The organism is Streptomyces sp. NPDC002845 (genome assembly GCF_053591955.1).
On the sequence record NZ_JBSFUU010000057.1, the window covers coordinates 1 to 55,940 of the forward strand.

The 55,940-nt window shown below is 70.8% G+C and carries 54 protein-coding genes and 4 pseudogenes (1 of these 58 running past the window's edge); 17 read left to right on the forward strand and 41 right to left on the reverse strand.

Annotated features, from left to right (window positions below):
* Window positions 1-117 precede the first annotated feature (117 nt).
* The 3 genes from rplT to infC form a co-directional block, all read right to left on the reverse strand.
* On the reverse strand, window positions 118-504 hold the full coding sequence (gene rplT / locus ACWD3C_RS32690) for a 50S ribosomal protein L20 (protein WP_248637081.1): 387 nt from the start codon (window positions 502-504) through the stop codon (window positions 118-120).
* Window positions 505-598: 94 nt separating this feature from the next.
* Window positions 599-793 (reverse strand): 50S ribosomal protein L35, encoded by a 195-nt coding sequence (gene rpmI / locus ACWD3C_RS32695; protein WP_030577024.1) that lies wholly within the window; start codon window positions 791-793, stop codon window positions 599-601.
* A gap of 130 nt (window positions 794-923) precedes the next feature.
* Window positions 924-1,562 (reverse strand): translation initiation factor IF-3, encoded by a 639-nt coding sequence (infC, locus tag ACWD3C_RS32700; protein ID WP_451149842.1) that lies wholly within the window; start codon window positions 1,560-1,562, stop codon window positions 924-926.
* A gap of 408 nt (window positions 1,563-1,970) precedes the next feature.
* On the opposite strand from infC, the gene ACWD3C_RS32705 reads away from it, so the two are divergent.
* Window positions 1,971-2,327 (forward strand): DUF1844 domain-containing protein, encoded by a 357-nt coding sequence (locus ACWD3C_RS32705; protein WP_451149794.1) that lies wholly within the window; start codon window positions 1,971-1,973, stop codon window positions 2,325-2,327.
* Between the two features lie 9 nt (window positions 2,328-2,336).
* Here ACWD3C_RS32705 and ACWD3C_RS32710 read toward each other — a convergent pair whose 3' ends face one another.
* A complete protein-coding gene (locus ACWD3C_RS32710; protein ID WP_451149795.1) occupies window positions 2,337-3,068 on the reverse strand; it encodes an SseB family protein in 732 nt (243 codons plus the stop codon).
* A 149-nt stretch (window positions 3,069-3,217) separates the two neighbouring features.
* On the opposite strand from ACWD3C_RS32710, the gene ACWD3C_RS32715 reads away from it, so the two are divergent.
* Window positions 3,218-4,333 carry a serine hydrolase gene (locus tag ACWD3C_RS32715; RefSeq protein ID WP_451149796.1) on the forward strand — a complete coding sequence of 372 codons (1,116 nt, stop codon included), beginning with the start codon at window positions 3,218-3,220 and terminating at the stop codon, window positions 4,331-4,333.
* 288 nt (window positions 4,334-4,621) lie between these two features.
* Here the strand turns inward: ACWD3C_RS32715 and mycP are convergent, their stop codons facing one another.
* Together mycP and ACWD3C_RS32725 are read right to left on the reverse strand one after the other, a co-directional pair.
* Window positions 4,622-5,812: a type VII secretion-associated serine protease mycosin gene (gene mycP / locus ACWD3C_RS32720; protein ID WP_451149797.1), complete on the reverse strand. Its 1,191-nt coding sequence runs from the start codon at window positions 5,810-5,812 to the stop codon at window positions 4,622-4,624.
* A gap of 53 nt (window positions 5,813-5,865) precedes the next feature.
* Window positions 5,866-7,059, reverse strand: a complete 1,194-nt coding sequence (locus ACWD3C_RS32725; protein ID WP_451149798.1) for a hypothetical protein — start codon at window positions 7,057-7,059, stop codon at window positions 5,866-5,868.
* Window positions 7,060-7,997: 938 nt separating this feature from the next.
* Here ACWD3C_RS32725 and ACWD3C_RS32730 point away from each other — a divergent pair.
* Window positions 7,998-9,200 carry an amino acid deaminase/aldolase gene (locus tag ACWD3C_RS32730; RefSeq protein ID WP_451149799.1) on the forward strand — a complete coding sequence of 401 codons (1,203 nt, stop codon included), beginning with the start codon at window positions 7,998-8,000 and terminating at the stop codon, window positions 9,198-9,200.
* Between the two features lie 20 nt (window positions 9,201-9,220).
* Here ACWD3C_RS32730 and ACWD3C_RS32735 read toward each other — a convergent pair whose 3' ends face one another.
* From ACWD3C_RS32735 to ACWD3C_RS32750, 4 genes are read right to left on the reverse strand one after another with little or no spacing between them, the layout of a single operon-like run.
* Complete coding sequence (locus tag ACWD3C_RS32735; protein WP_451149800.1) at window positions 9,221-10,147, reverse strand: DUF2510 domain-containing protein; 927 nt, start codon at window positions 10,145-10,147, stop codon at window positions 9,221-9,223.
* A 19-nt stretch (window positions 10,148-10,166) separates the two neighbouring features.
* A complete protein-coding gene (locus tag ACWD3C_RS32740) occupies window positions 10,167-10,967 on the reverse strand; it encodes a 3-oxoacyl-ACP reductase (RefSeq protein WP_451149801.1) in 801 nt (266 codons plus the stop codon).
* Window positions 10,964-12,370: an aldehyde dehydrogenase family protein gene (locus ACWD3C_RS32745; RefSeq protein WP_451149802.1), complete on the reverse strand. Its 1,407-nt coding sequence runs from the start codon at window positions 12,368-12,370 to the stop codon at window positions 10,964-10,966. The genes ACWD3C_RS32740 and ACWD3C_RS32745 overlap by 4 nt, the downstream gene beginning before the upstream one ends.
* Window positions 12,371-12,378: 8 nt before the next feature.
* Complete coding sequence (locus tag ACWD3C_RS32750; protein WP_451149803.1) at window positions 12,379-13,749, reverse strand: glutamine synthetase family protein; 1,371 nt, start codon at window positions 13,747-13,749, stop codon at window positions 12,379-12,381.
* 121 nt (window positions 13,750-13,870) lie between these two features.
* Between ACWD3C_RS32750 and ACWD3C_RS32755 the strand changes: the two genes are divergently transcribed.
* The 3 genes from ACWD3C_RS32755 (at window position 13,871) to ACWD3C_RS32765 (ending at window position 16,943) form a co-directional block, all read left to right on the forward strand.
* Window positions 13,871-14,626: a FadR/GntR family transcriptional regulator gene (locus tag ACWD3C_RS32755; RefSeq protein WP_451149804.1), complete on the forward strand. Its 756-nt coding sequence runs from the start codon at window positions 13,871-13,873 to the stop codon at window positions 14,624-14,626.
* A gap of 170 nt (window positions 14,627-14,796) precedes the next feature.
* Window positions 14,797-16,242: an ethanolamine permease gene (eat, locus tag ACWD3C_RS32760; protein ID WP_451149805.1), complete on the forward strand. Its 1,446-nt coding sequence runs from the start codon at window positions 14,797-14,799 to the stop codon at window positions 16,240-16,242.
* A gap of 23 nt (window positions 16,243-16,265) precedes the next feature.
* Entirely contained in the window at window positions 16,266-16,943 is a 678-nt protein-coding gene (locus ACWD3C_RS32765; protein WP_451149806.1) for a gamma-glutamyl-gamma-aminobutyrate hydrolase family protein, read from the forward strand.
* Between the two features lie 49 nt (window positions 16,944-16,992).
* On the opposite strand, the gene ACWD3C_RS32770 is transcribed toward ACWD3C_RS32765, so the two are convergent.
* Entirely contained in the window at window positions 16,993-17,955 is a 963-nt protein-coding gene (locus ACWD3C_RS32770) for a LysR family transcriptional regulator (protein ID WP_451149807.1), read from the reverse strand.
* Between the two features lie 70 nt (window positions 17,956-18,025).
* Between ACWD3C_RS32770 and ACWD3C_RS32775 the strand changes: the two genes are divergently transcribed.
* Window positions 18,026-19,180, forward strand: a complete 1,155-nt coding sequence (locus ACWD3C_RS32775; protein ID WP_451149808.1) for a TDT family transporter — start codon at window positions 18,026-18,028, stop codon at window positions 19,178-19,180.
* On the opposite strand, the gene ACWD3C_RS32780 is transcribed toward ACWD3C_RS32775, so the two are convergent.
* The 3 genes from ACWD3C_RS32780 to ACWD3C_RS32790 form a co-directional block, all read right to left on the reverse strand.
* A complete protein-coding gene (locus ACWD3C_RS32780) occupies window positions 19,107-19,892 on the reverse strand; it encodes a helical backbone metal receptor (RefSeq protein WP_451149843.1) in 786 nt (261 codons plus the stop codon). The genes ACWD3C_RS32775 and ACWD3C_RS32780 overlap by 74 nt on opposite strands.
* Before the next feature lie 7 nt (window positions 19,893-19,899).
* Window positions 19,900-20,478, reverse strand: coding sequence for a helix-turn-helix domain-containing protein (locus tag ACWD3C_RS32785; RefSeq protein ID WP_451149809.1), 579 nt, complete (start codon window positions 20,476-20,478; stop codon window positions 19,900-19,902).
* 300 nt (window positions 20,479-20,778) lie between these two features.
* Window positions 20,779-21,111, reverse strand: a complete 333-nt coding sequence (locus ACWD3C_RS32790) for a hypothetical protein (protein WP_451149810.1) — start codon at window positions 21,109-21,111, stop codon at window positions 20,779-20,781.
* Between the two features lies 1 nt (window position 21,112).
* On the opposite strand from ACWD3C_RS32790, the gene ACWD3C_RS32795 reads away from it, so the two are divergent.
* From ACWD3C_RS32795 to ACWD3C_RS32805, 3 genes and pseudogenes are all read left to right on the forward strand, one after another.
* Window positions 21,113-22,042, forward strand: coding sequence for a 5'-3' exonuclease (locus tag ACWD3C_RS32795; protein ID WP_451149844.1), 930 nt, complete (start codon window positions 21,113-21,115; stop codon window positions 22,040-22,042).
* A 195-nt stretch (window positions 22,043-22,237) separates the two neighbouring features.
* Window positions 22,238-23,089, forward strand: coding sequence for a siderophore-interacting protein (locus tag ACWD3C_RS32800; RefSeq protein WP_451149811.1), 852 nt, complete (start codon window positions 22,238-22,240; stop codon window positions 23,087-23,089).
* A 365-nt stretch (window positions 23,090-23,454) separates the two neighbouring features.
* Window positions 23,455-24,387, forward strand: a pseudogene (locus ACWD3C_RS32805) (APC family permease); the annotation flags it as partial.
* A 23-nt stretch (window positions 24,388-24,410) separates the two neighbouring features.
* On the opposite strand, the gene ACWD3C_RS32810 reads toward ACWD3C_RS32805, so the two are convergent.
* Window positions 24,411-25,025, reverse strand: coding sequence for a GNAT family N-acetyltransferase (locus tag ACWD3C_RS32810; RefSeq protein WP_451149812.1), 615 nt, complete (start codon window positions 25,023-25,025; stop codon window positions 24,411-24,413).
* Between the two features lie 90 nt (window positions 25,026-25,115).
* Here ACWD3C_RS32810 and ACWD3C_RS32815 point away from each other — a divergent pair, with 90 nt between their 5' ends.
* On the forward strand, window positions 25,116-26,060 hold the full coding sequence (locus tag ACWD3C_RS32815; RefSeq protein ID WP_451149813.1) for an RluA family pseudouridine synthase: 945 nt from the start codon (window positions 25,116-25,118) through the stop codon (window positions 26,058-26,060).
* Between the two features lie 15 nt (window positions 26,061-26,075).
* On the opposite strand, the gene ACWD3C_RS32820 is transcribed toward ACWD3C_RS32815, so the two are convergent.
* From ACWD3C_RS32820 to ACWD3C_RS32845, 6 genes are all read right to left on the reverse strand, one after another.
* On the reverse strand, window positions 26,076-27,551 hold the full coding sequence (locus ACWD3C_RS32820; protein WP_451149814.1) for a cytochrome P450: 1,476 nt from the start codon (window positions 27,549-27,551) through the stop codon (window positions 26,076-26,078).
* 67 nt (window positions 27,552-27,618) lie between these two features.
* Complete coding sequence (locus ACWD3C_RS32825) at window positions 27,619-28,239, reverse strand: GTP-binding protein (protein ID WP_451149815.1); 621 nt, start codon at window positions 28,237-28,239, stop codon at window positions 27,619-27,621.
* The gene (locus ACWD3C_RS32830) at window positions 28,220-28,645 is read right to left on the reverse strand and encodes a DUF742 domain-containing protein (protein ID WP_451149816.1); all 426 of its coding nucleotides are present in this window, start codon (window positions 28,643-28,645) and stop codon (window positions 28,220-28,222) included. Before ACWD3C_RS32830 ends, ACWD3C_RS32825 begins: the two co-directional genes overlap by 20 nt.
* Window positions 28,642-29,049 (reverse strand): roadblock/LC7 domain-containing protein, encoded by a 408-nt coding sequence (locus tag ACWD3C_RS32835; RefSeq protein ID WP_451149817.1) that lies wholly within the window; start codon window positions 29,047-29,049, stop codon window positions 28,642-28,644. Before ACWD3C_RS32835 ends, ACWD3C_RS32830 begins: the two co-directional genes overlap by 4 nt.
* Entirely contained in the window at window positions 29,046-30,668 is a 1,623-nt protein-coding gene (locus ACWD3C_RS32840) for a sensor histidine kinase (RefSeq protein WP_451149818.1), read from the reverse strand. Before ACWD3C_RS32840 ends, ACWD3C_RS32835 begins: the two co-directional genes overlap by 4 nt.
* Before the next feature lie 315 nt (window positions 30,669-30,983).
* Window positions 30,984-31,619: a TetR/AcrR family transcriptional regulator gene (locus tag ACWD3C_RS32845; protein WP_451149845.1), complete on the reverse strand. Its 636-nt coding sequence runs from the start codon at window positions 31,617-31,619 to the stop codon at window positions 30,984-30,986.
* Window positions 31,620-31,676: 57 nt separating this feature from the next.
* Here ACWD3C_RS32845 and ACWD3C_RS32850 point away from each other — a divergent pair.
* From ACWD3C_RS32850 to ACWD3C_RS32860, 3 pseudogenes are all read left to right on the forward strand, one after another.
* A pseudogene (locus ACWD3C_RS32850) lies at window positions 31,677-31,775 on the forward strand (TetR family transcriptional regulator); the annotation flags it as partial.
* A 184-nt stretch (window positions 31,776-31,959) separates the two neighbouring features.
* Window positions 31,960-32,274 (forward strand): annotated as a pseudogene (locus ACWD3C_RS32855) (DUF1989 domain-containing protein); the annotation flags it as partial.
* Window positions 32,273-32,461, forward strand: a pseudogene (locus ACWD3C_RS32860) (allophanate hydrolase-related protein); the annotation flags it as partial. The pseudogenes ACWD3C_RS32855 and ACWD3C_RS32860, both read left to right, overlap by 2 nt.
* 147 nt (window positions 32,462-32,608) lie before the next feature.
* Here the strand turns inward: ACWD3C_RS32860 and ACWD3C_RS32865 are convergent.
* The 11 genes from ACWD3C_RS32865 to ACWD3C_RS32915 form a co-directional block, all read right to left on the reverse strand.
* On the reverse strand, window positions 32,609-35,458 hold the full coding sequence (locus ACWD3C_RS32865; RefSeq protein ID WP_451149846.1) for a DEAD/DEAH box helicase: 2,850 nt from the start codon (window positions 35,456-35,458) through the stop codon (window positions 32,609-32,611).
* A gap of 155 nt (window positions 35,459-35,613) precedes the next feature.
* Window positions 35,614-36,546: a twin-arginine translocase subunit TatC gene (tatC, locus tag ACWD3C_RS32870; RefSeq protein ID WP_451149819.1), complete on the reverse strand. Its 933-nt coding sequence runs from the start codon at window positions 36,544-36,546 to the stop codon at window positions 35,614-35,616.
* Between the two features lie 72 nt (window positions 36,547-36,618).
* On the reverse strand, window positions 36,619-36,897 hold the full coding sequence (tatA, locus tag ACWD3C_RS32875; protein WP_451149820.1) for a Sec-independent protein translocase subunit TatA: 279 nt from the start codon (window positions 36,895-36,897) through the stop codon (window positions 36,619-36,621).
* A 294-nt stretch (window positions 36,898-37,191) separates the two neighbouring features.
* A complete protein-coding gene (locus tag ACWD3C_RS32880; RefSeq protein ID WP_451149821.1) occupies window positions 37,192-37,386 on the reverse strand; it encodes a hypothetical protein in 195 nt (64 codons plus the stop codon).
* A gap of 38 nt (window positions 37,387-37,424) precedes the next feature.
* On the reverse strand, window positions 37,425-37,703 hold the full coding sequence (locus tag ACWD3C_RS32885; protein WP_451149847.1) for a hypothetical protein: 279 nt from the start codon (window positions 37,701-37,703) through the stop codon (window positions 37,425-37,427).
* A 67-nt stretch (window positions 37,704-37,770) separates the two neighbouring features.
* Window positions 37,771-38,811, reverse strand: a complete 1,041-nt coding sequence (locus tag ACWD3C_RS32890; RefSeq protein ID WP_451149822.1) for a helix-turn-helix transcriptional regulator — start codon at window positions 38,809-38,811, stop codon at window positions 37,771-37,773.
* 18 nt (window positions 38,812-38,829) lie between these two features.
* Window positions 38,830-39,783 (reverse strand): helix-turn-helix transcriptional regulator, encoded by a 954-nt coding sequence (locus ACWD3C_RS32895; protein WP_451149823.1) that lies wholly within the window; start codon window positions 39,781-39,783, stop codon window positions 38,830-38,832.
* A gap of 178 nt (window positions 39,784-39,961) precedes the next feature.
* On the reverse strand, window positions 39,962-40,336 hold the full coding sequence (locus tag ACWD3C_RS32900; protein WP_451149824.1) for an FKBP-type peptidyl-prolyl cis-trans isomerase: 375 nt from the start codon (window positions 40,334-40,336) through the stop codon (window positions 39,962-39,964).
* A 62-nt stretch (window positions 40,337-40,398) separates the two neighbouring features.
* A complete protein-coding gene (locus ACWD3C_RS32905) occupies window positions 40,399-41,391 on the reverse strand; it encodes an FKBP-type peptidyl-prolyl cis-trans isomerase (RefSeq protein WP_451149825.1) in 993 nt (330 codons plus the stop codon).
* 131 nt (window positions 41,392-41,522) lie between these two features.
* Window positions 41,523-42,884, reverse strand: a complete 1,362-nt coding sequence (gene pafA / locus ACWD3C_RS32910) for a Pup--protein ligase (protein ID WP_351058615.1) — start codon at window positions 42,882-42,884, stop codon at window positions 41,523-41,525.
* Between the two features lie 9 nt (window positions 42,885-42,893).
* Window positions 42,894-44,153 carry an MFS transporter gene (locus ACWD3C_RS32915; protein ID WP_451149826.1) on the reverse strand — a complete coding sequence of 420 codons (1,260 nt, stop codon included), beginning with the start codon at window positions 44,151-44,153 and terminating at the stop codon, window positions 42,894-42,896.
* A 136-nt stretch (window positions 44,154-44,289) separates the two neighbouring features.
* On the opposite strand from ACWD3C_RS32915, the gene ACWD3C_RS32920 reads away from it, so the two are divergent.
* Window positions 44,290-45,360, forward strand: coding sequence for a LacI family DNA-binding transcriptional regulator (locus ACWD3C_RS32920; RefSeq protein WP_451149827.1), 1,071 nt, complete (start codon window positions 44,290-44,292; stop codon window positions 45,358-45,360).
* A gap of 82 nt (window positions 45,361-45,442) precedes the next feature.
* Here the strand turns inward: ACWD3C_RS32920 and prcA are convergent, their stop codons facing one another.
* From prcA to arc, 6 genes are all read right to left on the reverse strand, one after another.
* Window positions 45,443-46,183: a proteasome subunit alpha gene (prcA, locus tag ACWD3C_RS32925; protein ID WP_451149828.1), complete on the reverse strand. Its 741-nt coding sequence runs from the start codon at window positions 46,181-46,183 to the stop codon at window positions 45,443-45,445.
* 59 nt (window positions 46,184-46,242) lie between these two features.
* Entirely contained in the window at window positions 46,243-47,088 is an 846-nt protein-coding gene (gene prcB / locus ACWD3C_RS32930; RefSeq protein ID WP_451149829.1) for a proteasome subunit beta, read from the reverse strand.
* The gene (locus tag ACWD3C_RS32935; RefSeq protein WP_451149830.1) at window positions 47,040-47,630 is read right to left on the reverse strand and encodes an endonuclease VII domain-containing protein; all 591 of its coding nucleotides are present in this window, start codon (window positions 47,628-47,630) and stop codon (window positions 47,040-47,042) included. Before ACWD3C_RS32935 ends, prcB begins: the two co-directional genes overlap by 49 nt.
* Before the next feature lie 41 nt (window positions 47,631-47,671).
* A complete protein-coding gene (locus tag ACWD3C_RS32940; RefSeq protein WP_062722796.1) occupies window positions 47,672-47,890 on the reverse strand; it encodes a ubiquitin-like protein Pup in 219 nt (72 codons plus the stop codon).
* Window positions 47,891-48,045: 155 nt separating this feature from the next.
* The gene (gene dop, locus ACWD3C_RS32945) at window positions 48,046-49,557 is read right to left on the reverse strand and encodes a depupylase/deamidase Dop (RefSeq protein WP_451149831.1); all 1,512 of its coding nucleotides are present in this window, start codon (window positions 49,555-49,557) and stop codon (window positions 48,046-48,048) included.
* A 233-nt stretch (window positions 49,558-49,790) separates the two neighbouring features.
* Window positions 49,791-51,557 (reverse strand): proteasome ATPase, encoded by a 1,767-nt coding sequence (arc, locus tag ACWD3C_RS32950; protein WP_451149832.1) that lies wholly within the window; start codon window positions 51,555-51,557, stop codon window positions 49,791-49,793.
* Between the two features lie 246 nt (window positions 51,558-51,803).
* Here arc and ACWD3C_RS32955 point away from each other — a divergent pair, with 246 nt between their 5' ends.
* The gene (locus ACWD3C_RS32955) at window positions 51,804-52,109 is read left to right on the forward strand and encodes a ferredoxin (protein ID WP_451149833.1); all 306 of its coding nucleotides are present in this window, start codon (window positions 51,804-51,806) and stop codon (window positions 52,107-52,109) included.
* Window positions 52,110-52,190: 81 nt separating this feature from the next.
* Here the strand turns inward: ACWD3C_RS32955 and ACWD3C_RS32960 are convergent, their stop codons facing one another.
* The 3 genes from ACWD3C_RS32960 to ACWD3C_RS32970 all read right to left on the reverse strand — a co-directional run bounded on the left by ACWD3C_RS32960 (window position 52,191) and on the right by ACWD3C_RS32970 (window position 55,507).
* Window positions 52,191-52,763 (reverse strand): hypothetical protein, encoded by a 573-nt coding sequence (locus ACWD3C_RS32960; protein ID WP_451149834.1) that lies wholly within the window; start codon window positions 52,761-52,763, stop codon window positions 52,191-52,193.
* A 206-nt stretch (window positions 52,764-52,969) separates the two neighbouring features.
* A complete protein-coding gene (locus tag ACWD3C_RS32965) occupies window positions 52,970-53,869 on the reverse strand; it encodes a tRNA (adenine-N1)-methyltransferase (RefSeq protein ID WP_451149835.1) in 900 nt (299 codons plus the stop codon).
* 213 nt (window positions 53,870-54,082) lie between these two features.
* Window positions 54,083-55,507 carry a site-2 protease family protein gene (locus ACWD3C_RS32970; RefSeq protein WP_451149836.1) on the reverse strand — a complete coding sequence of 475 codons (1,425 nt, stop codon included), beginning with the start codon at window positions 55,505-55,507 and terminating at the stop codon, window positions 54,083-54,085.
* A gap of 195 nt (window positions 55,508-55,702) precedes the next feature.
* Here ACWD3C_RS32970 and ACWD3C_RS32975 point away from each other — a divergent pair, with 195 nt between their 5' ends.
* Window positions 55,703-55,940: the 5' portion of a RecB family exonuclease gene (locus ACWD3C_RS32975; protein ID WP_451149837.1), read on the forward strand. The gene runs 659 nt beyond the window's last position; 238 of the gene's 897 nt are visible here — the first part of the coding sequence; its start codon is at window positions 55,703-55,705; its stop codon lies off the right edge, out of view.

Sequence of the window (55,940 nt, forward strand, 5' to 3'; positions counted from 1 at the left end):
GCCGGGGGTCCAGGGGGCGGAGCCCCCTGGCGGGGTCTGGGGCGGAGCCCCAGGGACGGGGAGAACGCAACGGACCCGCAGGCCCCGAGGGCCTGCGGGTCCGGTTCAACGTGCGGCTCAGGCGGCAGCCTTGGGCGCGTTGACGTCCGACGGCAGCGCCTTCTGCGCGACCTCGACGAGCGCGGCGAACGCGCCCGCGTCGTTGACGGCCAGCTCGGCCAGGATCTTGCGGTCGACCTCGATGTTCGCGGCCTTCAGCCCCTGGATGAAGCGGTTGTAGGTGATGCCGTTGGCGCGGGCAGCGGCGTTGATGCGCTGGATCCACAGCTGACGGAAGTCGCCCTTGCGCTTCTTGCGGTCGTTGTAGTTGTAGACCAGCGAGTGGGTGACCTGCTCCTTGGCCTTGCGGTACAGACGCGAACGCTGACCGCGGTAGCCGGAGGCCTGCTCGAGGATCGCCCGGCGCTTCTTGTGGGCGTTGACTGCCCGCTTGACGCGTGCCACTTGTTAACTCCTTGTAGCGGGGCCGCGGTTGTCCTCACACGGCCCGAAATCGATTGGGTCCCGGTCAGAGGTCAGGCGCGCTACGCGCCCGACGTCACTTGCCGAGAAGCTTCTTGATCTTCTTGGCGTCGCCCGGGGCCATCTCGGCGTTGCCGGTGAGGCGACGCGTCACGCGGGACGACTTGTGCTCGAGCAGGTGGCGCTTGCCGGAGCGCTCACGGAGCACCTTGCCGGAGCCGGTGATCTTGAAGCGCTTGCTGGCACCGCTGTGCGACTTGTTCTTCGGCATAGCGCCGTTCTCTCCTCGTCGGTGGCGCTCCGGTGCCCGGTCGCTAAACCGGGCACAACGGAACGTCATATCTATCGGTAGACACCCTGGACTGGCGCCCAGGGCGGCCCTGGACTCTCGTCCCGGGGACTCACGCCTCGGCAGGCTCCTCGGCGGGCGCCTCGGCCTCGGCAGGGTTCTGCGAGCGACCGGGGTTGGCCTTCGCGGACGCCTTGCGGGCCTCCTGCGCCTGCCTGGCCTCGGCCATCGCCTCGGTCTTCTTCTTGTGCGGACCGAGAACCATGATCATGTTTCGGCCGTCCTGCTTGGGGTTGGACTCCACGAAGCCCAGCTCCTGGACGTCCTCCGCGAGACGCTGCAGCAGTCGGTAGCCCAGTTCGGGCCGGGACTGCTCGCGACCACGGAACATGATCGTGATCTTGACCTTGTCGCCCTGCTTGAGGAACCGGACGACGTGACCCTTCTTGGTGTCATAGTCGTGCGGGTCGATCTTCGGCCGGAGCTTCATCTCCTTGATGACCGTGTGCGCCTGGTTCTTGCGCGCCTCACGGGCCTTCATGGCCGACTCGTACTTGAACTTCCCGTAGTCCATGAGCTTGCACACGGGCGGACGGGCGTTCGCCGCGACCTCGACCAGGTCCAGGTCGTACTCCTGCGCAAGCTCCAGGGCCTTGGCAAGCGGAACAATCCCGACCTGCTCGCCGCTGGGACCGACAAGTCGCACCTCGGGAACGCGAATCCGGTCGTTGATGCGGGGCTCGGCGCTGATGGATCCTCCTCGGTAGCACCACACGGCGGTCTGGCGGACAGCCGTGTATGTCTGGATGACATATAGGGACCAACCATCGCGGTGCATGAAAAATGCCCCGGACGGGACACAGGCGGGGCTCCAAAATACTGCCGGAGCACCGCCGCGGTGATCCGCGGGGCGCGCTTTCGGACGACTCCACCGTCCGTACGGAACGGTGGTGGCCGTCTGACCGGGTGACCTGCCATCCCGAAGAACGGTCAGGTGGGAGTTCGGAGCCTCCACTTGCGGGCCGGGCACTGGTGCGTCCGGCCGGTCGTCACACAAGGCTAGCAGCTCCGCGGGGGAGGTGCGAACCGGCGTGCACCGGACATCGGGCCAGGTCGCCCCCGCGCGGGGGCGGGGGGACCGGGGCCTATCGTGTGGGGCATGAGTGATACCCCTCCTGAGTCTCCCGACTTCGACTCCATGGCCCGCGACATCGCCGAGGTTCCCGCGGTCGAGGTGATCGTGACGGTCGCCGTCAACCTGATGAGCGCCGCCGCCGTGAAGCTCGGTCTGACGGAGGAGGGCGCCAAGTACAAGGACCTGGACGAGGCCCGCAAGCTGGTGCACGCCCTCGCCGGTCTCCTCGACGCGTCCGCGACCGAGATCAGCTCCTTTCACGCGGCGCCCCTGCGCGATGGCCTGAAGTCGCTCCAGCTGGCCTTCCGCGAGGCGTCACTCGTCCCGGACGAGCCGGGCCAGGGCCCGGGCGAGAGGTACACGGGCCCGATCTACGGCTGACCCCGCCCGTTACCCGCGTACGTACAAGGGCTCGCCCGGTGGCGTCGCCCCGGTCGGCAGCAGGGCCAGGTCGAGGCCGCGCACCAGGCGGGCCCTCAGTGTCTCGTCGGCGGCGAGCCGCTCGGCGACCGTGCGGGCGGCCTCGGCGGGGGTGGCGGTGGGGTCCAGTACGAGGGCGAGGGTGCCGTCCGCCCGGCCGGGGCCGAGGTAGGCGCGACTGACCGCGGGCTCGGCGGCGACGGCGGTTCGTACGGCGTCCACCACGGCGGGGTCGGCGAGCGGGTCGGTCGTGGTGCGCCCCTCCGCCAGCGCCAGCAGCGCGGGTCCCGTCAGTTCGTACGGCACCGGACCGGCCATGTCGAGCACGATCGTGTCGGCCTTCTCGTGCGCGGCCGCCTGGAGTGCCTGGTGCAGGGGTACGGCGACGGGGCGGGCGGCGGGGTCCCAGCGGGCGAGGGAGTCGGTGGACGTGAAGGCGGGCAGGGCGGTGCGGTGGCCGGCCTTCAGGGTCGGTACGGCCATGTCGCTCGTCTTCTCCCGGCGCAGTCCGTTCTCGTCCTCCTCCACCTCTCCGAGCACGGCCACCACGGGCACGAGGAGCCGGGCACCCTTGAGCGCCTCCAGGACGGGCCCCACGGCGGTGCGGTCCTCGGCCCAGGCCGCGAGCGCCGCGCTGAGCCGGGGGTCGGCCGAGCCGTCGTCGTCGGAGTAGCCGGGGTCGGGAATGTTCTTGTTCGCCACGGTCACCGACCCTATCGGGGGAAGTCTCCAGGGCTTTTCCGGGCCCGGAAACACGGCGTTCACGCACTTCACGGGATTCTCAGCGTTCCCTGACACAGAGCTAACAAGCGTCTAACCCAGCGCACAGCACGGGCCCTCAGCATCACGGCATGCCCCCTGTGAGAGCACGTTGCCGCGCTCGCCTCTCCCGGCGCCGTCCGCTCGGCTACGCCGTACTCGCGTACGTCGTGGCCGCGTACGTCGTCGTCGTGGGCGGCACGGCCCCCGGGACCGCGTACGTGGGGGCGCGGGAGCACGGTGGAGAGAGCGCCGTATCGTCGTCGCCGTCAGTGTCGGCGTCGCCCTCGGTGAGCGCCGTGGAGGTCACCGAGGAGGCTTCGATGGAACCTGTGGCGGCGCCCCAGGTGGACTACGACGAACTGCTGGCCGCCGCGATGGAGGACGTGGCGGTGGAGGACGGAGCGGAGGTGTCCGTGGCCGTCCTGGTTCCGGAGTCCGGGGAGAGTGCCGTCTACGGCGACGCCCAGTTCGACACGGCGAGCATCGTGAAGGTGGACATCCTGGTGGCGCTGCTGCTCCAGGCACAGGACGCGGGCCGGCAGCTCACGGCGCAGGAGAAGACGTACGCCACCGCGATGATCCGCTACAGCGACAACGCGTCCGCGACGGAGTTGTGGAAGGCGATCGGGCAGGCGCCGGGCCTCGCAGCGGCGAACAGGCGTCTGGGGCTGACCGGTACCGAGGGCGGCGACGGCCTGTACTGGGGTCTGACCCAGACGACGGCGGCCGATCAGCTCGCCCTGCTCCAGCAGGTGTTCGGGAACGACGGCTCGGAGCTGAGCGAGGCGTCGCGGGCGTATGTGCGGGGGCTCATGGGCGAGATCGCGGTGGGCCAGGACTGGGGTGTCTCGGCGGCCGGGTCGGCCGGGTCCGCATTCGCCCTGAAGAACGGGTGGCTGCCGCGCACCGCCACCGGGCTGTGGGACATCAACAGCATCGGGCGGGTCACCGTGGACGGGCGTGACTGTCTCGTCGCGGTGCTCTCGGACGGCAACACGACCAAGGAGAACGGGGTTTCGATGGTGGAGGCGGCGGCCAGGGCGGCGGTCTCGGTGTTCGCGAACTCCGCCGGCTCCGAGGGCTCTGAGAGCGATGAAGACTCTGCGGAGCCCGAGGACCGCAAGGACCCCAAGGACCCCGAGGACCTCGACGGCTCCGAGTCCGAGGCCGGCCGCGTCCCCGTACAGCCGAACCCGGTGCAGTAAGAGCCTGTGTCATATCCCCGGCCGGATCAGCGCACGTCGTCATGGGGGTCCCCCCCGCTCAAGCGCAGCCGAGAGTGGGGGAGCGTGCGATCGCAAGGCGCCGGAAGGTCCTCGATGAGGGCGCCCCCGCGCGAGCCGAGCGAAGCCGGTTCGAGCGTGGGGGAGGAGCTACCAGAGCGTTTCGGTAACGCGGCTGGGGTCCCCCACGCCCTTAAGGCAGTGGGGGAGTGCGTGCCAGGCGGCGGGCGCCCGGCCGGGGACATGACACAGGCTCTAACGGCCGTCGGATCAGATGCCGTTGCCGTAATCGTCCGATCGTCGGCGCGGCCCCCGCCACAGCGCCACCGCCGTGATCAGCAGGGCGACGCCGAGGCCGCCCGCGACGGGTGCCGCCCAGGCGACCGTGTCGTCCTCCTCCTCGGCCATGTCCGGACCCGGGCCGAAGTACCTCCGGCCGTACGCCGTGGAGTTCAGCGCCTCGGGCTTGAGCTCGGCGGCCTTCTCGATGGCGGCGGCGGGGTCGACGAAGCCGAAGCCGTAGGAGTCGTCGCGGCCGCTGTCGGGGGCGTCGCGGGCCGTGTCCTCCAGGAGTTGTTTGATCTGGGCCGGGGTGAGGCCCGGGTGGGCGGCCTTGACGAGGGCGACCGCGCCGGAGACGAAGGCGGCCGCCGCGCTCGTGCCCCAGCCCTCGTAGTACTTGCGGTCGGGGTCGGCGATGACGACGTCGACGCCGGGGGCGCTGACGGTGGCGTACCAGCGGCGGGTGGAGAAGGAGGCGCGGGTGCCGTACTCGTCGACGGCGGTCGCGGCGATGACGCCCGGGTAGGCCGCCGGGTACGAGATGTGGTCGCCCTTCTCGCCGCCGTTGCCGGCCGAGGCGACGACGACGGAGCCCTTCTCCAGGGCGTACTGGACGGCGGCGTCCTCGGCGGGTTCTGGGTGGGCGGACTTGGAGTCGTCGCCGAGGGAGAGGTTGATGACGTCGGCGCCCTGGTCGGCGGCCCAGCGGATGCCTTCGGCGAGGGCGTTGCCGCGGGTGCTGCGGGCCTTGGAGCGGGCCGAGTCGCCGTCTTCGAGGATGACGCGGACGGGGAGGATCTTGGCCTCCGGGGCGATGCCGAGTACGCCGTCGCCGTTGTCGAAGCCGTGTCCGTGGCCGGCGATGATCCCGGCCATCGCTGTGCCGTGCCGGGCCCACGCGCGGTCGCCCCGGCCGGCGCCGAAGCCGACCATGTCCTTGCCTTCGAGGACGTTGCCCTCCAGGTCGGGGTGTTTGGCGTCGACGCCGGTGTCTAGGACGGCCACGGTGATGCCCTCGCCCTTGGTCGTCCGCCATGCCTCCTCGGCGTTCATGGCCTCCAGGGCCCACTGCTGGTCACGGATGCTGTCGGCGTGCGCGGCGGTGGAGGGCAGGAGGGCGAAGGTGGCGGCGAGGAGTGCGCCGAGAAGTCCGGCTCTGCGGGGCATGGCGGTTTTCATGGCGGTCTTGGCGGAGGTTTTGGCCGTTTTGGTGGAGGTTCTCCTCGCGGCTCTCACGACGGGTTCTCCGTGGCCGCGCTGACGGTCTTGCGGAAGCCGCGCTCGACGCGGTCGGCGAGGCCCTGTGCCTCGTGGCCGAGGCCGGACTGGGCGACGGCCGTGGTGTCGTCGGCCTTCATCGCGTCCTGGGTGGGCTGCGGTTCGGCGATGGTACGGCCGTCGGCGAAGCCTGAGACGGCGTAGACGACGACCGGGGCGTCGGTGAGGACGGAGATGCTCCAGGAGGCGCGCTGTTCGACGCCGAAGTCGGCGGCGAGGGTGTCCGGCACGGCGTACGGGCGGGGCATCAGGTCGGTCCGCCGGTCGAGGCCCTCCCTCTCGAAGCGGGCCTCCAGGGAGGACATCGCGGCGGGGTCCGCCTTGGTGAACAGCATGCCGACGGTGGTGACATGGCTCTGGGTCGCGTCGGTGTAGGTCGCGCGGAGGAGCCGCAGGCAGCCGACGGGGGACAGGACCTTGCGCAGGAGGGGGTCGAAGGCGTCCGCACAGCCGCTGTCGGGTGCGACGGCGATCCGCGTCCAGACCCGGTCGGCACCACCGGGCCCGGCGCCCTCTCCCCGCACGGTCGGTGGGAACAGTTCGTCCACGGGCACGCTGTGCCACAACTCCCCGGCCGCCGTGAACCCGTCCCGGCCGTCGTCCGCCCCGCCGTCCCCGGTCAGCCAGGTCCCGGCCGCCGCACCGCCGATGAGGCCCAGCCCCAGCACGACACACGCCACGGCGGTGACCGCGCGGGTGCCCCCGATGCGTGGACGTCTGTCCCGGTCGTCGAACCTGTCGGGCGAGATCTCCGGCTGCCCGAGCGTCACGAAGGGGCGGCCGCCGGGCATGCCGAGGACGCCGTCCAGGGCTTCGGCGGAGCGCCGGGAGGAGCTGGTCGGGGGTGCCCATCCGGTGGAGTTGTCCGTGCCCACGGGTCGATCGGCCGCGACGGGCGACTCGGCCGGGGCCGGGCCCCGCCGGGTGGTCGTCTCGCTCCGGTTCTCTTCGGGCGCGGTGGTACGAGGGGCCGCCGCCGTGGGCGTTCCGGCCGGCTTGGGCGGCGTACCGTCGCGCCCGTCCGGTGCCGCGGGCGGCGCGTCGGGGAACCGGGCCGAGGCCACGGGCGGGGGCGGCGTGACCGGGGCATCTCCCTGCCCCGCGGCACGCCGGAAGTCGGCGAACCGCGGATACTCCAGGCGCCGCACCACATCGGAATCCCCCGCAGCACCGGCCGAACGCTGCCGCCCTCCGGCGCGCGGGGCTCCCGGTCCGTCCGGCGAGGACACGGGCATGGGCGGTATACGCGACGACCCAGCGTTCCCCACCGAGGCACCCCTCACTTCCGGCGCCCCCGCCGGACGCGGCGGAACGTTCCGGGCACCCCCGGCCCCGGAGGCGGACCCGCGCCCCGAGCACGACGATGACGCCGAGGCACCCCCGGCAGCAGCAGACCCACGCGGCGCGGACACCGACGCCCCCTCCGCCACCGGTGCCCCCGCCGGGCGCGGCGGTACGGCTCGGGAGCCTCCCGGCACATGCGGCAGATCCGGGCGAGCCGGTGCCGCCGATGCGGACCCGTCCGACACGGACGGCACCCCCGCCGGACGCGGCGGTACAGCCCGGACATCCCCTGGCGCAGACGGCAGATCCGGACGCGGTACGGCCCGAGACTCCCCCGGCACATGCGGCCGGCCGGAGCGAGCCGGTGCCGCGGAGGCGGACCGGCGCGGCCCGGACGCCGGCGTGCCCTCGGCCGAGGAGGGTTCGTGTGGGGAGTCGTTGGCGGGCGGGGCTGGGGCCCCCGGTGGGGGTGGCGGGGCCGCAGGGCGTGGAGGGGTGGAGGCGCGGCGCGCTTCCGTGCTCATGCACCCCCCGTTTCCTGGTCCCGGGTCGCCGCGGAGGTCGTCCGGGCGGTCGACCGCTCGTGGGAAGCGGTCGGCAGCTCGGGGGCGGCTCCGGCCGGGTGTTGGCCATGGGCATGACTACCCGGTGTGGCGCGTCGTCATCCCGGCCGAGGTCGTCCCCTGCGTCCGCGTCACTCTACGGCGTGACGAGCGCCGAGAGGGAGCCAGTTCGCATGCACGGGGCATCTGCCCGGAACGTCCCCCTACCCTGCGGTAATCATGTCTGGCAGGCTTCGTTCATGACTGCCCGCGCCGCAGACCGAGCCCGCTACGACCGGGCCACCGCTCACCTCGACGCCCCTGTCGCGATCGTGGACCTGGAGGCTTTCGACGCGAACGCCGACGACCTCCTACGCAGGGCCGGCGGCAAGCCGATCCGCGTCGCCAGCAAGTCGGTTCGCTGCCGCGCCCTCCTGGAGCGTGTGCTGGCCCGCGACGGCTTCGCAGGCATCATGTCCTTCACCCTCGCCGAGTCCCTGTGGCTCGCGCGGTCCGGCTTCGACGACGTCCTCCTCGCCTATCCCTCCGCCGACCGCACCGCCTACGCCGAACTGGCCTCCGACCCCAAGCTCGCCGCCGCCGTCACCGTCATGGTCGACGACCCGTCACAGCTCCAGCTCATCGACGACTCCCGCGAGGGCGGCACCGAAGTCGTGCGGGTCTGCCTGGAGTTGGACACCGCCCTGAAGCTGCTCGGCGGTCGCGTGCGCGTCGGCGCCCGGCGCTCCCCGCTGCACTCCCCCGCCCAGGTCGCCGACATGGCCCGTACGGTCGCGCGGCGGCCCGGCTTCAAGCTGGTCGGGATCATGGCGTACGAGGGGCACATTGCCGGTGTCGGCGACTCCGTGGCGGGACGGCCGTTCCGGTCCCGAGCCGTCCGGCTGATGCAGGCCACCGCCAAGAAGGAACTCGCACAGCGGCGGGCCGAAGTCGTGCGCGCCGTACGGGCCGTGGCCCCCGACCTCGAATTCGTCAACGGCGGCGGCACGGGCAGTGTGCAGCACACCGCCGCCGAGGACGCGGTCACCGAGATCGGCGCCGGGTCGGGCCTGTACGTGCCGCGCCTCTTCGACAACTACACGTCGTTCCGCGGGCGTCCGGCCGCGCTCTTCGCCCAGCCCGTCGTCCGCAGGCCCGGCGTCGGCGTCGTCACCGTGCTCGGCGGCGGCTACCCGGCCTCCGGCGCCGCGGGCCCCGACCGGCTGCCGGTGCCGTATCTCCCGGAGGGGCTGAAGTACGACCCCCAGGAGGGCCCCGGCGAGGTGCAGACCCCGTTGCTCGGGGCGCCTGCCGACGACCTGCTCATCGGCGACAAGGTGTGGTTCCGGCACGCCAAGGCCGGTGAGCTGTGCGAGCGGTTCGAGGTACTGCACCTGGTGACGGGCGACGAGGTGACGGCGACCGTGCCGACGTACCGCGGCGAGGGCCACACCTTCCTCTGACGGTCTCTGACGGCCGACGCCTACCGTCCGGGCCCGATGCTGCTGCCCACGCCCCCGCCCGTGTCCGCGTCGCCGATCGGCCGGATCCCCTCGGTGATCCGGTCCATGTCGGCGAGCGGCGGCCCGTCGCCCCCGGCGTCGAAGGCGAAGCGGACGACGACCGGCGACTCGGAGCCGACGGTGGACGGGAACGCCAGCGACTGGACGTAGCCGCCGGGACCCTCCGCGGTCGTGACGCGCCAGCGGACGAAGTACCCGGTGCGGCCCGCGACCGCGACCGGGCCGGAGTTGACGAGCCGGTGCCCGGTGATGCCGCCGTAGGGGCGCTTGTCGGTCCTGTCGCGGTCGTACGCGGCGTTGGCGGCGTCCTCGATGTCGTTCTTGGCGAGGGCTTCGGGGGACGTCTCGTCGTTGAAGGTGACCGTGCGGGAGATGACCCGGCCGCGGTGGCAGAGGCCGGCGTCGCCGGGGCAGTCGTATGTGCCCGGTGTGGTGAGGACGATGTCGTCGTCGGTGACGTACTGGGGTCTGACCCAGCCGTCGAGCAATGGGAAGGTGATGCCGTTGAGTTGGTCGACGACGACGGCCGGGTCGTCGTCGGGCGGCTCGGAGGTGGACGGCGCGGGCGACGGTGTGTCGCTCTCGGCGGCTTCGACGGGGCTGGAGGACGCGGCCGTCGGCGTGGTCCTCGTCGGCTCGTCACCGTCGTCCGCGCTCAGCACGATCGTGCCCGTGACGACCGCGGCGGCCAGTGCGACTCCCGCCGCCGTGAGCGCGATGAACTTGGCGCGGCGGGAGCCGCCACCGGGCGGCGGGGGCTGCGCCGGTGGCGGCTGCGGTATCTCCGGCTGGCGCCGGTGGTCGGTCCACGCGGTCCCGTCCCACCAGCGCTCGGTGAGCGGGTAGGACGGGTCGCGGTACCAGCCGGGCGGAGGCGTACTGCTCATCCCGGCACTCTAGGAGCTCCTACAGCGGTGTGACGTAGGCGCCCGAGATTCCTCCGTCGACCAGGAAGTCGGTGGCGTTCACGAAGGACGAGTCGTCGCTGGCGAGGAACGCGACCGCGGCCGCGATCTCCGTGGCCTCGGCGAACCGCCCGAGCGGGATGTGCACCAGACGGCGCGCGGCCCGCTCCGGGTCCTTGGCGAACAGCTCTTGGAGGAGAGGGGTGTTGACCGGTCCGGGGCACAGGGCGTTGACCCGGATGCCCTCCCTCGCGAACTGCACGCCCAGCTCGCGGGACATGGCCAGGACGCCGCCCTTGGAAGCCGTGTACGAGATCTGGGACGTGGCCGCGCCCATGCGGGCCACGAACGACGCCGTGTTGATGATCGACCCCTTGCCCTGCCGCTGCATGTAGGGGATCGCGGCCTTGCAGCACAGGTACACGGAGGTGAGGTTGACCTCCTGGACCCGCTTCCAGGCGTCCAGGCCGGTCTCCAGGATGGAGTCGTCGTCGGGCGGCGAGATGCCCGCGTTGTTGAAGGCGATGTCGACGCTGCCGTACGTGTCGTACGCGGCCTTGAACAGCGCCTCGACCTGGTCGGGGTCGGTGACGTCGACCTTCACGAAGATCCCGCCGACCTCCTCGGCGACCGCCTTGCCGCGCTGGTCGTCGACGTCGCCGCAGACCACGTGGGCGCCCTCGGAGGCGAGCCGGCGCGCGGTGGCGAGGCCGATGCCGCTGCCGGCACCGGTGATGACGGCGGTGCGGCCGACCAGTCGGCGGCAGATGACGTCCGAAGTCTCTGAAGTCTCTGAGGTCACTGTGCGGGGCCCTCCGTGCTGATGAAGACGTTCTTGGTTTCGGTGAAGGCGGCGAGCGCGTCCGGGCCGAGTTCGCGGCCGATCCCCGACTGCTTGAAGCCGCCGAAGGGGGTCCAGTAGCGGACGCTGGAATGGGAGTTGACGGACAGGTTGCCCGCGCGGACGGCCTGCGAGACGCGCAGCGCACGGCCGACGTCCCGGGTCCAGATGGAGCCGGCGAGGCCGTACGGCGTGTCGTTGGCGAGCCGGATCGCGTCGGCCTCGTCCTCGAAGGGAAGGACGACGGCGACGGGGCCGAAGACCTCCTCGACGGCCACGCGCGCGTGGGGCCCGACTCCGGTCAGGACGGTGGGCGGGAACCAGAAGCCGGGGCCTTCGGGGGCCTTGCCGCGGATGCCGGGCGCGTCGGAGGAGACGTACGAACGGACTCGCTCCAGCTGCGGCCTGGAGATCAGCGGGCCCATCTGGGTGCTCTCGTCGGCCGGGTCGCCGACGAGGACGGACTCCACGGCGGGCGCGAGGAGGTCGAGGAAGCGGTCGTACGCGGAGCGCTGGACGAGGATGCGGGTGCGGGCGCAGCAGTCCTGGCCGGAGTTGTCGAGGAAGGACATGGGGGCGCTCGCGGCGGCGGCCTCGATGTCGGCGTCGGCGAAGACGATGTTGGGGCTCTTGCCGCCGAGTTCGAGGGTGACGCGCTTGAGCTGCGCCGAACCCTTCGCCAACACCTGCTGGCCCACGGCCGTTGACCCCGTGAAGGCGATCTTCGCGACCCCGGGGTGCTCGACGAGCGCGTTGCCCGCGACCGGGCCGGCCCCCGGGAGCACCTGGAACAGGCCCTCCGGCAGCCCCGCCTCCAGGGCGAGTTCGGCCAGCCGCAGGGCCGTCAGCGGGGTCGTCTCGGCGGGCTTGAGGAGCACCGCGTTGCCGGCCGCCAGCGCGGGAGCCGTGCCCCAGGCCGCGATGGGCATCGGGAAGTTCCAGGGCGCGATCACGCCCACCACGCCCAGCGGTTCGAGGATCGTGACGTCGAGGCCGCCCGGCACCGGGATCTGCCGCCCGGTGAGCCGCTCCACGCCCCCGGCCGCGTAGTCGAGCAGGTCCCGTACGTTGCCCGCCTCCCAACGGGCGTTGCCGATGACGTGCCCCGCCTCGCGCACCTCCAGCCGGGCCAGCTCTTCGAGGTGTTCGTCCACGACGACGGCGAACCGGCGCAGCAGCCGGGCCCGTTCGCCCGGCGCCAGCGCGGCCCACGCTGTCTGCGCCCTGGCGGCCCGTACGACCGCCGCGTCCACGTCGGCCGCAGTGGCGCCCGGGACGACGGCGACGACCTCCTCGGTCGCGGGGTTCAGCACTTCCAGCTCGTACTGCGGGGACTCCTGGGAATCCTGGAACTCCTGGGACAAGACAACCCTCACATGCGTTCGAAGGAGCGGCGCAGCTCCCAGTCGGTCACCGCGGCGTCGAAGGCGTCCAGCTCGACGCGCGCCATGTTGCGGTAGTGCGCGACCACCTCGTCCCCGAAGGCCGCCTTGGCGATCGGGCTGTTCTCCCACAGCTCGGCGGCCTCGCGCAGGGTGGTCGGCACGTGCGCGTACTCGGCGGAGTAGGCGTTCCCCGGGCACGGCTCCGGCAGCTCCAGCTCCTGCTCTATGCCGTACAGCCCGGCCGCGACGAGCCCGGCGACGGCGAGGTGCGGGTTGACATCGCCGCCCGGGAGCCGGTTCTCGAACCGCATGGAGCGCCCGTGCCCGACGACCCGCAGCGCGCAGGTCCGGTTGTCGTACCCCCAGGCGGCGGCGGTCGGTGCGAACGACCCCGGCTGGAACCTCTTGTACGAGTTGATGTTCGGCGCGTAGAGCAGCGAGAAGTCCCGCAGCGCGGCGAGCTGCCCGGCGAGGAAGTGCCGCATGACCGGCGACATACCGCCGGGGTCGGAGGCGGACCCGGCCATGGCGTTGCGCCCGTCCTTGTCCGCGAGCGAGAGGTGGATGTGGCAGGAGTTGCCCTCGCGCTCGTTGTACTTGGCCATGAAGGTGAGGGAGTACCCCTCCTGGGCGGCGATCTCCTTGGCACCCGTCTTGTAGACGGCGTGCTGGTCGCAGGTGACCAGGGCCTCGTCGTACTTGAAGACGATCTCGTGCTGCCCGGGGTTGCACTCTCCCTTGGCGGACTCCACGGTCAGCCCGGCGCCCGTCATCTCGTTCCTGATCCGGCGCAGCAGGGGCTCGATCCGCCCGGTCCCCAGCACCGAGTAGTCGATGTTGTACTGATTGGCCGGGGTGAGCCCCCGGTAGCCCGCGTCCCAGGCCTGCTCGTACGTGTCCTTGAAGACGATGAACTCCAGCTCGGTGCCGACCTGGGCGGTGTAGCCGAGCTCGGCGAGCCGGTCGAGCTGGCGGCGCAGGATCTGGCGGGGCGCGGCGACGACGGGTGAGCCGTTGTCCCAGGCCAGGTCGGCGATCAGCAGGGCCGTACCCTCGTTCCAGGGCACCCGGCGCAGTGTGCTCAGGTCGGGGTGCATGGCGAAGTCGCCGTAGCCCCGGTCCCAGGAGGACATCTCGTATCCGTCGACCGTGTTCATCTCGGTGTCGACGGCGAGGAGGTAGTTGCAGCCCTCCGTGCCGTGCTCCAGCACCTCGTCGAGGAAGAAGCGCGCGGCGAACCGCTTGCCCTGGAGTCGTCCTTGCATGTCGGGGAAGGCCAGGACGACAGTGTCGATCTCGCCGCCCGCGACGAGGGCGTGCAGCTCCTCGACACCGAGCGGGGCTGTGCGGTCTGCCACGGGATGGTCTCCTTCGGGCTGCTGCGCGCGCTCGGACTTCTGCTTCCGCGCGCTTCTTCGGCCGGGCCGAGAGCCATAAGGTATTGCCGAGAACCATTGCTTGGGAAGGGGGCACGGCCAGATGTCGGTGGATCTTGACCGCGGCCTGGGGAACGGCCCGGAGGACCGCGAGGACCGGCTGACCCCGGTGCTGCGGCCGGTGCGCGCGGGCAACGGCTTCGAGGAGGCACTCGAACAGATCCTCCAGGTCGTACGGCTCGGCCTGGTGCCCGGCGGCGAGCGCCTGCCCGCCGAGCGGGAGCTGGCGGAGCGGCTCGGCATCAGCCGCGTGACCCTGCGCGAGGTGCTCAAGGTGCTGCAGGACCAGGGCATCGTCCAGTCCCGGCGCGGCCGCTACGGCGGCACCTTCGTGCTGCCGCGCACCGGCGCCCCGGGCGAGGACGAGCTGCGCCGACGGCTGGCGGACGTCGACGTGGAGGACACGCTGCGCTTCCGCGAGGTGCTGGAGGTGGGCGCGGCCGGCCTGTGCGCGGCGCACGGACTCGACGACGAGCAGGCGAACCGGCTCCGCGACGCGCTCGCCCGCACGCACGACGCCCCGCTCACCGAGTACCGGCGCCTGGACACGCTCCTCCACCTCACCCTCGCGGAACTGTGCGGCTCCCCCTCCCTCACGGCCCAGTACGCGGCCGTACGCGCGACGGTGAACGAGCTGCTGGACTGCATCCCCCTCCTGGTCCGCAACCTGGAGCACTCCCAGCAGCAGCACACCGCCCTGGTGGAGGCGGTGCTCGACGGGGACTCCGACGGGGCGCGGGAGATCATGCGCGAGCACTGCGCGGGCACGGCCGCCCTGCTGCGCGGCTTCCTCGGGTGAGACCACGCCGCGCCCCCGGGTGAGTACGGATTTACGGACGCTTAACGCACGGGTCTTGCTTTCCCACGGTCGGCACCGCAAAGGTGTGGATTCATTCCATTGAGCCGGGGCCCGCTCGACCCCGCCGTACCCGGAAGAATCCTGTCCGCCGCCCGTCGGGAGTCGTGTCCATGTCCCTGGAATCCACCAGTACGCCCACCGCCGCGGAGGCGGACGACTATCTGGAGCGCAGAGCGCTGCGCCGAGGCAGCGCCGGCTGGGTGCTGCTGACCGGCCTCGGCGTCGCCTACGTCGTCTCCGGTGACTTCTCCGGCTGGAACTTCGGCCTCGCGGAGGGCGGCTTCGGCGGCCTCGCGATCGCCATGGTCCTCATGGGCACGATGTACGCCTGCATGGTGTTCGCCCTCGCCGAGCTGTCCTCGATCCTGCCCACGGCGGGCGGCGGCTACGGCTTCGCGCGCCGGGCGCTCGGCCCGTGGGGCGGCTTCCTCACCGGTACGGCGATCCTCATCGAGTACGTCCTCGCGCCCGCCGCGATCGTCATCTTCATCGGGGACTACGTCGAGTCGCTGGGCCTGTTCGGCCTGGAGTCCGGCTGGCCCATGTACCTCGTCTGCTTCGCGATCTTCCTCGGCATCCACCTGTGGGGCGTGGGCGAGGCGCTGCGGTTCAGCTTCATCGTCACCGCCATCGCGGTGGTCGCCCTGATCGTGTTCGCGGCGGCGGCGCTGCCGGACTTCAGCTTCGGGGCGCTGGACGACATCCCGGTGGACGCGACGGCCACCGGCGCGAACTCCTGGCTGCCCTTCGGCCTGCTCGGCATCTGGGCGGCGTTCCCGTTCGGCATGTGGTTCTTCCTGGGCGTCGAGGGTGTGCCGCTCGCCGCCGAGGAGACCAGGAACCCGGCCCGTACGCTGCCGAAGGCGATCCGCTGGTCGATGGGCATCCTCGTGGTCCTGGCCGTGGTCACCTTCTTCACCGCCGCGGGAGCCCGCGGCTCGGCCGCCATCCAGGGGGCCGGCAACCCGCTCGTCGAGGCGCTCCAGCCGGACGGCGAGGCCACGGTACTGAGCCGCATCGTCAACTACGCGGGCCTGGCGGGCCTGGTGGCGTCCTTCTTCTCCCTCATCTACGCGGGCTCCCGCCAGCTGTTCGCGCTGTCCCGCGCGGGCTACCTGCCCCGCTTCCTCTCCCTCACCAGCCGCCGCAAGGCCCCGTACCTGGGCCTGCTGGTCCCGGGCACGATCGGGTTCGCCCTGGCGGCGGTCACGGGTGACGGTGCGCGCATGCTGAACATGGCCGTCTTCGGCGCGACCATCTCGTACGCGCTGATGTCCCTGTCGCACATCGTGCTGCGCCGCCGCGAGCCGGGCCTGGAGCGGCCGTACCGTACGCCGGGTGGGGTGCTGACCTCCTCGGTCGCCCTGGTCCTGGCCTGTGCGGCGCTGGTGGCCACGTTCCTGGTCGACGTGACGGCGGCGTTCATCGCGCTCGCGGTGTACGCCGTGGCGGTCGCCTACTTCGGCCTCTACAGCCGCAAGCACCTGGTGGCGAAGGCGCCGGAGGAGGAGTTCGCGGCGCTGGCGGCGGCCGAGGCAGAGTTGGCACGGGACTGAACCACCGCCGCGAAGGAGCACATGTGACCAGGCCGTTGATCGGTGTCAGCACATACCTGGAGTCCGCCCGCTGGGGCGTGTGGGAGCTGGAGGCGGCCCTGCTGCCGTCCGGCTACCCGCGGCTCGTCCGGGCGGCGGGCGGACTCGCCGCGATGCTGCCACCGGACGACCCGTCGTACGCCGCCGAGGCCGTCGCCCGCCTCGACGGCCTGGTCATCGCGGGCGGCCCCGACGTCGACCCGTCCCACTACGGCGCCGACCGCTCCCCGCGCACGGGTCCGCCGGCGCCGGAACGCGACGCGTGGGAACTCGCCCTGATCCGCGCGGCGTTGACGTCCGGCACTCCCCTGCTGGGCATCTGCCGCGGCATGCAGCTCCTGAACGTCGCCCTCGGCGGCACCCTCGTCCAGCACCTCGACGGCCATGTCACCCGGGTCGGCGTCTTCGGCCGCCACACGGTGAAGCCCGTACCAGGGACGCTCTACGCTCGGGCCGTCCCCGAGGAGACCTCCGTCCCGACGTACCACCACCAGGCGGTCGACCGCCTCGGCGAAGGCCTGCGCCCCTCGGCCCACGCGGAGGACGGCACGGTGGAGGCGCTCGAACTCCCGTCGCCCTCCTGGGTGCTGGGAGTCCAGTGGCACCCGGAGATGGGCGAGGACACCCGGGTGATGCGCGCCCTCACCCGGGCCGCCTCCTGAGCCGCTCCGGCGCACCGGCCGCAGGGCCCGGCGAGGAACGGCGCGGTCCCTACGCCCCCCGCGTCAGCCCCAGCAGATCGCGCGCCGGCCCCGTCGGCCGATGACCCGTCGGCCACACCGCGCGCAGGGCCCGGCGGAGGCGTACGCCGGGCACGGGGATGTTCACCAGGCGGCGGGCGGACAGTTCCTCGCCGAGGGCCAGTTCGCTCAGGACGGCGGGGCCGGCGCCGCTCAGCGCGGAGGACTTGACGGCCGTCGTGGAGGAGAGCTCGATCAGGGGGCGGGCCAGGCCGCCGAGGGCCGTCTCCAGGACCTGGCGGGTGCCGGAACCCTTCTCGCGGAGGATCAGGGGAGTCGACGCCAGCTCCGCCGCCTCCAGCGGCCTGCGGCGCCGCGCCCAGGGGTGCCCCGGTGCCGTCACCACGATCAGGTGGTCGTGGGCGATGACCGTCGAGTCCAGGCCCGTCGGCACGTTCAGCCCCTCCACGAACCCCAGGTCCGCCTCGTCGGCCAGCAGCCGCTCCGCGACGGCCGCCGAGTTGCCAGCGAGCAGCGATACCGCCGTGTCGGGGCGCTGCGCGCGCAGCGCGATGAGCCAGCCCGGCAGCAGGTACTCGGCGATGGTCATGCTCGCCGCGACCCGCAGCCGCGAGTCCCGCCGGTCCCGCAACGCCTGCGCCCCCGCGTCGAACACCTCCGCCGCCTCCACGACCCGCCGCGCCCAGTCCGTCACCAGCGCCCCGGCGTCCGTCAGCCGCGATCCGCGCGGCGACCGGTCGACGAGGGCCACGCCCAGCTGCCGTTCCATCGACCGGATGCGGCTGCTGGCCGCCGGCTGTGTGATCCCCAGCTCCCGCGCGGCCCGCCCCAGCGACCCGAGCCGTGCCACGGCCAGCAACAGCTCCAGTGCCCCCAGGTCGGGCACCCGCTGGGCCAGCCCGCCCCGCGTCTCGCCCCGGCCCCTCAGCACCTCGCCGGCCTGTCCTCCGGACGTCTCCACCGCCTCGCTCATAACCCCACCTTATGCCCCCATAGACACAGGCTCCCTGGTGGGACGCCCCCTCCAACGAGACGGTGGACACATGGTCACCGCCGTCCACGCCCCGCTCCCCCTGCACGCCACCCCGCGCGCCGCCTCCCTGCGCCACCTCGGCCCCAACTGGTACGCCGCGGTCATGGGCACCGCGATCGTGGCCACGGCGGGCGCGGGGCTCCCCGAGGACGTACCGGGGCTGCGGACGGCCTGCACCGCGGTATGGGTCCTCGCCCTCGTCCTCCTGGTCGCGCTCCTCGCCGCCCGTGCCCTCCACTGGGTCCACCACTGCGACCAGGCCCGCGCCCATCTCCTCGACCCGGCCACGGCCCCCTTCTACGGCTGCCTCTCCATGGCCCTGCTCGCTGTCGGCGGCGGCGCCGTCACCGTCGGCCAGGACTGGATCGGGACCCGGGCCGCGGTCGTGCTGGACTCCGTCCTGTTCACCGCCGGAACCGTTGTCGGTCTCGCCGCGGCCGTCGCGGTGCCGTACCTCATGGTCGTCCGCCACCGGATCGAGCCCGGCCAGGCCAGCCCCGTCTGGCTGCTCCCCCTGGTCGCCCCGATGGTGTCCGCCGCCCTGGGCCCGCTCCTCGTGCCGCACCTCCCGGCCGGAGCGGCCCGGCAGACCCTGCTCCTCGCCTGCTTCGCGCTCTTCGGGCTCAGCCTGCTGGCCACCTGTCTCATGCTGCCGCTGGTCTTCGCCCGCCTGATCACCACCGGCCCGCTCCCCCTCGCCCTCACCCCCACCCTCTTCCTCGTCCTCGGCCCGCTGGGCCAGTCGACCACCGCGGTGGGCAACATCGCCGACGCGGCCCGGGGTGTGCTGCCGTCGCCGTACGACCAGGGCTTCGCCGTCCTCGCCGTGCTCTACGGCGTCCCGGTGACCGGCTTCGCCCTGTTCTGGCTCGCCCTCGCCACCGCGCTGGTGGTGCGGGCCCGGCGCCGGGGCATGGGCTTCGCGATGACGTGGTGGGCGTTCACCTTCCCGGTGGGTACCTGCGTGACGGGCGCCGAGGGGCTGGCCCGGCACACCGGGCTGGCCGCCTTCGACGTCCTGGCCGTCGCCCTCTACCTGGCCCTCGTCGCCGCGTGGGCCACGGCCGCCGTCCACACCGTCCGCGGCCTGGTCAGCGGCGAGCTGCTCGCAGCGCCTCGCCGAGCACCCTCGGCGCCTCGGCCAACGACGGCCCGTACCACGTGAGATGGCGCCCGCTCACCAGCGCGCACGGCACCCCCTCGAACGCTTCGGGCCCGTCCGACGCCGTGAAGCGGTACGGCTCGTCCGGCAGAACCACGACATCCGGCCCGGCGGCCCGCAGCTCCTCCACCGGGATCCGCGGATAGCGGTCCGCGTGCGCCGCGTACACGTTGTCCACGCCGAGCCGAGCCAGCACGTCGCCCGCGAAGGTGTCCCGCCCGAGCACCATCCACGGCCGCCGCCAGATCGGCACCACGGCGGTCATCGCGGTCATCGCGGTCGTAGCAGTCGTGGCGGCCGTGGCGGCCGTGGCGGCCGTACGACGGTCCGGCGCCTCCGGAGCCGCCAGTCCCGACCACATCGCCTCCGCCTCGTCCAGCCACCCCGGCCGCGCCACCGCCCCGCACGCCCGCAGCACCCGCTCCAGCTCGCGGAAGGCCCCCGGGACGTCCCGCACCTCGGTGACGAGCACCTCGACTCCCGCGTCCCGCAGGGCGGCGAGGTCGGCTTCGCGGTTCTCCTCCTCGTTGGCGATCACCAGGTCGGGAGAGAGCGCCAGAATCCGGTCCGCCTTCGGATTCTTCGTGCCCCCGATCCGTACGACATCGAGGCCGCATGGGTGGCTGCACCAGTCCGTGGCCCCGACCAGCACACCGGGCACCGATACCGCCACCGCCTCGGTCAGCGACGGCACGAGAGAGACCACACGGAGCACGGCCGCCTCACGCACCCCGCCGGTGCCGGTCCTCCAGGGCCTCGATGTGGTCCGCGACGGCCACCACGATCACCCGGGTGTCGGGCACGGTGGCCCGCCACCGGTGCCGTACGCCACCGCTCATGTACAGCGTGTCACCGCGCCCGAGCCGGTGGGCGCGGCCCTCGGCCTCGACCTCGACGGCGCCGTCGGCCACGTACATCAACTCGTCGTTGCGGTGCTGGACTTCGCGGCCCTCGTCGTGGTCGCCGGTGAACTCCATGGCGTGCATCTGGTGGTGACCGCGCACCAGGGAGCGCGCGTGGGACACGGACGGCGTGAGGCCGTCGTCCTCGGCGCGCACCACGTCGACACTGCACGCCGGGTCGGCCGCGGCGAGCAGTTCCACGGCGGTGGTGCCGAGGGCGTCGGCGATGCGCTCCAGGGAGGGCTTGCTGGGGCGGGCCCGCTCGTTCTCGACCTGGCTCAGGAAGGGGACCGACAGGCCGCTGCGCTCGGCCACGACGGCGAGGGTGAGCTCCAGTGCCCGGCGCCGCCGCCGGACGGCCGCGCCCACCCGAAGGGGCTGTTCTTTGTGGTCGCCCATCGCTCCGGCTCCCTCCTTCGCTCGTCGGTCCGTTCCGCGCTCCGTGTTCGTCGCGCTACCGCGCGTCGCACTGCCTCTGATGAGTTCTCTGCACCCTACGCATGTTCGGCAAACCGTTTCATGCGCCTGTCACATCCCTGTCACATCGAGTGAGGGCGAGGCTCACAGTTCGCGCCAGTGGACCAGCCGACCCTCAGCCCTCTCCCGGGAAACGAAGAGGCTGACCAGGAGCGCCGTACGCCGGATCGCGGGCGTACGTCCGCCGGCCGCCGAAGCCGTTCCGCCGATGTCGGCCCTCGGTCAGTTCCAGGCTCCTCCCCTTCGGGTGAAGGCGCGAGCGGTCCCCGGCGTTTCCGCCGGTCCCCCAGCTTTGCACGGCACGGTCCGGCCGGTCACCCGGTTCGCGTGCCGGGCGGCGAAACCCTTCGGGGTGGCCCGGAGTTGGCGGCCGGTGCCGTACGACTGCTGGTCGTTGCCCGTCAGTTCGACCGTACCTCCGTGTACGGCGGTGATGTTGTCCGGATCTTTCTCGTACGCCAGTACGGAGTCACGCGTGCCCTCGATCACCAGTGCAAGCCGTGCATGAGGTACGCGACGGCGCCGAGTGGGGTGACTGTCGGCGGCGTACGGCATGATGCGGAGGGTGACCCGACGCCTGATGCTCCTCGACACCGCCTCGCTGTACTTCCGCGCCTATTTCGGGGTGCCGGAATCCGTGAAGGCCCCGGACGGCACTCCGGTGAACGCCGTGCGCGGGCTGCTCGAATTCATCGACCGACTGGTCAGGGACCACCGCCCGGACGACCTGGTGGCCTGCATGGACGCGGACTGGCGGCCGCAGTGGCGGGTCGACCTGATCCCCTCCTACAAGGCGCACCGCGTCGCGGAGGAGCACGAGGCCGGTCCGGACGAGGAGGAGGTGCCGGACACGCTGTCGCCGCAGGTGCCGGTCATCGAGGACGTCCTGGACGCGCTGGGCATCGCGCGCGTGGGGGTCGAGGGGTACGAGGCGGACGACGTCATCGGCACGTTCACGGCGCGCGCGAAGGACCCGGTCGACATCGTCACCGGCGACCGCGACCTGTACCAACTGGTCGACGACCGGCGCGGGGTGCGCGTGCTGTATCCGCTCAAGGGCGTGGGCACCCTGCAGCTCACCGACGAGGTGGTGCTGCGCGAGAAGTACGGGGTCGACGGCAGCGGGTACGCGGATCTCGCCCTGCTGCGCGGCGATCCCAGCGACGGCCTGCCGGGCGTACCGGGCATCGGCGAGAAGACGGCGGCGAAACTGCTGGCGCAGTTCGGCGATCTGGCCGGAATCATGGCGGCGGTCGACGATCCGTCGGCCAAGCTGACGCCCTCTCAGCGCAAGCGCCTCGACGAGTCACGGCCGTATGTGGCGGTCGCGCCCAAGGTCGTCCGGGTCGCCGAGGACGTGCCGCTGCCGGACGTCGACCCGGCGCTGCCGCGTGCGCCGCGCGATCCGGCCGCGCTGGACGGGCTCGCCACACGCTGGGGGCTGGGCGGTTCGCTGCGGCGGTTGCTCACGACGCTCCAGGAGTGAGCGCCCAGCGCCCCGGGAGCGCGGCGGCGCCCGCGTCGGTGGGTGCGCTCCGGGGAAGGGGCGACACTTCAGTTGTGAGTCGGGTGTGAGCTCGCCTCATCTGACGAAGTGGTGACCAACACCTCGAACGGGAGGTGTACACCAGGGGGAGATGCTAACTTAGGTAAGCCTTAGCTAGGTACTTGGGAGGCCGTCATGGCAGAGCGTCCGGCACGCAGGACCCCGAAGCCCCACTCCGCGCAAGTCGTCCGTACCGAACGGCTCACGCCGCACATGCAGCGCGTCGTCCTCGGCGGCGACGGCCTCTCCGAGTTCGCCACGCGCGACAGCACCGACCACTATGTGAAGCTGCTGTTCGGGCCCGAGGGCGTGCACTACCCGGAGCCCTTCGACATGGAGCGGATCCGTGCCGAGTTCCCCCGCGAGCAGTGGCCCGTGACCCGGACGTACACCGTGCGCGCCTGGGACCCCGAGCTGCGGGAACTCACCCTGGACTTCGTGATCCACGGCGACGAGGGGCTCGCCGGCCCGTGGGCCACGCGGGTCCAGCCGGGCGAGACCGTCCGGTTCCTGGGCCCGGGTGGAGCGTACGCGCCCGACCCGGCCGCCGACTGGCATCTCCTCGCCGGTGACGAGAGCGCGCTGCCCGCGATCGCCGCCTCACTGGAGGCGCTGCCCGACGGCGCCCGGGCGTACGCCTTCGTCGAGGTCTCCGGACCCGAGGAGGAGCAGAAGATCGCCTGCGACGTGGACGTCGTCTGGCTGCACCGCGGCGACCGTCCCCTCGGCGAGACGCTGGTCGAGGCCGTACGTGCCCTGCGGTTCCCCGAGGGCCGCCCGCACGCCTTCGTCCACGGCGAGGCCGGCTTCGTGAAGGAGCTGCGCCGCCTGCTGCGGGTCGAGCGCCAGATTCCGCGCGAGGACCTGTCGATCTCCGGGTACTGGCGGCTCGGCCACAACGAGGACGGCTGGCAGGCGGCCAAGCGGGACTGGAACGCACGGGTGGAGGCGGAGCAGGACGGCACGTCGGCGGGTACATCGGCGTAAGGGGCGCCCCCATGTGTCTGCCGCCGGGTGGCGGCCTCCGCGTGAGGCTGCCGCACACGGCACGCCAAGCCGACCGCCGGGCAGGGCCGGAGCGTCCGCATGGACAGCCCCACCGCCTCCACGGCGAGCGCGAGGAGTACCCCGCCCCGGAAGAGCACGCCGCCCGCACGGTGGAGCCGAGCGCGGGCACCACGACGCCCCCGTCGCCGCACGGACGCCGATACGGCGGGCTGGTAGCCGCGCCAATACACACGATGTGTCGCGTTTGGCCCGCCCCCGACACCACCGCGTGACGCCCGCGAAACAGCCTCTCCCTAATTTCTGTCGCCCGACAGGAACTCTCTCGCCGCAGTGCGAAAGCAGAGGTTGTCGACAACCGCGTGATGTCCTGGATCAACCGTGTCGGCGTCACCGCCGAGATCATCGGCGCGGTCCTGATCATCGTGCTCCTGCTGACCCACTCCGAGCGCACCCCCGGCATCACGTCCGAGTCGGCCGAGGGCAGCACGTGATGATCGGCTCCGACAGCGCGGGCGAGATGAGCGAGGAGACCCGCAACCCGCGCCGTACCGTGCCCCGCACCATCCTGACGGCGCTCGGCGCGGCCGGTCTGCTCGGCGGCCTCATCGTCCTCGGCGGTCTGCTCTCCGCGCCCAGCCTCACGGACGGGAACCTGGCCGCCGACGGCCTGAGTTACGTCCTGACCAGCAGCCTCGGCGACGGCGTCGGCCGCGTCCTGCCGGCCGACGTGGTGGTCGCGGTCACAGTGGCCACGCTCGCCATCCAGATATCGGCCAGCCGCATGCTCTTCTCCATGGCCCGCGACGGCCGGCTCCCCTTCGCCGGGCGGCTCACCAAGGTCAACACCCGCACCGGAATGCCGATCGCCCCCGCCCTGGCCGTCGGCACCCTTCGCGGCCGCCCTGCTGCTCCTCAACTTCGCCTCGTCGGAAGCCTTCCTGGCCATCGGCTCCACGTGCATCGTGATGCTGTACCTGGCGTACGCGATGGTCACCGGCCCCCTGCTGGTACAGCGACTCCGGGGCACCTTCACCGCCGACGGCACCGACGAGACGGGCAGGCCCCTGTTCTCCCTCGGCCGCTGGGGCTTCCCCGTCAACGCCCTTGCCCTCCTCTACGGCCTCTTCATGACCGTCAACCTGGCCTGGCCACGCGCCGAGGTGTACGGCCCGGCGGGCGGGCACTGGTATTTCCAGGGGTTCACGGTGCTGTTCCTGGGCGTGACCGTCGTGCTGGGCGCCGCGTACCAGGCATACCGGAGGCGGGCCGCCGGCTCGGGCACCGGGGCGGAAGCCGCCGTTCAGGAGGTCGCACCCTCCTGGGACTGGTCGCCCCGTACGCGCGCGTGCAGGTGCATGTCGTGCCAGCCGTCGGGGTGGAGGAGGGCGCTGCGCTTGGTGCCCTCCACGGCGAAGCCGGTCCTGGTGGCGACGCGGCAGGAGGCCTCGTTGCGGGTGGAGTGCAGGAGTTCGAGGCGGTGGAAGCCGGTCTCGTCGAGCGCCCAGCGGGCGAGGGTGGTCGTGGCGCGAGCGGCGACGCCCTGCCCGCGGGCCGCGGCCACGGTCCAGTACGCGACCTCGGCCGTGCCCTCGTTGAGCTCGATGCTCCGCAGGGCCACGCGCCCCATGAGCCGGTCGGTGTCCGCGTCGGCGACGGCCCACTGGACGCTCTGTTCCTTGCCCCACGCCCGCTGCCACTCGTCGATCCAGCCGCGCACCTCGTCCTCCGAGTCGGCCCTGCGGATGTGCCACTGGTGCAGGAGCGGGTCCTGGAACGCCTCGTGGACGGCGGGTGCGTCCTCGGCCCTCCAGGGGCGCAGGAGAAGTCCGTCGCCGGTGGGGAGGGTGGGCTGGGGCTGCTGGGCGAGGATTCCGGCGGGCAGGATGTCGCTGATGAGTAAGGGCATGATCCGCATCCTGCCAGCGGGATTCCGGGCGGGCTCAACGGTTTTCCGCCAGCCCCGCCCGTCCTGCCCGCCCCGCCCGGCCTCGTACGCTTGATCGTGATGAGACGCAGACCCCGTATCCCGCCCTCCCCCCTCCCCCAGCGCGACGGGGTGGACCCGGTGCGGGTGAAGCTGCCGCCCGGTGAGGCGTGGGCGACCGTGCGGGACCATCTCGTGGAGCGGCTCGCGGCGGGGCCCGGGGTGATCGACGGGATGCTCGACGCGGGGCGGATCGTGGACGCCGAGGGGCGGCCCGTGCGGCGCGACAGGGTGTACGTGCCGGGTATGTTCGTGTGGTACCACCGGGAGTTGCCCGACGAGGTGCGGGTGCCGTTCGCGCTGGAGGTCGTGTACCGCGACGAGCACATCGTCGTGGCCGACAAGCCGCACTTCCTGGCCACGACCCCGCGCGGCAGCCATGTCGCCCAGACCGCGCTGGCGCGGCTGCGGCGGGAGCTGGGGGTGCCGGCGCTCGGCGCCGCGCACCGGCTGGACCGGCTCACGGCGGGGCTGGTGCTGTTCACCGTACGGCCCGAGGAGCGCGGCGCGTACCAGTCGCTGTTCCGCGACCGGCGGGTCGTCAAGGAGTACGAGGCCGTGGCCCCGTACGACCCGGAGCTGGCCCTGCCGCGCACCGTCCGCAGCCGGATCGTGAAGGAGCGCGGGGTCATGGCGGCCCGCGAGGTAGCAACGGGCGAGCCGAATGCCGTCAGCCGGGTCGAACTGCTGGAGCACCGAAGAGGGTTGGCGCGGTACCGGCTGATCCCCCGTACCGGGCAGACGCACCAACTGCGGGTGCACATGAGCGCGTTGGGGGTGCCGGTCCTCGGCGATCCGCTGTATCCGGTGGTGACCGGCCCCGTGGCGGCCGATGACTTCCGGCGTCCGCTCCAACTGCTGGCGCGGGTGCTGGAGTTCACCGATCCGGTCACGGGGCGCGAACACCGGTTCGTGAGCGGGCGGGTACTGAGGTCCTGGTCGTCGTACGAAGAGTGGGCTCAGTAGCCGTACGAGGCCGGCTCAGTAGCCGCGCCACCAGCGCAGGAAGCGCTGCCAGGCGCCGAGTCGGCGGCCTGGCCCGGGGGCCGGTGGCGCCGGTTCGGGGGCGACGGGCTGCGGAGCTGCCGTCCGGGGCTGCGACTCGGGAGTCGAGACGTGCCAGTTGCCCGGGCGCTGCTGCGGCATCGGATTGACGGAGGGCCGCTGCATGACGTCCTGCTGGGGCTTCGGCACGAACGTCACCGGAAGCTCCACCAGATGCCGGGTCGCGATCGAGGCCCGCCAGCTCAGCTCGTCCTCGTCACAGGCGAGCTGGATGTCCGGCAGCCGCATCAGCAGCGCGTCCACGCCGACGTCGGCGATGGCGCGGCCGATGTCCTGGCCCGGGCACTCGTGCGGACCGCCGCCGAAGGCGAGGTGGGAGCGGTTGCCCTGCATGTTGGCGGTGAGGTCGGGGCGGACGCGCGGGTCCACGTTGCCCGGCGCGATCCCGAAGAGCAGCCCGTCGCCCTTGCGGATGCGCTGACCGCCCAGCTCCGTCTCCTGCTTGGCGAAGTAGGCGAAGACCGTGCTGAACGGCGGCTCGTCCCACAGGGACTGCTCGACCGCCTCGGGCACCGTCATCTGGCCGCCGTTCAGCTGGGCGCGGAACCGCGGGTCGGTGAGGACCATGCGCAGCACGTTGGCGATCAGGTTGGCGGTGGCCTCGTACGCGGCGTACAGCACGACGCGCAGGTGCTGACTGATCTCCTCGTCGTTGAGCCCGGCCGGGTGCTTGACGAGGTAGCTGGCGAAGTCCTCCTTGGGTTCGGCCCGGCGGCGGGTGGTGAGCCGTGTCAGCGCGTCCATCACGTAGGTGTTGCTGGCGATCGCGGTCTCGGTGCCCTTGAGCGCGTCGCGGGCGGACTCCACCAGCCGCTCGTTGTACTCCTCGGGCATGCCGAGGATCTCGCACAGCACCGCCATCGGCAGGTGCTCCGCGAACTGGCTGACGAGGTCGGCCTTGCCCTCCTCGCAGAACTCGTTCACCAGGCGCTGGGTCGCGCGGTTGATGTAGCGGCGGATACCGCGGTGGTCGATCGTCGACATGGCGCCGGTGACCGCGCCGCGCAGCCGCAGATGCTCGTCGCCCTCGGCGTGGGAGCAGATGGGCTGCCAGGCGATGTGCGGCATGTACGGGTGGTCGGGTTTGACCGAGCCGTCCTGGAGCTTGTTCCAGATGCGGCTGTCGCGGCAGTACTGCGAGGGGGTGCGCACCATGTGCATGTTCTCGCTGTGGCCGAGCACCACCCAGACCGGCACGTCGTCGTGGAGCAGCGCGGGGGCCACGGCGCCGTGCTCGGCGCGGAGTTTGTCGTACACGGCTCCCAGGTCCTCCGCGTCGGGGCCGTACAGCCGGCGCAGCCCGCCGGGGCCCGTGCCGTGGGCGGGGCAGCCGGGGGGCGGCCCGAGCATCGGGTCGTCCGTGCCGGTCAGGGAGTGTGATTCAGGCGTCACGATGGTCGCTCCGAACTGAACTGAAAGGGTTCCGGTGTCAGGGGGTGGGACAGAGGGGGTACGCGGCCTACGCCGAGTTCCGTGACATCGCCAGGGAGTGCAGGAAGGTCATCAGCGTCATCAGGACGTCGCGGCTGGAGGCCCGGCGCCGCGCGTCGCAGCGGACGATGGGGATGTCCTCGGGCAGGTCGAGCGCCTGGCGGAGTTCCTCGACGGGGTAACCGGGCGCGTCCGGGAAGTCGTTGACCGCGATGACGAAGGGCACCCGGCGCTCCTCCAGGCGGCCGATGACGTCGAAGCTGACTTCGAGCCTGCGGGTGTCGATCAGGACGACCGCGCCGAGCGCGCCCTCGAACAGCCCGTTCCACAGGAACCAGAAGCGTTCCTGGCCGGGCGTGCCGAAGAGATAGAGCACCAGCTGATCCGTGATGCTGATGCGGCCGAAGTCCATGGCGACGGTGGTGGCCGTCTTGGACGCGGAGCCGAAGTTGTCGTCGACTCCGACGCCGGCCTGCGTCATGGTCTCCTCGGTCGTCAGCGGCCTGATCTCGCTGACGGAACCGACCATGGTCGTCTTGCCGACTCCGAAACCGCCCACGATCACGATCTTCACCGCGGCCTCCGCCGTGTGCGGCAGATGGTCCTCGGTCCGTGGGCCCGTGATGGTGTCAGAGTTTTTGAAGTCCATGCATCACCGCTTCGAGGAGGGAACGGTCGGCCCGCGCCTGGCGGACGACCGGCGCACGTGCCTGTACCAGTTCGGCCGTCAGCAGGTCGGTGAGCAGGACCGTCACCACACTGAACGGCAGGCTGAGATAGGCCGAGATCTCGGCCACGGAAAGAGGCGCCTGACAGATCCGGAGCAGCGCCGACTGCTCCGGCGGGGCGGACGGCGGCGGATCGGCGCGCGCCACGATTAACGTGACCAGGTCGATCTCGGCCCGCTCGCCGCTCTCGCCCGAGCCGGTGAGGACGTACAACCGCTCGGGGTTCTTCTCATCCTTGCCGTCCTGGGGACCGGCCTCGGAGAATTCCTCGGGCGGCGGCGGGGGTTCTTGCTGGGGGTGACGCCGCTGGCGTTTCGGAGGCGTCATACGGTCTGCCCGTTGCGCCGGGGCGGGCTCGTCAGGTGGGAGCCGATCCGGTCGACGAGGTCGCGCATGCGGTTGCTCATCAGCCCGGGTTCGGCGATCTCGTTGGCGAGCACCGCGAGATAGGCGTTGGCACCGGCGGACATCATGTAGAAGTAACCGCCGTTGATCTCGATGATGACCATGCGCATCTCACCGTCGCTCCGCGGGATCTCGGTGGCGACGGCGGCGGCCAGGCTCTGCAGCCCCGCGCAGGCCGCGGCGACGCGGTCGGCGGCGTCCGGGTCGCCGCCGTGGCGGGCGATACGCAGTCCGTCGGCCGAGAGCACCACGATCTGCTGGATGCCCGGTACGCCGTCGGCAAGATCCTTGAGCATCCAGTCGAAGTTGGCTCGCTGCTGGATCACTTGAGGTCCCCCTCGTCGTCGGTCTCCGCAGAGGCCGACTCGTCGTTCGCGGTCGAGTAGGTCGGGTCGTCCGGGTTCCTGGTGAAGGCGCCTGGGTCCGAGGGACGCTTGAGTCCTTCCATGAAGGCCTCCACCCACAGGCCGGGCGGCGGCTGCTCCTTCTTCGGCGCGGGCTCGGGCTCCCACACGGGCGCGGCGGCCATGGCGGCCTCGGCCGCGGCTTCGGCGGCGGCCGCCTCGGCGTACTCCTGGCTGAGCGAGATCTTCGTCCGGCTGCGGCGCTGCGGCAGGCCGTTCGGCGTCCACTCGGTGACGACGGGGACGTCGTCCTCCATCCTGAGGACTTCCGCCGAGCTGGGGATGCGCGGGCCCGTGGTCGGTTTGCGCTTCTTCTGCGAGCGCTCGGGTGCCTTGACACCGCCGGTGTCCAGGGTCGGTACGGCGGTGATGCCGATGCCGTGGGCGAGACCGGGAGCGGGCTCGTCGGTGAGCATCTCGCGCGGTGCGATGAGTACGGCGCGGACGCCGCCGTACGCGGACTGCCGCAGCGAGACCTGCATCTTGTACATCGTCGACAGCCGGCCGACGACGGCGAGGCCGAGGCGCGGGGCGTCGCCGAGGTCCTGGAAGTCCATGCCGACCTGGGCGCGGGCGAGCATGCCCTCGGCCTTGGCGCGGGACTCCTCACTGAGGCTGACGCCGCCGTCCTCGATCTCGATGGCGATGCCGGTCTGCACCTCGGTGGCGGTGACGTGCACCTTGGTCTGCGGCGGCGAGTAGCGGGTGGCGTTGTCGAGGAGTTCGGCGAGCGCGTGGATGAGCGGCTCGACGGACACTCCCGCGACGTTGACCTTGGCGATGGAGCTCAGGTCGATCCGGCGGTACTCCAGGATGCGGCACATGGCGCCGCGCAGCACGCTGTACAGCGGAACGGGCGCGGGCCACTGGCGTCCGGGGCGGCCGCCGCCGAGGACGGCGATGGAGTCGGCGAGGCGGCCGATCAGCGCGTTGCCGTGGTCGATGCGCAGGAGGTCGTCGAAGACCTCGGGGTTGCGGCCGTGGTCCTCCTCCATCTCCCGGAGTTCCTTGGCCTGTTGGTGGACGATCGCCTGGACGCGCCGGGCGACGTTGACGAAGGCGCGCTGCCCGGAGTCGCGCATGGCCTCCTCGCGCTCGACGAGGTCGAGGATCGTGCGGAGCACATGCCGCTGCGAGTCGGGCAGTTCGCGGTACCTGGGGTCACCGTCGATGCCCAGGCGAATCACCTCTGAGGGGGAATCGCCGCTGCGCAGCATGTCCAGCATCGCGGGGAGGATCTCCCTCCCCAGACGGATGAACTCCTCGTCGTGGGAGGCGACGCGCTGTTGCAGATACGCGGTCCGGCGCTCGATCTCGGTGCGCAGGGACGCCATGTGGCGGCCGCGGCGGACGGCTTCGGCCGTGACCGCGACGACCAGGAGCGTCGCGACGGCTCCGCACCAGCCTACGGCGGTCCGGGCCGGGCCCGTCACCAGGGCGACGGCGCTTCCGGTCGCCGCGGCCATCAGTATCGCCGGCAACAACAGCACGCGCGCGTAGGGACGTTCACGGCCACTGGGAGGCGATTGAACACTCACCATGTATGCCCTCTGTGACAAATCGGCTGGAGGTCGGGGGACTTGCTGGGGTTTATCCGTGGTTCAAACTGGATCTTCGGTATTTTTGGGAACAAGCGCACGAATACACCTCAACTCGGTGCGCTGCGGGCGAGCTTAGTCCGACCGGATCATCGCTGTGTCATATTCAGCAAGCGCCTGAAATCGCCCTCGAGACAGGAGTACGCTCGTCCCCATTTATACGCTCAGCCTTCATTCGCACACGGTGGGTGACGGCGAACGGACATGCGAAAAAGCACCCCTCGACGGAGGGAAGCGCGTCGGGTGACGCGGGCCGCCTCAGATTCCGGCGATACGGAGCGCCGCGTCCACCGTGGCCTCCGCGAACGCCGACACCGGCCGCTCCGGATCGGACCGGTGGACGAGGATGACCCCCTCGATCAGCCCGAACACCAGGTCCGTACGCAGGTCCAGCTCGCTCTTGGCGAGCGCGCCGCCGGCGGCCGTGGCGGCGAGCAGCTGCCGGTAGGTGTCCTTGAGTTCGGCCCGTACGGCATGGAAGCCGGCGAAGCGTTCGGCGCGCACCTCGGGCAGCAGGTAGAGCACACCCAGGTTGTGCGGGCGGCCGCAGAGCAGCCGCACATCGGTGCGGCACAGCTCCCCCAGCCGGTCCTCGGCCGGGGTCGCGTCCTCGGCGAGGAGCCGCCTGGCCAGCGTCAGGGAGGGCGTGACCGTGGACTCCAGCAGCTCGGCGAGCAGGTCCTCCTTGCCGGAGACGTAGTGGTACATGGACGCCTGGCGCATCCCGGCCCGCTCGGCGACGGCCCGGGTGGTCGTGGCGGCGTATCCGCGCGTCGTGAACAACTCCGCGGCGGCGGCGAGCAGTTCGTCACGCGGCGACAGCCCGCTGTCCGGCCGCTGCTCGGCCCGCGGCCTGCCGACCCGGCGCCCACCGCTGCTTCCCCTGTGTTCGATCCTCGCACACGGGGGTGCGGGGCGATCTCGGACCGAGCCCGAGGGGCGCGGGGGCAGCGCGAGCCGCTGGTGAAGGCGCTCGGCGGCACCTTCCGCGCCGTCCAGGAGCTGGACCCCTCGTACGAGGCCCCGCCGCCCGTCCGCCGCGACAACTGAGCGAGGGGTGGGGGTCCGCCGACCGATCCCCACCCCAAGTGCCGCACCGCGTCGGGCGATTTCCGTGAGGGATCGGCAACGGACCGGCAGCCCTCGGGACACGGCCGCGACCCGGCGGTGGCCTAATTTCTGGCGGGCGACAGAAATCATCACGGCAATCACCGGAGCAGCCGGAGGCCAGGCGATGGCGACAGCGACCACGTACGGAGTCCGTGACCATGCGCGCGCACAGGAGGGAGCCCGGGCCGAGGCGATGCCCGTCGCGCCGGCGAGCGCGTGGCCGACCCTGCCGTGCCGGGCGGGACATCTCGTGTGGGCCGAGACGGTGGCGGGCGGCAACCACACGCACAGGGTGCTGGCCCGCGGCACGGAGCTGCGGCTGACCGACCCGCACGGCGACGCCTGCGCCCACCTGCTCCTCTTCGTCGCCGACCGGCCCTGGGAACGGCTCAACGTCGCCGACACGGTCAAGGTCCAGTGGAACGCCTACCTCGGCGACCGAAGTGTGGCGTCTCCCGGCCGAGGGCCTCGGCCGCCTCCTCGCCGCGCTTCCCCGCCCGATGGCCCTCGGCCGGGTGGAGCTGGCCGACGGCACCCACGCATCCGGCTTCCTCTGCGAGTCCGAGGCGGTGCAGGGCGCGCCCGACATCACGGCGTACGGAGGCCGGCGGGCGTTCCTGAATCGCCGACGCGAGCCGGCGCTCGTGGGCCGCTCGCGCCGACGGCGCGCTGCTACGGTCCGCGGTGGCCACCGGTGCGCCCGCGATCTCGGTGCCGGTGGCGACACCGGACGAGGTGCCGGTGGGCGGCCTGGGCGCTCTCCCTCCGGGTCCTCACCCCACCGACGAGTACGCCACCACCCCGCGCAACAGCCCGTCCACCGCCTTGCGCGCACTCTTCGCCACCGTCGACCCCGCGGGAGCCGCCGCCGAGATCTGCCCCAGCACGTCGATGACCTGCTTGCACCAGCGCACGAAGTCGCCGGCGGGCATCTCGGCGTCACGGAGGACCTCGTCGAGGCCCGAGCCGGAGGCCCACATGTAGGCGGCCCAGGCGAAGCCGAGGTCGGGTTCGCGCTGGCCGACGCCCTCGGACTGGGTGATGCGGAACTCCTCCTCCAGGCCGTCGAGGCGGCCCCAGATGCGGACCATCTCGCCGAGCGCGGCCTTGGCCTTGCCGGAGGGGAGCTTGGGTGCCAGCGCGTCGTCGCCGACGCGGGCCTCGTAGACCAGCGCCGAGACGCAGGCGGCGAGTTCGGCGGGGCCGAGGCCCTCCCAGACGCCGGCGCGCAGGCATTCGCTGGCGAGGAGGTCGAGTTCGCCGTAGAGGCGGGCGAGCCGCTTGCCGTGCTCGGTGACCTCGTCGCCGCGCAGGTAGTCCAGCTCCGTCAGCAGCGCGACGATACGGTCGAAGGTCCGCGCGATGGTGTTCGTGCGGCCCTCGATACGGCGCTCCAGCTGGGCGGTGTCCCGCTTGAGCCGGTGGTAGCGCTCGGCCCAGCGGGCGTGGTCCTCACGGTCGTCGCACCCGTGGCAGGGGTGGACGCGGAGTTCGGCGCGCAGCCGGGCGATCTCGCGGTCGTCGGCGGCCGCGGAGCGCTTCTTGCGGTGCCGGTCGGGGACGTGGTGCCCGGCCTTGGTTCGCAGGGCCGAGGCCAGGTCCCGGCGGGACTGGGGCGAGCGCGGGTTGAACGACTTGGGGATCCGCATCCGCTCCAGGGCCTCGACGGGCACCGGGAAGTCGATGGACGCCAGCCGCTTGACCTGGCGCTCGGCGGTGAGGACGAGCGGGCGGGGGCCGTCGTGGTACTCGAAGCCGCGGTGGCCGTTGGACCGCCCGGCGGGCAGCCCGGGGTCCAGGACCAGTGCCAGGCCCGCGTACTTGCCGGTCGGGACATGGATGACGTCGCCCGGCTTGAGCTTCTCCAGGGCCACGGCCGCCTCGGCGCGCCGCTGGGCCGCGCCCTGCTTGGCGAGTTCGGTCTCGCGGTCCTTCAGCTCGCGGCGCAGCCGCGCGTACTCCTCGAAGTTCCCGAGGTGGCAGGTCATGGAGTCCTTGTAGCCCTCCAGCCCCTCCTCGTTGCGCTGCACCTGGCGGGAGATCCCGACGACCGACTTGTCGGCCTGGAACTGTGCGAAGGACGTCTCCAGCAGCTCGCGCGAGCGGTGCCGCCCGAACTGCTCGACCAGGTTCACCGCCATGTTGTACGACGGCTTGAAGCTGGACCGCAGCGGATAGGTGCGTGTGCCCGCGAGCCCGGCCAGGTGGTCGGGGTTCATGCCGCGCTGCCACAGCACGACCGCGTGGCCCTCGACATCGATGCCGCGGCGGCCGGCGCGGCCGGTCAACTGGGTGTACTCGCCGGGGGTGATGTCGGCGTGCTGCTCGCCGTTCCACTTGACGAGTTTCTCCAGCACCACCGAGCGGGCGGGCATGTTGATGCCGAGCGCGAGGGTCTCGGTGGCGAACACGGCCTTGACCAGGCCGCGTACGAACAGTTCCTCGACGACCTCCTTGAACGTCGGCAGCATGCCCGCGTGATGGGCCGCGATGCCGCGCTCCAGGCCTTCCAGCCACTCGTAGTACCCGAGGACGTGCAGGTCCTCGGGCGGGATGGTGGCCGTGCGCTCCTCGACGAGGGCACGGACCCGGTCCCGCGCCTCCTCGTCGTTCAGCCTGAGCCCGGCGTACAGGCACTGCTGGACGGCCGCCTCGCAGGCCGCGCGGCTGAAGATGAACGTGATGGCGGGCAACAGGCCCTCGGCGTCGAGCCGTTCGATGACCTCGGGCCGGCTCGGGATCCACACGCGCGTACGCTGTCTGCGCTCCCGCTCACGGTCGGCCTCGCGCATGTTGCGGCCCCGTCTGCGGTCCTGGAACGAGGGGCGGCTGGCCTCCATGCGCGCCATGCGCGTGAGGTCGGGGTTGACGGCCTTCTTGTGGCCCTCGCCCTCCTCGAAGAGGTCGTACATCCGCCGCCCGGCCAGCACGTGCTGGAACAGCGGCACGGGCCGGTGCTCGGAGACGATGACCTCGGTGTGGCCGCGCACGGTGTCGAGCCAGTCGCCGAACTCCTCGGCGTTCGACACCGTCGCCGACAGTGAGACCAGGGTCACGGACTCGGGCAGGTGGATGATCACTTCCTCCCAGACGGCGCCGCGGAAGCGGTCCGAGAGGTAGTGCACCTCGTCCATGACCACATGGCCGAGGCCGAGGAGGGTCTGCGAGCCCGCGTACAGCATGTTCCGCAGCACCTCGGTGGTCATCACGACCACCGGGGCGTCGGAGTTGACGCTGTTGTCACCGGTGAGCAGGCCGACCCTGTCCGCGCCGTAACGGCGGCACAGGTCGGTGTACTTCTGGTTCGACAGCGCCTTGATGGGTGTCGTGTAGAAGCACTTCCTGCCCTGGCTCAGGGCGAGGTGGACGGCGAACTCGCCGACGATCGTCTTGCCGGAGCCGGTGGGGGCGGCCACGAGCACGCCCTTCCCCGCTTCGAGCGCCTGGCAGGCCTCGATCTGGAAGGGGTCGAGGCCGAAGTCGTACATCTCGCGGAAGGAGGCGAGCGCGGTGGCCTGCTCGGCAGCCCGCTGACGGGCTGCCGCGTACCGCTCGGCCGGGGAGAGGTCCTCTGTCATCGTGCTTTCGAGGTTACCGGCCCTCACTGACAACAGGACGATCAATATCCGGATCGCTGTCCGGGCCGGGGGTCCGTGCGGCTGGGCGGCCCGGTCCGGCATTCGGCCGCGTGGTGCGGCTGTGACGCGGGCGCGGCCGGTGCGTCACGGGGACGCACCGGCCGCGCATGGCCTTTCGGAGGTGTTCTTTCTCGCGCTCGTCAGGTCACGTCGTCGTAGCCGTTGATCCGGTCATGGTCGGAATCCGCCTGCTGCGGCAGGGCGGCCCGTCCGGCCGAGACCGTCTCGACCTCACCGATGGCCTCGGGCGTGAGGTCGAGGTCGGACGCCTCGTCGTCGCTCAGCTCGGGGCCCCGGGCACGGGCCCGACGGCGGTCGTTGATCAGGGAGAAGGCGACGGCACCGAAGTAGAGCGCGGTCATGGGCACCGCGAGGGCGATCATGGACACCGGGTCGGTGGGCGTCACCAGCGCCGCGAACACGGCGATGATCATCACCATGGGGCGCCACCAGCCCAGCATCCGCCGCCCGCTGACAACGCCGCCGACGTTCAGCAGGGACAGCACGATCGGCAGCTGGAAGGCCAGACCGAAGGCGACGGTCAGCTTGACCGAGATGTCGATCATGTCGTCGACGGTGATGTAGTTGACCGAGCCGGCGATGCTGAAGCCCAGCAGGGTCCGCACGGCGAAGGGCAGGATCCAGTGCGCGAGATAGGCGCCGAGGAGGAAGAGAGGTGTACCGATGCTCACCACGGTGAGCGCGTACTTCTTCTCGTTCCTGTGCAGTCCCGGCGCGACGAAGGCCCAGAGCTGGTAGAGCCACACCGGCGCCGCCGCGATCAGCGCGGCCACGAGCGACACCTTCATGTACGTGGTGAACGGCGAGGTGAGTCCCATCTGGGACAGCACGGCACAGCGGCCCTCCTGCGCGGCCGCTTCCGTCTCAAGGCATGTCGGCACCGGCGCGCTGATGAACTCCGCGATGTCCTTCGCGAAGAACAGTGCCAGAACCGTCAACGGCACAATGGCGAACAGCGCCTTGACCAGCCGGTTGCGCAGCTCGCGCAGGTGCTCCACCAGGGGCATCCGCCCCTCTGGGTCCTTGGGCTTGTTGCGGGCGGACTTGAGCAACCCACATCCTCGTCTCGGGGGGCAGCCTGCCTAGGGACCGGCCGCCCGTGTCTCAGCGATGGTTCTGTGGGCTCAGCCCTGCGTGGTGCGCTTGGGCTCCTCGACGGGGCGGGCGGTGGTGACGTCACCGGGAGCCGCCTGAATGGTCTTGGGCGCCGGAGCCTGCTCCGCCGTACCCGAGTCGGCGTTGTTCTCGGCCGTACCGTCGTTCTTCATGGCCGCTGCCTCGCTCTTGAGGATGCGGGCGGACTTGCCCAGGGAGCGAGCCATGTCCGGAAGCCGCTTCGCACCGAACAGCAGCAGAAGCAGTCCGGCAATGATAGCGATCTGCCAGATACCGACCTGACCCATAATTCCCCACTTTCCCACCGAAGCCGTGCGACTTGTGTGGTAGTGCGCTCGTCGGGGCCCTGTCCGAGACCCGTGTGAGCAGCAATCGTAACTCCGAGGAGTGAACGCCAGGCAATGGCCCTGCATCCTCCGAGTGCGATCCCAGGCCTCGTTCTCCGGGCCGCGATCAGCAGCGTACCTGCCGATGGTGTGAGGGTGACAGGGCGAAGTGAACGAAACCGCACACGGCCACGGAAATCACAGGCCACCGGGACCGTACGCACAGCGCGTCCACAGAACGAGCCGTGACCGTCCTCACAACATGTCCACGGAGCGGGCCGCGCCCGCGGACGCCCGCTCCAAGTCCTCGGCCGCGCGGTTGATACGACGTGCGGAATCCGTCACCTGCGTACCCAGACGCTGGGCCTCCAGGAAGACACGGACGGCGAGCACGCCGAGGACGGCGATTCCCAGGAAACCCACAGCGATCGCGAACATCGGCCAGAACATGACGGCGAGCCTAGCCCCTGGCTCCTGAGCGGGTCCGCTCAGCCCGCCGAGTGCAGCCTCAGCGTCCGGACCCCGCCCCCGGTGAGCAGTTCGACGATGCGTTCGCTCGCGGGCTTGCGGACGGAGGAGCCGCACTCGGGGCAGGTGAAGGAGTAGAAGGTGGTCTTGCTGGTCGCGCCGATGGCCAGCCGCAGGTCGCTCGCGCCCAGCTCGAAACTGGCCTCGCAGTCGGGGCAGCCGGCCCGGAAGACCACGTCGGCCGCTCTCTTCATGCCGGCGAACGCCACCGCCACGGACATCTCCTGCACACCAGACATCGCCGACCCGCTCACAGCCCTTGCTCCCCTATTTCTGGTTCGTTCGCCTCCGGCGCGCCCCTTCGGCTCACTCACCTCTGTCGTACCGACGGTCCTGAACTCCGTGGGGCGCACGCACTGCGGCGTGCGGTTCGTCGTACGCCGCCAGCGCCTCCCGCGCCGCCTGGCGGGCGCTGTCCCCCAGATCCTGCGGGGAGACGATCCGCCCGTCGCGGCCCAGTCGCAGCGCGAGCCGCCGCAGCGAGGCCGGGTCGGGCGTACGCAACGTGATACGCAGCCCGCCGTCGGGCAGTTCATCGGCGCTGTCGTGCGGGTAGTACTCGGCGACCCAGCGCCCGCCGGGGCCGACCTCGACGACGACCTCGGGGTCCTCGGCCGCGGGCTGCACGAGTGCCTCGGAGAGATCGCGCAGCTCGATCTCGGGCGGCGCGGACGGCTCGTCGAGGATCTTGATCTCGGCGACCCGGTCGAGCCGGAAGGTGCGGCGCGCCTCGGAGCGGCGGCACCAGGCCTCGACATAGGTGTGACCGACGCTGACCAGGCGGATCGGGTCGATCTCGCGCTCGGTGACCTCGTCGCGCGCGGGCGAGTAGTAGCGGATCCACAGGCGGCGGCGCTCGGAGATCGCGCGGTCGACGTCAGCGAAGACACCGCCCTCGGACTCGAAGGTCACCGACAGGCGTGCGCTGGCACCCGCCGCCTCTCCGGCCGCGGCCTCGACCTTGGCGGTGGCGCGCAGCAGGGCCTGCCGGTCGCTCTCGCGCAGCCCGGGCAGGGTGGACACCGCGCGGGCGGCCACGAGAAGGGCGGTGGCCTCGTCGGCGGCCAGACGCAGCGGCTCGGCCGCTTCCGCCCCCAGGGCGGCGGGGTTGTGCCACCAGATACGGTCGCCGTCGGTGTCGATGTCGAGCAGGTCGCCGCCGCGGAAGCTGGTCCCGCACAGGGGCAGCACGTCGAGGTCGGAGATCAGCTCGTCCTCGGTGATCCCGAAGGCGCGGGCGACGTCCTCGACCCGGGCGCCGGGGCGCTCGCGCAGATACGTCACCAGGGAGAGCATCCGCCGGGTCTGGTCGATGGCGTTCACGGGCCTGGCCGGTTTGCCTGCCACTGTGTCTTCCGCTCCCCCTCAGCCCTTGGCCACGGCACGCAGCCGGTCCACCACGTCGGCCCGCAGCTCGGCCGGCTCCAGGACCACCACGTCGGGCCCGAACTCCACCAGCCAGGCGTCCAGACCGTGCCCGTACGGAATCTCCAACTCGTCCCAGCCGTCGCCGAGTTCCCGCACCGAGGCGGCTCTCGCCCGCAAAGGGTAACCGGCGCCCGTACGCAGCCGGATCAGGGCGGAGCGGTCGGCGGTCTCCCCCGCCCAGCTCGCCACGGTCTCCCGTACGGTGACGACGTCGGGGACCTCGGCGGTGAACCGGCCGCCGCGGGTGCGCACCTTGCCGGTGATCCGGGAGAGCCGGAAGACACGCTCGGCGCCCCGGTCGCGGTCCCAGCCCGCCAGGTACCAGTGGCCGCGCCAGCACTCCAGCGCCCACGGCTCGACCAGGCGGGGCTCGGGGCGGGCGGCGGTGGCCTTGCGGTACTCGAAGGCGACCGGGCGACGGTCCCGGCAGGCGAGCATCAGCGGCTCGAAGGCGGCCTCGTGCACCGGGATGCGCGGCTCCAGGGCGCCATGGGCCTCGTACGGGTCGACGCCCTCGGGGAGCCCGGCGGCGCGCAGCTTCTGCAGGGCACCGCTGGCCGCGCCCGCGAGTCGGACCTGCTGCCAGACCTTGGCGGCCAGGCCGAGGGCGGCGGCCTCCTCGGCGTCGAGGGTGATGGGCGGCAGGCGGTTGCTGTCGCGGCGGGCCAGGTAGCCGACCTCGCCGTCGAGGTTCTCCACCGTCTCGATGACCAGGCCGAGTTCGCGCAGATCGTCCTTGTCGCGCTCGAACATCCGGTTGAACGAGTCGTCCGACCCGGCTTCGAGATATGCCTCGATGGACTCACGAAGTTCGCGCTTGCTGAGCGGCCGCCGCGTCCCGAGCAGACACAACGCCAGATTCATCAGCCGCTCGGCCTTGGCAATGGCCATCGACGCGCTACATCCTCTCGTTAGGCCCTTCTGCCGGATGACCGTACCGCTCCGGAGTGTCGCGGCAAAAGCCGAGGACCCATGCCCGGACAGGCATGGGCCCCAGGTGATCAAGTCCGGTCGGACGCCATACAGAGGTCTTGCGACGATCGGGCCATGACCGGACCCGATACGACGATCAGACCCCGACCAGGTCGCAGACGAAGATCAGCGTCTCGCCGGGGGCGATACGGCCGCCACCCGCGCCACGGTCGCCGTAGGCGAGGTGCGCCGGGATGGTCAGCTGACGGCGACCGCCGACCTTCATGCCCTGCACGCCCTGGTCCCAGCCGGCGATGACCTGGCCGACCCCGAGCTGGAACTGCAGCGGCGTACCGCGGTTCCAGGACGCGTCGAACTCCTCGCCGCTGGAGAAGGACACGCCCACGTAGTGGACGGAGACGGTGTCGCCCGCCTTGGCGACCGGCCCGTCACCCTCCCAGATGTCCTTGATCTCAAGGTCCTTCGGGGGCTCGCCGCCCGGGAAGTCGATCTCGGGCTTGTCGATGCTCACGTCTGACGCTCCTGCTGGTGTACGAACAAGGCAACACGGACAGTCTCACATCCCCGAAGGGATTACATCTTCGCGAGGATGTCGACGGTGAAGACCATCGTCGAGTCCTTCTCGATGCCGCTGCCGCTCGGCGGGTTGTCGCCGTAACCGAGATCCGGGGGGATCACGATCAGCAGACGACTGCCCACCTTCTTGCCGGTCATGCCCTGGGACCACCCCTTGACAACCTGCTGGAGCGAGAACGAGCTGAGCTGACCCCGGCCGTACGTGGAGTCGAACTCCTTGCCGGTGTCCCAGACCACGCCCTGGTATTGCACCAGGACGGTGCTGTCGGCCGCGAGCTTCTCACCGTCGCCCTCGATGACGTAGTTCGCCACCAGCTTCGTCGGCGCGTCGGCGTCGGGGATGTCGATGGAGGGGGCCTCGCCGTCGGTGTTGGTACCCACCTTCGGCAGGTCGGCGTTGTCCTGCGCGACCTCCGTCCCCTTGGCCGAGCTCTTGCCGCTGAACGTGTCCTGGATGTCGACGACGAAGACGAGCGTGTCGGTGCCCTTGATACCTCCCTGCGGGTTGCCCTCCGTGCCGTAGCCCAAGGCCGGCGGAACGGCCATCTCGACGCGGCTGCCCGCCTTCTTGCCCGCCAGGGCGTACCGCCAGCCGTCGATGATGCTGCCCTGGGCCAGCTGGATGAGCAGCGGGGCCTTGCGGTCGTAGGAGTTGTCGAAGACCTTCGCCGAGTCCCAGATCTGGCCGAGGTAGTGGGCCTGGACATAGTCGTTCTCGGCGACCGTCCGGCCGTTGCCCGCGATGACCGTCTTCACCGCCAGGTCCTTCGACGGGTCGCCGCTGCCCTTGGCGACGGTCGGCTTCTCACCGAACTTCGCACCCGCCGTGATCGCGGGCAGCGGTCCGTCCACGATCGTCGGCGGCTTCGCCGACTCGCTCGGGGAAGGGGACGGGCTGCTGGAGTCGGCCGTGTCGGACTCATCGTCACCGCATGCGGCGAGCGTGACCAGTCCGGCGGGTACGGCGATGAGCAGGGAGCGTCGGCGCACGGTGGGGGCCTCGTATCGGTCGATCTTGTGTGGATGGCGTGCGCGCAACTCTACGGCGTGAGAAGGGCGCCGTACGGCAAACGTACGGCGCCCAGCGTTGCGTTCCGGAACCGGGCCGGAAACAACACGACTCACATTCCGGCGATCAGCTTTTCCACCCGGTCGTCCACGGAACGGAACGGGTCCTTGCACAACACGGTGCGCTGCGCCTGGTCGTTGAGCTTCAGATGCACCCAGTCGACGGTGAAATCGCGGCGCTGTTCCTGAGCGCGCCGGATGAAGTCACCACGCAGCCGGGCCCGAGTGGTCTGCGGGGGAACGGACTTGCCCTCGAAGATCTTCAAATCGTTGCAGATCCGGGCGGCTTGACCCTTCTTCTCCAGGAGGTAGTACAGGCCTCGGCGGCGGTGGATGTCGTGGTAGGCGAGGTCTATCTGCGCGACCCTCGGGTGCGACATGGTCATGTTGTGCTTGGCGCGGTACCGCTCCAGGAGCTTGTACTTCATGACCCAGTCGATCTCGGTGCCGATCCGGTCGAGGTCCTCGGCCTCGATCGCGTCGAGCGTGCGGCCCCACAGTTCGAGGACCTGCTCGACGGTGCCGGTACGGATGCCGCGGCGCTCGCAGAAGTCCACGGCCTTCTCGTAGTACTCGCGCTGCACCTCCAGCGCGGAGGCCTCACGGCCACTGGCCAGACGCACCTTGCGACGGCCGGTGATGTCATGGCTGACCTCGCGGATCGCCCGGATCGGGTTCTCCAGGGTGAGGTCACGCATGACCGTGCCCGCCTCGATCATGCGCAGCACCAGATCGGTGGCGCCGACCTTGAGCAGCATGGTCGTCTCGGACATGTTCGAGTCGCCCACGATGACGTGGAGGCGGCGGTAGCGCTCGGCGTCCGCGTGCGGCTCGTCCCGCGTGTTGATGATCGGCCGGGAGCGGGTCGTCGCCGAGCTGACGCCCTCCCAGATGTGCTCGGCACGCTGGCTGACGCAGTACACGGCGCCACGCGGAGTCTGCAGCACCTTGCCCGCGCCGCACAGCAGCTGCCGGGTGACGAGGAACGGAATGAGGATGTCCGCGAGCCGGGAGAACTCCCCGTGCCGGGCCACCAGATAGTTCTCGTGGCAGCCGTAGGAGTTGCCTGCCGAGTCGGTGTTGTTCTTGAAGAGGTAGACGTCGCCCGCGATTCCTTCCTCGTGCAGGCGTCGTTCGGCGTCGACCAGGAGTCCTTCGAGAATGCGCTCGCCGGCCTTGTCGTGGGTGACCAGCTCGGTCACGTTGTCACATTCGGGTGTCGCGTATTCCGGATGTGAACCCACGTCGAGATACAGGCGGGCACCGTTCCGCAGAAAGACATTGCTGCTGCGGCCCCATGACACGACACGGCGGAAGAGGTACCGCGCCACCTCGTCAGGAGACAGGCGGCGCTGTCCCCTGAACGTACACGTGACGCCGTACTCGTTCTCCAGCCCGAAAATGCGGCGGTCCATGACTGAACATTACGCCCGATCCCCTGAGCTGAAACGGGGTTCGGCAGCACGGTTTGGATCATTTTCCGAAGAAGACGCAACCACCGCGCCCCCACCCGGAGCAGCCAGGAACCGCCCCGTGACCAGCAGAACCAGCAGGGACACCGCCCCCGCCGCGCCCGGCACGCCGAAGCCCCACAGCGCGCCGCCCGCCTCGACGACGGGTCCCGCCAGACCCGTCCCAATGGACGCCCCCACCGTGAACGTCGTCACAAGCCAGGAGAACGCCTCGGTGACGGTACCGCGCGGCGCATGCCGGTCGACCAGCACGAACGCGCAGGCGAGGGCGGGCGCGAGGAACACCCCGGCGAGCGCGGTGAGCGCCGTCATGCCGACCGGGCCCGGCATCAGCATCAGCGGCAGGTAACACACCGCCAGAAGGGCCACGATCACCTGGAGTCGACGCTCGGGCGCCCCGCTCCACCGGCGTGCGCCGTACGCGACACCGCCGACGAGCGCGCCCAGCCCCAGGCCCGCCATCAGCCACCCGTACACCACGTCCCCGCCGTTGTCGTCCGCGTACGACACCGCGGCGACCGTGATGGAGCCGAGCGCGCTCCCCACGAAGAGGAACGCGGCCAGCATCGCCAGGAGGCCGGGCGAGCGCAGAGCGCCCAGCCAGTGCGCCTCGCGCGGAGCCGAGCGCCACGCGCGCGAGGGCGGCGACACGACGACCGAGAGCGCGCCCAGGACACCCACGACGTGCAGCAGGACGAGCGCGGCCGGAGCGGACCACAGGGACACGCACAGGGTCACGAGCAGCGGGCCCACGGTGAACATGACCTCCTGGGCCACGGCGTCCATCGCGTACGCCGTGTGCACCTGGTCCTCCTTACGGAGGACGGAGGGCCACAGCGCACGCAGACCGCCCTCCAGGGGAGGCGCGCAGAGCCCGGCGACCGCCGTGGACACATACGCCAGCGGCAGCGGGTCCGGGCCCGCGAGGGCGAAGACGGTCATCCCCAGGGTCGCGACGACCGAGGCCGGCAGCTGGACACGCGGCTGCCCGTACAGATCCACGAGCCGCCCGAGCAGCGGCTGCCCCACGGCGTTGGACACCCCGTACACGGCCGCCAGCGCCCCGGCGAGGCTGTAGGTGCCGCCCTCGGCGCGCACGAAGAGCACGATGGCGATATGGGCGGTGGCGTTCGGCAACCGCCCCACCAGCGTGCCGACGAGCAGACGCGTGGCGTACCGCGCCCTGAGGATCTCCAGGTACCCGCCGGACATGTCCCGCCCTTCCCGTCGCCCGCAGCGCAGGGCCAGCATCAAGTTTTACGTATAACGTCGTCCGCCATACGTACCATGTGCGCTGTCCGCGAGTCCAGACACCGCGAATGACCAGAAGAAGAGGAGCAGGCCGACGGTGGCAACAGGAAGCACGCGCCCCACGAGCCGTGACGTCGCCCAGGCCGCCGGAGTCTCCCAGGCAGCCGTCTCCCTCGTCCTCGGCGACAAATGGCGCGGCCGAGTCTCCGCGACCACGGCCGAACGCGTCCGGGAGGCCGCACGCGAGCTCGGCTACCGGCCCAACCTGGCCGCCCGCAACCTCCGCCTCGGCCGCACCCGCACCGTCCTCCTCGTCGTCCCCGCACTCACCACCGAGTTCTTCGCGGGCGTCTACACCGGCGCGGCCCGCGTCGCCGCCCAGCACGGCTTCGGCGTCGTCCTCTACCCCTCCCCCGAAGGCATCGGACCCGCCCACCCGTCTCCCACCACCACCCTCAAAGGAAGGCCCTTGCGGGCCACCCCTATTCCTGACCCCTTCGCCTCCGCACAGGCCGCCCTGGACGGCGTCATCGCCTCCTCCATGGCCGCCGACGCCCTCACCGCGATCCGCGGCGACCAACTGCCCCTGGTCATGCTCGACAGCGACCCACAGGGCAGCCTGGGCGCGGCAACCGTCAACCTCGACATCGCAGACGGCGCACGACAGATCGCCGAACACCTACTCACCCTGGGCCACCGCCGCTTCCTGCACCTGGCGGCCGACATCGCCTCCTGGACCTTCGACGTACGAGCCCGAGAACTCGCCGCACGCCTGGCCCAAGTCCCCGGCACCGAACTCCGCACCACCCGCGCGCCGATCTCCATCGAAGACGCCTTGACCGCCGCCGAGACCGCCCTCGCCGCACCCGGCCCCCGCCCCACCGCCCTCGTCTGCGACGACGACAAACTGGCCGCCGGCGCCTACAAGGCCGCCCGCCGCCTGGGCCTGCGCATCCCCGACGACCTCTCCGTCACCGGCCTCGACGACCTCGCCCTCGCCACCGCCATCGACCCGGAACTCACCACCGTCCGCCTCGACGCCGAACTCTTCGGAGAACGGGGCATGGCGGCCCTCCTGGCCGTCCTGGAGGGCCGCACGCCCAAGGAGGGAGACATTCCGGTACAGCTGGTGGTACGGGGCTCCACGGCGCCGCCACGGCGCTCCTGAGCCGCCCCCTGCAAAACGCAGTGCGCCCCGGCCTGGACCGGCCGGGGCGCACTGCGTGGCGGGGTGAGAGAAACAGTCGGGTCTACTCCTCCTCCTCGGAGCTCTCGGCCTCCGTGGACGCGCCGCCCTCCTCCAGCAGACGGGCGAGCTGCCGGCCGACGATCCGCTTGAACTTGCGCTGCTGCGGACGCGTACGGTCCAGCACCGCGACCTCCAGGCGCTCGGCGGGAATCTCCCGCTGCGTGCCGTTCGTGTCCCGGGACAAGGCCTGCACGGCCAGCTTGAGCGCCTCGGCCAGGCTCATTCCGTCCTGGTGGCGCTGATCCAGATAGCTGCTGATCTGCTCGGCGTTGCCGCCGACCGCGACCGAGCCGTGCTCGTCCACGATCGAACCGTCGTGCGGCAGCCGATAGATCTGGTCACCGTCGGGCGTCTCACCGACCTCGGCGACGACCAGCTCCACCTCGTACGGCTTCTCCGCCGCGCTGGAGAAGATCGTGCCCAGCGTCTGGGCGTAGACATTGGCGAGGCCGCGGGCGGTCACGTCATCACGGTCGTAGGTGTAACCCCGCAGGTCGGCGTAGCGGACGCCACCGATCCGGAGATTCTCGTACTCGTTGTACTTACCGGCGGCCGCGAAACCGATCCGGTCATAGATCTCGCTGAACTTGTGCAGCGCACGGGACGGATTCTCGCCGATGAAGACGATGCCATCGGCATACTGCAGCACGACCAGGCTGCGCCCGCGCGCGATGCCCTTGCGGGCGAACTCGGCACGGTCGGTCATCGCCTGCTGAGGTGAGACATAGAACGGCGTCGACACCGGTTATCCATCCCTTTCCGTCGAAGTCACAGGATCACCTTGCAAGAGAGGCCCGCCGCTTACAGCAGCGCGGCCCGCGGGCCGTCGGGCTGCTCCAGGCGCCGCTCCAGAATCGAGCGGGCGATCTCGGAGGACTCCTCCTCGGTGAGCCGACGGAAGCCGTCCTCGGTGATCACGGTGACGATCGGATAGATCCGGCGGGCGACATCGGGACCACCGGTCGCCGAGTCGTCGTCTGCCGCGTCGTACAGAGCCTGGACCACCAGAGTCGTGGCCTGCTCCTCGGTCAGGTCCTCACGGAAGAGCTTCTTCATGGCACCGCGCGCGAAGATCGAACCGGAGCCCGTGGCCGCATAGCCCCGCTCCTCGGAACGGCCGCCCGTGACGTCGTAGGAGAAGATGCGCCCCTTGCCACGGTCGACGTCGTAACCGGCGAACAGGGGCACCACAGCGAGACCCTGCAAGGCCATGCCGAGGTTGGAACGGATCATTGTGGACAGACGGTTGGCCTTGCCCTCCAGGGAGAGCTGCGTGCCCTCGACCTTCTCGAAGTGCTCCAGCTCCAGCTGGAAGAGCTTGACCATCTCGACGGCCAGGCCGGCGGTGCCGGCGATACCGACGGCCGAGTACTCATCGGCGGGGAACACCTTCTCGATGTCCCGCTGCGCGATCACATTGCCCATCGTGGCCCGACGGTCACCGGCCAGCACCACGCCGCCGGGGAACGAGGCGGCCACGATGGTCGTGCCGTGCGGCGCCTCGACCGCTCCCTGGACCGGGGGCAGCTTCCTGTTGCCGGGCAGGATGCCGGGCTGGTGCTCGGACAGGAAGTCCACGAAGGACGACGACCCAGGCGTCAGGAAGGCAGCCGGTAGACGCCCGGTGCTACGAGTGTTGGCTTCCACGCGTTTCCTTCCACGTATGTCGCAGCCCGCCTTATGACGTCGGGCCGATCCTTGAACTGCCCCAGTGCGGCGTTGCAGCTGAAGCACAGTACGCCTCGGACCCTACCCGTGTTGTGGCAGTGATCCACATGCTCGGCTGGAGCCGCAAGGCAGATGCAACAGATGCCCTGCTGCTCCGCGACCATCGCCTCCAACTCAGCTGGCGTGAGGCCATAGGTGCGCTTCAGGTGGCCCGTACGGTTGTCGACGGCGCGGCAGGCCCGGCAACGAGACGCCAGGCCATCGCGGGACGACATCTTGCGATGCCATTCAGAGTGGGGCTTGATCTCTCCACAGCCCTGACAGTGCTTGTGGCCCTCCCGGACCGCCTCCGGAGGCGGGACTCTACCCATGGCCTCCTGGCGCCTCCGGTCGGACTCACCGGCACAATCACGACAGCGGCGCTGCAGGCCATCAAGGTTCGACCGCTTCTGCGCGAAGGCCGCGCGCGGCTTGACCTCGCCGCACCGCGCGCAGCGCTTCACACTCCGCTCATTCGCCACTCACCCACCCCGTTTACCTTCATTTCAAAGGCAAAGGTGACTCATTGGCCACCCTTTTGAACGAAGGACCTCACAAAATCCTCGGCATTCTCTTCGAGCACATCATCGATTTCGTCGAGGACGGAGTCCACGTCATCGCTCAGCTTCTCCTGGCGCTCCTTGAGGTCCTCCGAAGCCTGCGCCTCCGTCGCCTGCTCCTCGACTTCCTCGGTGGAGCGCGTCGCCTTCTGCTGTCCGCCGCCGGTGTCCTTGGTCGCCATAACCCTCACCCCGCTCGGTTCGACGTTCTTGATCAGACCCTACAAGCAGGGTCCGACATCGGCCCCGCAGTTCTCTCAACGTCCGGGGACCACCTCGATGATTCCCGGACGCCGACTTTTCCACCCTGGTCGGCCGGATCGGCCGAAGGGCCCGTTCAGCCGCCCGACAGGACCTTGACCAGGTCTTCTGCCGTGCGGCAGCGGTCCAGGAGCTCCTTGACGTGATTACGCGTTCCGCGAAGCGGTTCCAGGGTTGGGACGCGCTGGAGCGAGTCCCGGCCCGGGAGGTCGAAGATCACCGAGTCCCAGGAAGCCGCCGCGACGTCGTCGGCGTACTGCTCCAGGCACCGCCCGCGGAAGTACGCGCGGGTGTCCTCCGGCGGCTTCGTACGGGCCCGTTCCACGTCCGTCTCGTCGAGCAGCCGCTTGATCTTGCCGCGGGCCGCGAGGCGGTTGTAGAGGCCTTTCTCGGCCCGTACGTCGGCGTACTGGAGGTCGATGAGGTGTAGCCGGGCCGCGTCCCAGTCGAGGCTGTCACGGCGCCGGTAGCCCTCCATGAGTTCCTTCTTGGCTACCCAGTCGAGCTCTGCGGACAGGCTCATCGGGTCGTTCTCCAGGCGGCTCAGCACGTCCTCCCAGCGGCTGAGGACGTCCTTGGTCTGTTCGTCGGCGTCGGCCCCGTACCGTTCCTCGACGTACTTGCGCGAGAGTTCGTAGTACTCCATCTGCAGTTGGACCGCGGTGAGTGTCCGGCCGCTGCGGAGTGTGACGAGGCGCTTGAGGGTCGGGTCGTGGGAGACCTGATGGAGGGTGCGTACGGGCTGGTCGACGGCGAGGTCCACGGCGATGAAGCCGTCCTCGATCATGGAGAGGACCAGGGCGGTCGTGCCCAGCTTCAGGTACGTCGAGATCTCCGAGAGGTTGGCGTCGCCGATGATCACGTGCAGGCGGCGGTACTTCTCGGCGTCGGCGTGGGGTTCGTCGCGGGTGTTGATGATGGGGCGCTTGAGGGTGGTTTCGAGGCCGACCTCGACTTCGAAGTAGTCGGCGCGCTGGCTGATCTGGAAGCCGTGCTCGTGTCCGTCCTGGCCGATGCCGACGCGGCCCGCTCCGGTGAAGACCTGGCGTGAGACGAAGAACGGCGTGAGGTGGCGCACGATGTCCGAGAAGGGCGTTTCCCGCTTCATCAGGTAGTTCTCGTGTGTGCCGTAGGAGGCGCCCTTGTTGTCGGTGTTGTTCTTGTAGAGGTGGATCGGCTGGGCGCCGGGGAGCTGGGCCGCGCGTTCTGCGGCCTCTGCCATGATGCGTTCGCCGGCCTTGTCCCAGAGGACGGCGTCCCTCGGGTTGGTGACTTCGGGGGCGCTGTATTCGGGGTGTGCGTGGTCGACGTACAGGCGCGCACCGTTGGTGAGGATCACGTTGGCGAGGCCGATGTCCTCGTCGGTGAGCTGGCTGGCGTCGGCGGCCTCGCGGGCGAGGTCGAAGCCTCGCGCGTCCCGCAGCGGGTTCTCCTCCTCGAAGTCCCAGCGGGCCCGGCGGGCCCGGTGCATCGCCGCCGCGTAGGCGTTGACGATCTGGGATGAGGTGAGCATGGCATTGGCGTTGGGGTGGCCGGGGACGGAGATTCCGTACTCCGTCTCGATGCCCATTACTCGCCGTACGGTCATGCGGCCCTCCTTGCCCGGCGGCGCCCTCGGTCGGGGGCGGCGCTCAAGTACCGCTGGTGCTCCGGTGCGTGTGCGGTGCCCGTCCCCGCACTGCGCGACTCGGCGGTACGAAAGAGCCTAGAACGCCTCTGCGCTGGTGGGGAGATCATTTGCGTCATTGCCTTGATCGAGCCGTGCCCTGGAAAACAGTCGGCTGCGGGTACCCGGTGAGGGCACCCGCAGCCGCCCCGGCTTTACAGGTACTGTCCGGTGTTGGCCACCGTGTCGATGGAGCGTCCGGTGTCGGCGCCCTGCTTTCCGGTGATGAGGGTGCGGATGTAGACGATCCGCTCGCCCTTCTTTCCGGAGATGCGGGCCCAGTCGTCCGGGTTGGTGGTGTTGGGCAGGTCCTCGTTCTCCTTGAACTCGTCCACGCAGGCCTGGAGGAGGTGGGAGACGCGCAGGCCCTTCTGGTTCTTGTCGAGGAAGTCCTTGATCGCCATCTTCTTGGCGCGGCCGACGATGTTTTCGATCATGGCGCCGGAGTTGAAGTCCTTGAAGTAGAGAACTTCCTTGTCGCCGTTGGCGTAGGTGACCTCCAGGAAGCGGTTCTCCTCGGTTTCGGTGTACATGTGTTCCACGGCGGCCTGGATCATGCTCTGGACCGTGGTTTCCTTGCTGCCGCCGTGTTCGCCGAGGTCGTCGGCGTGCAGTGGGAGGCGCTCGGTGAGGTACTTGCCGAAGATGTCCTTGGCCGCTTCGGCGTCCGGACGCTCGATCTTGATTTTCACATCGAGGCGGCCGGGGCGCAGGATGGCGGGGTCGATCATGTCCTCGCGGTTGGAGGCGCCGATCACGACCACGTTCTGCAGGCCCTCCACGCCGTCGATCTCGGCGAGCAGCTGGGGGACGATGGTGTTCTCCACGTCGGAGCTGACGCCGGAGCCGCGGGTGCGGAAGAGGGATTCCATTTCGTCGAAGAAGACGATGACGGGTGTGCCCTCGCTGGCCTTTTCGCGTGCGCGTTGGAAGACGAGGCGGATCTGCCGCTCGGTCTCGCCGACGTACTTGTTGAGGAGCTCGGGGCCCTTGATGTTGAGGAAGAAGCTCTTGCCGGCGGCCTGGCCGGTGACTTCGGCGACCTTTTTGGCCAGTGAGTTGGCGACGGCCTTGGCGATGAGGGTCTTGCCGCATCCGGGAGGGCCGTAGAGCAGGACGCCCTTGGGCGGCCGCAGTTCGTGCTCCTTGAACAGGTCGGGGTAGAGGTACGGCAGCTCGACCGCGTCGCGGATCATCTCGATCTGGTTGCCCAGGCCACCGATCTGCTCGTAGCCGATGTCGGGGACCTCTTCGAGGACGAGCTCTTCGACCTCGCTCTTGGGTACGACCTCGTAGACGTAGCCGGAGCGGGGTTCGAGCAGGAGGGCGTCGCCGGCGCGGATGGTGACGTCCAGCAGCGGCTCGGCGAGCCGTACCACCCGTTCCTCGTCGGTGTGCCCGAGTACCAGGGCGCGCTCGCCGTCCTCGAGGATCTCCTTGAGGGTGACGATGTCCCCGACGCGCTCGAATTCCATGGCGTCGACCACGTTGAGCGCTTCGTTGAGCATTACTTCCTGGCCGCGCCGGAGCTCGTCGAGGTCGACGCTGGGGCTGACGTTCACGCGGAGCTTGCGGCCGCCGGTGAAGATGTCGGCCGTGCCGTCCTCGTTCGCCACGAGGAAGACTCCGAAGCCGGCCGGGGGCTGTGCGAGCCGGTCGACCTCTTCCTTGAGGGCCACGATCTGGTCGCGGGCCTCACGGAGCGTGTTGGCGAGTCGCTCGTTCTGGGCGGACACGCCGGCCAGGTTTGTCTGCAGCTCGACGATCCGCTCTTCGAGAATTCTCGTGTGCCGCGGAGAGTCGGCGAGCTTGCGTCGCAGGACGGCGATCTCCTGCTCAAGGTAGGCGATCTGCCCGGCCGGGTCGTCGGACCCTCGTCCCGGGCGGATGCCGCGGTTCATGTCGTCGTCGTGGGCTGCCACGGTCCTCACCTCCTCCAAGGGGAGCTGGACGCTTCCAGACCCTACCTGGGTGGGTGTCGATTGAAACCCCTAGATCACAAAGACTGTCAAGGTGTGTCCGATCTTCACCCTTGCGCTCTCCCTCACGCCAGGGGAATACCCACCGAACATGGTTGGGAAGCGGGCGCGGGTAGTGTCGAAGTGTTCAACACCCGCCAGGGTCCGGATCGTTCCCGAAACGGCCAGGCGCGAGAAACGGCAGGAGAGATGACTGTGCAGCAGGAGGCCGGAGTCGGCGGCGAGGCGCTCGAGGTCTGGATCGACCAGGACCTGTGCACCGGTGACGGCATCTGTGCCCAGTACGCTCCCGAGGTCTTCGAGCTGGACATCGACGGGCTGGCCTATGTCAAGGGCGGGGACGAGGAGTTGCTGCAGGCTCCGGGTGCCACGGCGCCGGTGCCGCTGCCGCTGCTGGGGGATGTGGTGGACTCCGTGAAGGAGTGCCCCGGGGAGTGCATTCACGTGCGTCGGGTTTCGGACAGGGTCGAGGTGCACGGTCCGGACGTGGAGTGACCTGGCGGGCACCCTGCGTCACTTGATGTCTGTTTTCTCACATCCGGTTCGGCGTCCGGCCGTGTGCCGTTTCGCGGCTTCTCACACGCTGTGTGCGCCGGCGGGTGTGGTGCGTACGAACGTGCCGTTCTTCCACTGCCACTTGGCGCTGTCGTTGATGTCGGGGCAGCAACTGGGTACGTCGGGCGAGGAGTAGCCGAGCAGGGTCGTGGTGATGGCTTGGTCACGCACGGCGAAGTCGGTGACGGTGAGGCGGTCCTCGGGTTCGACGAGGGTGGCGACCACGCGCGGGGTGCCGTCGCTGCCGCGGCTGAGGACGTAGATGCCGTCGGGTGGGGTGCCGGAGCCGGCGTCGCAGTGGACGACGGCGACCGTTTCGGGGGTGCCGTCGCCGTCGAGGTCTCCGGTCGCCGACTTCTCGACGACGGCTTCGAGAGGGCCGCAGTCGAGGGGGAACTCCACCGTCGCGGGGTCGGGGGCCGCGGCCGTGGCCGGGGCGGGCTTGGCGTCCGGGCCCGGCTGGGCGGCGGTGGCCGAGTCGGGCTGGAGCGCGGAGGACAGGGCGACGACCCCGGCGAGGGCGGCGGCCGTGACGGCCCAGTGGATCGGGCGGGTGTGCGTGTGAGCCAGTTCCGGGACCACGGGTTGCTGCACTAGGAGCGTCTCCTGTGAGGGCTGTGCCGACCGTTGGGTGACCGCATGGTGCCATACGTCACACAGAGGTGGAACGGTGGGGTCCGGAGTTCTGGCGGCGCGTCAACGGGAAGGACTCGCGGCCGAGTTCCCGGGCGTGCTTCGGGAACTCGGCCACGAGGGTGGTGCGTTGTACGCGGCACAGGGCCGCCCGAGGGGGCGGTGGCTCAGCGGCCGCCGCCGTCGGCGTTGGGGCCGGCGTAGTCCTCGCCGTAGGCGCCCTTGGCGGGGCGGCGGCGGCGCATCGGCGGTTCGACGCCGTCGGCGAGGCGGCGGGCGGTGAGCAGGAAGCCGGTGTGGCCGATCATCCGGTGGTCGGGGCGGACGGCGAGGCCCTCGATGTGCCAGTTGCGGATCATCGTCTCCCAGGCGGTCGGCTCGTTGAAGCAGCCGATCTCGCGGATGGATTCGACGGTCCGGGCGAGCTGGGTGGTGGTGGCGACGTAGCTGCACAGGATGCCGCCGGGGACGAGTGCCTTGGAGACGGCCTCCAGGCATTCCCAGGGGGCGAGCATGTCGAGGATGACGCGGTCGACGTCGGTGTCGCTGAGGTTGTCCTGGAGGTCGCCGACGGTGAGCTGCCAGGCGGGGTGGGGGCCGCCGAAGTAGCGTTCCACGTTCCCTTGGGCGATCTCGGCGAAGTCCGCGCGGCGCTCGTAGCTGTGCAGCATGCCCTGGTCGCCGATGGCGCGCAGCAGGAAGCTGCTGAGCGAGCCGGAGCCGACGCCGGCCTCGACGACGCGTGCGCCGGGGAAGATGTCGGCGAAGGCGAGGATCTGCCCCGCGTCCTTGGGGTAGACCACGGCGGCGCCGCGGGGCATGGACAGGACGTAGTCGGGGAGCAGGGGGCGCAGCGCCAGGTAGGCGACGTTCCCTGTGGTGCGGACAACACTGCCCTCGGGAGCGCCGATCAGCTCGTCGTGCGGGAACGAACCCTTGTGGGTGTGGAAGTTCTTCCCCGCTTCGAGCGTGAACGTGTAGTGGCGTCCCTTGGGGTCGGTGAGCTGGACCTGGTCCCCGACCTTGAAGGGCCCGCGACGGCGGGCGGCACCGGTCGGTTCGGACATGTGACCAGCCTACCGGCGTTTGCGGGGGTCGCCGACCACTCAGCGCTCCGCTGGCTGTGTCGATATGCGGCTCCGCCGCGGGGCCGCGCTGTGCCGTCGATCGTCTGCGGCGCCGGCGTGGCTGGTCGCGCCCACGCGGCGGAGCCGCATGGTGACGCCGCTCCGCGCCCCTTCAGGGCGCTGCCCAACCGCAGCGGACTTCGCCCGACCTGCTTACGTGGGCCGGGCCATGGCCTTCACGAAGGCCCGTTCCACGTCCGCCGCGGACAGTACGCCGTAGATCTCGCCGGACTCCTCGACGACGAGGTATTCGGTGGCGGGGGTGGTGCGCAGGGCTTCGAGGAGGTCTTCGCCGGCGAGTTCGGCGGAGACGCGCATGCCATCGGTGATGTCCTGGGCGAGGCCGCTGACGGCGACCCAGGGGCGGCGGTGTTCGGGTACGCCGACGATGGCGGACTCGCGGACGAGGGAGAGGGGCAGGCCGTCGGTGTCGACCACGACGAGGGCGCGGGCGCCGGCTTCGTTGGCGCGGCGCAGGGCCTCGGAGAGGGGGGTGTTGGTTTCGACGGGGACGGCGCGGCGGGTGAGGGCGCGGGCGCGGAGTTCGGGCAGGTGTTCGCGGAGCCGGGCCATGCGGAGGCTGTTTCCGGCGCCGGTCCAGATGATGGCGGCGAGGATCGCGGCGAGGAGGGCGTCCATGACGGTGTCCATGCCGCCGATGTCCTGGGCGTCGGTGCCGAGCGCGCCGGAGTGGGTGAGCAGGGGCAGGCCGATCAGGACGGAGACGGCGAGGGCGCGGCCGACCCAGGCGGCGGCGATCGTGCCGGTCATCGGTTTGCCGGTGATCTTCCAGACGACGGCGCGGAGCATGCGGCCGCCGTCGAGGGGCAGGCCGGGCAGCAGGTTGAACGCGGCGACGATGAGGTTGGAGATCATCAGCCCGGCGAGCAGTACGGCCGGTACGGTGCCCGGTTCCACGGTCTGCAGTGCGCCGTAGAACAGGATGGCGAGGATGAGGGAGAGGAGCGGGCCGACGAAGGCGAGGACGAATTCGCGGCCCGGGGTCTCGGACTCCTTCTCGATCTCGGAGACTCCGCCGAAGAACTGCAGCTGGATGCGGCGTACCGGCAGTTTGAAGCGCAGGGCGGCGACGGTGTGGGCGAGTTCGTGGACGAGGACGGAGGCGTAGAAGGCGACCGCGAAGAAGAGGGAGACCAGGTAGCGGGCGCCGCCGAGTTCGGGGAGGACGCGGTCGAGCTGGCCGCCGAACACCCAGGTGATGAGGGCGGCGACGAGGAACCAGCTGGGGGCGACGTACACGGGGACGCCGAAGGGGCGGCCCATGAGGATGCCGCCGCCGGGTTCCTTGGGGCGCTGGGGCGGTTTGGGTGCGTCGGAGAGGGCGTGGGTACGGGCGGGGTCCTCGTGGTTGTCGTGTTCCGGTGTCCGGTGGGCCGGGCCGGGCTCGGGCGCGTCGGCCGGGGGCCGGATGTGCTCCGGAGTGTCTCCGTCGGCCCGGTCGTCGCGCGGCTCCGTTCCGGGGCGTGCGGTGCCGGACGGGGTGGAGGGCCCCGCGGGGCGCTCGTTCGCCTCGTCGCTGCCGGATCGCGGCTGCCCGCTCCCGCCGCTCTCGTCCACGATGTCCCCTCGTTCGAAGCGTCTTCCGCGCCCGGGTCGTGGAGGGCGGAAGGGTCTGTGGTCGATGCTATGCGGTCGTCGCGGCTCGTTCCGCCCCGGTACCCCCTCTGTTTCCTCGGTGGCGTGCGGGAGGTTGTCCACAGCCTCGGGACGCGGATACGTCACTGTCAGTGGCGGGCCGTATGGTCTGTCGTCATGGAAACCAGTACCGACGGCGCGGCGCCGGCCGATGCCACCGCTGCCCTGCCTCCGGCCTCGTTGTCGCCTTCGCGCGCGAGCGACTTCATGCAGTGTCCGTTGCTGTACCGGTTCCGGGTGATCGACAAGCTGCCCGAGAAGCCGAGTGAGGCGGCGACCAGGGGAACGCTGGTGCACGCGGTCCTTGAGCGGCTGTTCGACGCGCCGGCGGCGGAGCGGACGGCGCCGCGAGCCA

Excerpts from the sequence above, each read along its gene's own strand:
- ACWD3C_RS32770 (WP_451149807.1), bottom strand. The coding sequence starts at position 17,955 with ATGAGCGAGGCGGTGGAGACGTCCGGAGGACAGGCCGGCGAGGTGCTG.
- ACWD3C_RS32825 (WP_451149815.1), bottom strand. The coding sequence starts at position 28,239 with ATGGACTTCAAAAACTCTGACACCATCACGGGCCCACGGACCGAGGAC.
- ACWD3C_RS32755 (WP_451149804.1), top strand. The coding sequence starts at position 13,871 with ATGTCGGTGGATCTTGACCGCGGCCTGGGGAACGGCCCGGAGGACCGC.
- ACWD3C_RS32895 (WP_451149823.1), bottom strand. The coding sequence starts at position 39,783 with ATGGCCATTGCCAAGGCCGAGCGGCTGATGAATCTGGCGTTGTGTCTG.
- ACWD3C_RS32775 (WP_451149808.1), top strand. The coding sequence starts at position 18,026 with ATGGTCACCGCCGTCCACGCCCCGCTCCCCCTGCACGCCACCCCGCGC.
- ACWD3C_RS32915 (WP_451149826.1), bottom strand. The coding sequence starts at position 44,153 with ATGTCCGGCGGGTACCTGGAGATCCTCAGGGCGCGGTACGCCACGCGT.
- ACWD3C_RS32965 (WP_451149835.1), bottom strand. The coding sequence starts at position 53,869 with ATGTCCGAACCGACCGGTGCCGCCCGCCGTCGCGGGCCCTTCAAGGTC.
- dop (WP_451149831.1), bottom strand. The coding sequence starts at position 49,557 with ATGACCGTACGGCGAGTAATGGGCATCGAGACGGAGTACGGAATCTCC.
- ACWD3C_RS32795 (WP_451149844.1), top strand. The coding sequence starts at position 21,113 with ATGCGGAGGGTGACCCGACGCCTGATGCTCCTCGACACCGCCTCGCTG.
- ACWD3C_RS32730 (WP_451149799.1), top strand. The coding sequence starts at position 7,998 with ATGACTGCCCGCGCCGCAGACCGAGCCCGCTACGACCGGGCCACCGCT.
- ACWD3C_RS32815 (WP_451149813.1), top strand. The coding sequence starts at position 25,116 with ATGAGACGCAGACCCCGTATCCCGCCCTCCCCCCTCCCCCAGCGCGAC.
- ACWD3C_RS32735 (WP_451149800.1), bottom strand. The coding sequence starts at position 10,147 with ATGAGCAGTACGCCTCCGCCCGGCTGGTACCGCGACCCGTCCTACCCG.
- ACWD3C_RS32785 (WP_451149809.1), bottom strand. The coding sequence starts at position 20,478 with ATGGGCGACCACAAAGAACAGCCCCTTCGGGTGGGCGCGGCCGTCCGG.
- ACWD3C_RS32830 (WP_451149816.1), bottom strand. The coding sequence starts at position 28,645 with ATGACGCCTCCGAAACGCCAGCGGCGTCACCCCCAGCAAGAACCCCCG.
- ACWD3C_RS32715 (WP_451149796.1), top strand. The coding sequence starts at position 3,218 with ATGCCCCCTGTGAGAGCACGTTGCCGCGCTCGCCTCTCCCGGCGCCGT.
- eat (WP_451149805.1), top strand. The coding sequence starts at position 14,797 with ATGTCCCTGGAATCCACCAGTACGCCCACCGCCGCGGAGGCGGACGAC.
- ACWD3C_RS32885 (WP_451149847.1), bottom strand. The coding sequence starts at position 37,703 with ATGTCTGGTGTGCAGGAGATGTCCGTGGCGGTGGCGTTCGCCGGCATG.
- ACWD3C_RS32840 (WP_451149818.1), bottom strand. The coding sequence starts at position 30,668 with ATGGTGAGTGTTCAATCGCCTCCCAGTGGCCGTGAACGTCCCTACGCG.
- ACWD3C_RS32955 (WP_451149833.1), top strand. The coding sequence starts at position 51,804 with ATGACTGTGCAGCAGGAGGCCGGAGTCGGCGGCGAGGCGCTCGAGGTC.
- rpmI (WP_030577024.1), bottom strand. The coding sequence starts at position 793 with ATGCCGAAGAACAAGTCGCACAGCGGTGCCAGCAAGCGCTTCAAGATC.
- ACWD3C_RS32880 (WP_451149821.1), bottom strand. The coding sequence starts at position 37,386 with ATGTTCTGGCCGATGTTCGCGATCGCTGTGGGTTTCCTGGGAATCGCC.
- pafA (WP_351058615.1), bottom strand. The coding sequence starts at position 42,884 with ATGGACCGCCGCATTTTCGGGCTGGAGAACGAGTACGGCGTCACGTGT.
- ACWD3C_RS32800 (WP_451149811.1), top strand. The coding sequence starts at position 22,238 with ATGGCAGAGCGTCCGGCACGCAGGACCCCGAAGCCCCACTCCGCGCAA.
- tatA (WP_451149820.1), bottom strand. The coding sequence starts at position 36,897 with ATGGGTCAGGTCGGTATCTGGCAGATCGCTATCATTGCCGGACTGCTT.
- ACWD3C_RS32810 (WP_451149812.1), bottom strand. The coding sequence starts at position 25,025 with ATGCGGATCATGCCCTTACTCATCAGCGACATCCTGCCCGCCGGAATC.
- ACWD3C_RS32940 (WP_062722796.1), bottom strand. The coding sequence starts at position 47,890 with ATGGCGACCAAGGACACCGGCGGCGGACAGCAGAAGGCGACGCGCTCC.
- mycP (WP_451149797.1), bottom strand. The coding sequence starts at position 5,812 with ATGAAAACCGCCATGCCCCGCAGAGCCGGACTTCTCGGCGCACTCCTC.
- ACWD3C_RS32705 (WP_451149794.1), top strand. The coding sequence starts at position 1,971 with ATGAGTGATACCCCTCCTGAGTCTCCCGACTTCGACTCCATGGCCCGC.
- ACWD3C_RS32790 (WP_451149810.1), bottom strand. The coding sequence starts at position 21,111 with ATGCCGTACGCCGCCGACAGTCACCCCACTCGGCGCCGTCGCGTACCT.